This window comes from Propionibacterium acidifaciens DSM 21887, assembly GCF_000426605.1.
In the GTDB taxonomy this organism is placed as follows: Bacteria; Actinomycetota; Actinomycetes; order Propionibacteriales; family Propionibacteriaceae; genus Propionibacterium; species Propionibacterium acidifaciens.
Genome location: NZ_AUFR01000023.1, coordinates 1 through 48,011 on the forward strand (window position 1 = coordinate 1; position 48,011 = coordinate 48,011).

At 72.0% G+C, this 48,011-nt stretch carries 44 protein-coding genes and 1 tRNA gene; 14 read left to right on the top strand and 31 right to left on the bottom strand.

Annotated elements, in window-relative coordinates; translation table 11 throughout:
- Positions 1-3: 3 nt before the first annotated feature.
- From K336_RS0108650 to K336_RS0108695, 10 genes are all read right to left on the bottom strand, one after another.
- A complete protein-coding gene (locus K336_RS0108650; protein ID WP_021798731.1) occupies positions 4-660 on the bottom strand; it encodes a nucleoside triphosphate pyrophosphohydrolase in 657 nt (218 codons plus the stop codon).
- Entirely contained in the window at positions 660-1,196 is a 537-nt protein-coding gene (locus K336_RS0108655) for a hypothetical protein (protein WP_021798735.1), read from the bottom strand. The genes K336_RS0108650 and K336_RS0108655 overlap by 1 nt, the downstream gene beginning before the upstream one ends.
- Positions 1,197-1,316: 120 nt before the next feature.
- Entirely contained in the window at positions 1,317-4,922 is a 3,606-nt protein-coding gene (mfd, locus tag K336_RS0108660; protein WP_051245559.1) for a transcription-repair coupling factor, read from the bottom strand.
- Positions 4,919-6,298 (bottom strand): amino acid permease, encoded by a 1,380-nt coding sequence (locus K336_RS0108665; protein ID WP_028706810.1) that lies wholly within the window; start codon positions 6,296-6,298, stop codon positions 4,919-4,921. The genes mfd and K336_RS0108665 overlap by 4 nt, the downstream gene beginning before the upstream one ends.
- Complete coding sequence (locus K336_RS0108670; RefSeq protein WP_051245560.1) at positions 6,291-7,694, bottom strand: amino acid permease; 1,404 nt, start codon at positions 7,692-7,694, stop codon at positions 6,291-6,293. Before K336_RS0108670 ends, K336_RS0108665 begins: the two co-directional genes overlap by 8 nt.
- Positions 7,695-7,701: 7 nt before the next feature.
- Positions 7,702-8,292 carry an aminoacyl-tRNA hydrolase gene (pth, locus tag K336_RS0108675; protein ID WP_028706812.1) on the bottom strand — a complete coding sequence of 197 codons (591 nt, stop codon included), beginning with the start codon at positions 8,290-8,292 and terminating at the stop codon, positions 7,702-7,704.
- 151 nt (positions 8,293-8,443) lie between these two features.
- Positions 8,444-9,058, bottom strand: coding sequence for a 50S ribosomal protein L25/general stress protein Ctc (locus tag K336_RS0108680; RefSeq protein WP_021796560.1), 615 nt, complete (start codon positions 9,056-9,058; stop codon positions 8,444-8,446).
- Positions 9,059-9,256: 198 nt separating this feature from the next.
- Entirely contained in the window at positions 9,257-10,243 is a 987-nt protein-coding gene (locus K336_RS0108685; RefSeq protein WP_021796562.1) for a ribose-phosphate diphosphokinase, read from the bottom strand.
- Positions 10,244-10,298: 55 nt separating this feature from the next.
- Positions 10,299-11,840, bottom strand: a complete 1,542-nt coding sequence (gene glmU / locus K336_RS0108690) for a bifunctional UDP-N-acetylglucosamine diphosphorylase/glucosamine-1-phosphate N-acetyltransferase GlmU (protein ID WP_021796564.1) — start codon at positions 11,838-11,840, stop codon at positions 10,299-10,301.
- Positions 11,841-11,948: 108 nt separating this feature from the next.
- Positions 11,949-12,027 (bottom strand) — tRNA-Gln (locus K336_RS0108695).
- A 107-nt stretch (positions 12,028-12,134) separates the two neighbouring features.
- Between K336_RS0108695 and pyrB the strand changes: the two genes are divergently transcribed.
- From pyrB to K336_RS0108710, 3 genes are all read left to right on the top strand, one after another.
- Positions 12,135-13,181: an aspartate carbamoyltransferase gene (pyrB, locus tag K336_RS0108700; RefSeq protein ID WP_021796567.1), complete on the top strand. Its 1,047-nt coding sequence runs from the start codon at positions 12,135-12,137 to the stop codon at positions 13,179-13,181.
- Positions 13,182-13,278: 97 nt separating this feature from the next.
- Complete coding sequence (locus K336_RS0108705) at positions 13,279-13,890, top strand: TetR/AcrR family transcriptional regulator (RefSeq protein ID WP_028706815.1); 612 nt, start codon at positions 13,279-13,281, stop codon at positions 13,888-13,890.
- Between the two features lie 169 nt (positions 13,891-14,059).
- Positions 14,060-15,154 (top strand): DUF2330 domain-containing protein, encoded by a 1,095-nt coding sequence (locus tag K336_RS0108710; RefSeq protein WP_028706816.1) that lies wholly within the window; start codon positions 14,060-14,062, stop codon positions 15,152-15,154.
- Here the strand turns inward: K336_RS0108710 and K336_RS0108715 are convergent.
- The gene (locus tag K336_RS0108715) at positions 15,151-15,678 is read right to left on the bottom strand and encodes a MarR family winged helix-turn-helix transcriptional regulator (RefSeq protein WP_233418747.1); all 528 of its coding nucleotides are present in this window, start codon (positions 15,676-15,678) and stop codon (positions 15,151-15,153) included. The two genes, K336_RS0108710 and K336_RS0108715, sit on opposite strands and share 4 nt — an antisense overlap.
- Positions 15,679-15,904: 226 nt before the next feature.
- Positions 15,905-16,276: a VOC family protein gene (locus tag K336_RS0108720; RefSeq protein ID WP_021796566.1), complete on the bottom strand. Its 372-nt coding sequence runs from the start codon at positions 16,274-16,276 to the stop codon at positions 15,905-15,907.
- A gap of 51 nt (positions 16,277-16,327) precedes the next feature.
- On the opposite strand from K336_RS0108720, the gene K336_RS0108725 reads away from it, so the two are divergent.
- Positions 16,328-16,783: a MarR family winged helix-turn-helix transcriptional regulator gene (locus tag K336_RS0108725; protein ID WP_021796565.1), complete on the top strand. Its 456-nt coding sequence runs from the start codon at positions 16,328-16,330 to the stop codon at positions 16,781-16,783.
- 13 nt (positions 16,784-16,796) lie between these two features.
- Here K336_RS0108725 and K336_RS0108730 read toward each other — a convergent pair whose 3' ends face one another.
- The 5 genes from K336_RS0108730 to K336_RS0108750 form a co-directional block, all read right to left on the bottom strand.
- Positions 16,797-17,777: a 4-(cytidine 5'-diphospho)-2-C-methyl-D-erythritol kinase gene (locus K336_RS0108730; RefSeq protein ID WP_051245561.1), complete on the bottom strand. Its 981-nt coding sequence runs from the start codon at positions 17,775-17,777 to the stop codon at positions 16,797-16,799.
- The gene (gene rsmA, locus K336_RS0108735) at positions 17,774-18,664 is read right to left on the bottom strand and encodes a 16S rRNA (adenine(1518)-N(6)/adenine(1519)-N(6))-dimethyltransferase RsmA (protein WP_028706821.1); all 891 of its coding nucleotides are present in this window, start codon (positions 18,662-18,664) and stop codon (positions 17,774-17,776) included. Before rsmA ends, K336_RS0108730 begins: the two co-directional genes overlap by 4 nt.
- Before the next feature lies 1 nt (position 18,665).
- Positions 18,666-19,598 carry a TatD family hydrolase gene (locus K336_RS0108740; RefSeq protein ID WP_028706822.1) on the bottom strand — a complete coding sequence of 311 codons (933 nt, stop codon included), beginning with the start codon at positions 19,596-19,598 and terminating at the stop codon, positions 18,666-18,668.
- Positions 19,599-19,648: 50 nt separating this feature from the next.
- On the bottom strand, positions 19,649-20,515 hold the full coding sequence (rsmI, locus tag K336_RS0108745; RefSeq protein ID WP_021797017.1) for a 16S rRNA (cytidine(1402)-2'-O)-methyltransferase: 867 nt from the start codon (positions 20,513-20,515) through the stop codon (positions 19,649-19,651).
- A gap of 91 nt (positions 20,516-20,606) precedes the next feature.
- Positions 20,607-23,045 (bottom strand): glycosyl hydrolase family 95 catalytic domain-containing protein, encoded by a 2,439-nt coding sequence (locus tag K336_RS0108750; protein ID WP_162142591.1) that lies wholly within the window; start codon positions 23,043-23,045, stop codon positions 20,607-20,609.
- Positions 23,046-23,463: 418 nt separating this feature from the next.
- Between K336_RS0108750 and K336_RS0108755 the strand changes: the two genes are divergently transcribed.
- From K336_RS0108755 to uidA, 3 genes are all read left to right on the top strand, one after another.
- Complete coding sequence (locus K336_RS0108755) at positions 23,464-25,101, top strand: dolichyl-phosphate-mannose--protein mannosyltransferase (protein ID WP_081660719.1); 1,638 nt, start codon at positions 23,464-23,466, stop codon at positions 25,099-25,101.
- 321 nt (positions 25,102-25,422) lie between these two features.
- On the top strand, positions 25,423-25,758 hold the full coding sequence (locus tag K336_RS19365) for an MFS transporter (RefSeq protein WP_028706825.1): 336 nt from the start codon (positions 25,423-25,425) through the stop codon (positions 25,756-25,758).
- Complete coding sequence (uidA, locus tag K336_RS0108765) at positions 25,719-27,995, top strand: beta-glucuronidase (protein WP_211223475.1); 2,277 nt, start codon at positions 25,719-25,721, stop codon at positions 27,993-27,995. The genes K336_RS19365 and uidA overlap by 40 nt, the downstream gene beginning before the upstream one ends.
- Positions 27,996-28,082: 87 nt before the next feature.
- On the opposite strand, the gene K336_RS0108770 is transcribed toward uidA, so the two are convergent.
- The 6 genes from K336_RS0108770 to K336_RS0108790 all read right to left on the bottom strand — a co-directional run bounded on the left by K336_RS0108770 (position 28,083) and on the right by K336_RS0108790 (position 33,380).
- Positions 28,083-28,907: a class II aldolase/adducin family protein gene (locus K336_RS0108770; RefSeq protein WP_028706827.1), complete on the bottom strand. Its 825-nt coding sequence runs from the start codon at positions 28,905-28,907 to the stop codon at positions 28,083-28,085.
- Positions 28,904-30,427, bottom strand: a complete 1,524-nt coding sequence (locus K336_RS15510; RefSeq protein WP_051245562.1) for a rhamnulokinase — start codon at positions 30,425-30,427, stop codon at positions 28,904-28,906. Before K336_RS15510 ends, K336_RS0108770 begins: the two co-directional genes overlap by 4 nt.
- A 3-nt stretch (positions 30,428-30,430) precedes the next feature.
- The gene (gene rhaI, locus K336_RS0108780; RefSeq protein ID WP_021798882.1) at positions 30,431-31,609 is read right to left on the bottom strand and encodes an L-rhamnose isomerase; all 1,179 of its coding nucleotides are present in this window, start codon (positions 31,607-31,609) and stop codon (positions 30,431-30,433) included.
- Between the two features lie 92 nt (positions 31,610-31,701).
- Entirely contained in the window at positions 31,702-31,992 is a 291-nt protein-coding gene (locus K336_RS19370) for an MFS transporter (protein WP_211223476.1), read from the bottom strand.
- Entirely contained in the window at positions 31,884-33,005 is a 1,122-nt protein-coding gene (locus K336_RS15515) for an MFS transporter (RefSeq protein WP_211223477.1), read from the bottom strand. Before K336_RS15515 ends, K336_RS19370 begins: the two co-directional genes overlap by 109 nt.
- A gap of 27 nt (positions 33,006-33,032) precedes the next feature.
- Complete coding sequence (locus K336_RS0108790) at positions 33,033-33,380, bottom strand: L-rhamnose mutarotase (RefSeq protein ID WP_043150647.1); 348 nt, start codon at positions 33,378-33,380, stop codon at positions 33,033-33,035.
- A gap of 302 nt (positions 33,381-33,682) precedes the next feature.
- Between K336_RS0108790 and K336_RS0108795 the strand changes: the two genes are divergently transcribed.
- On the top strand, positions 33,683-34,705 hold the full coding sequence (locus tag K336_RS0108795; protein ID WP_021798885.1) for a LacI family DNA-binding transcriptional regulator: 1,023 nt from the start codon (positions 33,683-33,685) through the stop codon (positions 34,703-34,705).
- Between the two features lie 137 nt (positions 34,706-34,842).
- Here K336_RS0108795 and K336_RS15520 read toward each other — a convergent pair whose 3' ends face one another.
- Positions 34,843-35,517 carry a M50 family metallopeptidase gene (locus tag K336_RS15520; RefSeq protein WP_051245563.1) on the bottom strand — a complete coding sequence of 225 codons (675 nt, stop codon included), beginning with the start codon at positions 35,515-35,517 and terminating at the stop codon, positions 34,843-34,845.
- Between the two features lie 318 nt (positions 35,518-35,835).
- On the opposite strand from K336_RS15520, the gene K336_RS0108805 reads away from it, so the two are divergent.
- On the top strand, positions 35,836-36,477 hold the full coding sequence (locus tag K336_RS0108805; protein WP_021797849.1) for a trimeric intracellular cation channel family protein: 642 nt from the start codon (positions 35,836-35,838) through the stop codon (positions 36,475-36,477).
- A gap of 371 nt (positions 36,478-36,848) precedes the next feature.
- A complete protein-coding gene (locus tag K336_RS0108810) occupies positions 36,849-37,652 on the top strand; it encodes a hypothetical protein (RefSeq protein WP_028706829.1) in 804 nt (267 codons plus the stop codon).
- A gap of 65 nt (positions 37,653-37,717) precedes the next feature.
- Here the strand turns inward: K336_RS0108810 and K336_RS0108815 are convergent, their stop codons facing one another.
- Both K336_RS0108815 and K336_RS17050 read right to left on the bottom strand, forming a co-directional pair.
- Positions 37,718-38,023 carry a CHY zinc finger protein gene (locus K336_RS0108815; protein WP_028706830.1) on the bottom strand — a complete coding sequence of 102 codons (306 nt, stop codon included), beginning with the start codon at positions 38,021-38,023 and terminating at the stop codon, positions 37,718-37,720.
- 189 nt (positions 38,024-38,212) lie between these two features.
- Positions 38,213-38,617, bottom strand: coding sequence for a cytochrome b5 domain-containing protein (locus K336_RS17050; protein ID WP_081660722.1), 405 nt, complete (start codon positions 38,615-38,617; stop codon positions 38,213-38,215).
- A gap of 24 nt (positions 38,618-38,641) precedes the next feature.
- On the opposite strand from K336_RS17050, the gene K336_RS0108825 reads away from it, so the two are divergent.
- Positions 38,642-39,520, top strand: coding sequence for a TetR/AcrR family transcriptional regulator (locus K336_RS0108825; protein ID WP_028706832.1), 879 nt, complete (start codon positions 38,642-38,644; stop codon positions 39,518-39,520).
- A gap of 392 nt (positions 39,521-39,912) precedes the next feature.
- On the opposite strand, the gene K336_RS0108830 is transcribed toward K336_RS0108825, so the two are convergent.
- From K336_RS0108830 to K336_RS15525, 4 genes are read right to left on the bottom strand one after another with little or no spacing between them, the layout of a single operon-like run.
- Positions 39,913-41,310 carry a Tm-1-like ATP-binding domain-containing protein gene (locus K336_RS0108830; RefSeq protein ID WP_021797848.1) on the bottom strand — a complete coding sequence of 466 codons (1,398 nt, stop codon included), beginning with the start codon at positions 41,308-41,310 and terminating at the stop codon, positions 39,913-39,915.
- Between the two features lie 38 nt (positions 41,311-41,348).
- Entirely contained in the window at positions 41,349-42,182 is an 834-nt protein-coding gene (locus K336_RS0108835; RefSeq protein ID WP_028706834.1) for a phosphoenolpyruvate hydrolase family protein, read from the bottom strand.
- A gap of 33 nt (positions 42,183-42,215) precedes the next feature.
- The gene (locus K336_RS0108840; protein WP_081660723.1) at positions 42,216-43,220 is read right to left on the bottom strand and encodes an amidohydrolase family protein; all 1,005 of its coding nucleotides are present in this window, start codon (positions 43,218-43,220) and stop codon (positions 42,216-42,218) included.
- On the bottom strand, positions 43,121-44,470 hold the full coding sequence (locus K336_RS15525; RefSeq protein WP_314710016.1) for a RuBisCO large subunit C-terminal-like domain-containing protein: 1,350 nt from the start codon (positions 44,468-44,470) through the stop codon (positions 43,121-43,123). The genes K336_RS0108840 and K336_RS15525 overlap by 100 nt, the downstream gene beginning before the upstream one ends.
- Positions 44,471-44,770: 300 nt before the next feature.
- On the opposite strand from K336_RS15525, the gene K336_RS0108850 reads away from it, so the two are divergent.
- The 3 genes from K336_RS0108850 (at position 44,771) to K336_RS15535 (ending at position 47,420) form a co-directional block, all read left to right on the top strand.
- Complete coding sequence (locus K336_RS0108850) at positions 44,771-45,262, top strand: DUF1097 family protein (protein ID WP_123825921.1); 492 nt, start codon at positions 44,771-44,773, stop codon at positions 45,260-45,262.
- 133 nt (positions 45,263-45,395) lie between these two features.
- Positions 45,396-46,307: a DeoR/GlpR family DNA-binding transcription regulator gene (locus tag K336_RS15530; RefSeq protein ID WP_211223480.1), complete on the top strand. Its 912-nt coding sequence runs from the start codon at positions 45,396-45,398 to the stop codon at positions 46,305-46,307.
- Positions 46,308-46,322: 15 nt separating this feature from the next.
- Positions 46,323-47,420, top strand: a complete 1,098-nt coding sequence (locus tag K336_RS15535; protein WP_081660724.1) for an MBL fold metallo-hydrolase — start codon at positions 46,323-46,325, stop codon at positions 47,418-47,420.
- 46 nt (positions 47,421-47,466) lie between these two features.
- Here the strand turns inward: K336_RS15535 and K336_RS15540 are convergent.
- Positions 47,467-48,011 (bottom strand): IS3 family transposase (locus K336_RS15540; protein ID WP_043150660.1); only part of this gene is annotated, 545 nt, incomplete at its 5' end.

A 48,011-nucleotide genomic window follows, 5' to 3' on the forward strand; every position in this document is an offset into this window, starting at 1 on the left:
CGGTCAGGGCTCCTCCGCCGCGCGGATCTCGTCCTCCCAGGCCCGGGTGGCGTCACGGACCGCCTGGTCGATGTCGACGCCGCTGGCCTGGGCCCGCTGCACGAGCCGCAGGACCCGGACGCCGGCCTCGACGGAGGTGATCGGCTCCGCCGCGAACGGCACCCCGTCCGGGCCGCCGTTGTCGAGGCGCTGGGCGGTCTTCGCGGCACGGGCCAGCGTCGGCAGGGACCCGGCGATGCCGTCCAGGCACGAATCACGGTGCTTCACGGCGCGCTTGCGCAGCTCCCAGGCCGTGTCCAGGTCCTCCGGAACGCCCTCGCCGGCGAAGACGTGCGGATGGCGGGCGATGAGCTTGTCGGCGGTCGCGGCGGCGACGTCGTCGATGGTGAACAGGCCGTCCTCCTCGGCGATCCTCGCGTGGAGGACCACCTGCATGAGGACGTCGCCGAGCTCCTCGCGCAGGTCGTCGTCCGAGCCGACCTCGATCGCGTCGACGAGCTCGGCCGACTCCTCGATGAGATGCTTGACGAGGGTGCGGTGCGTCTGGGCGGCGTCCCACGGGCAGTCGGCGCGCAGTCGGTCGACCACCCGCACGAGCCGCTCGAGCTGGGCGCCCCGCGCGCCGGTGTCGCCCCGGTCGGCCCGCTCTCCGGCGGCCATCAGCCCTCGCTGCGCCCGGACAGCGAGCCGGAGCCCATGACGGTGAGCTCGTCGGCGTCCCAGGCGCCGTAGCGCGGGTTGATCTCGATCCGGAGGCCGGAGGCCTGATCCCTGGCGCTCTGCTCGCCCTCCAGCGAGACGTAGGCGGTGAGCCGGACGATGCCCATGAAGGCCTCGCTGCAGTCGGCGGTGCTCGTGAAGAGATCGGCGTTGCGCAGACCGGCGCGGGCCTTCTGGAGGTCGGCGTCCGAGACCGTCGCATTGGCCCGCTCGATGAGGGCGTCCGCCACGAGGCCCTGGGCGACCCAGGAGGCGACGGCCTGGCGCACCTCGCCGTCGGGGTACTGGTCGGACGTGCCGGCCCCGTCGAGGGCCGTCCGGCAGCCCTCGGCGAGGGCGTCGAGGTGGTCCTCGGTGACCCTCCGGCCGTCGACGACCATCGCGGTGCCGGCGCTGGGCGCGCAGCCGGCGAGCAGGGCGAGGGCCAGGGCCGGCAGGCCGAGACGGACCGGACGGGGCAGTCGACGAGAGGTCATCGGGGTCTCCTTGCAGCGCTGGGTTCGGTGCCGGGGCGGATTCGGCCCGGCACCGCGGGTCGGACGGGATCGGTCTCGTCGCCTCGGGCCGGGACGGACGGAGCCCCCGTCGGCACGAGTCTAACGGCTGCCGTCGGCCCCGGCGCCCGCCCCGCCCGTCCGCGGCGGGTCGGGGGCGAGGATCGCGGTGACGACGTCGCCCGCCCAGGCGATGAGCTCCTCGTCGGTCACCATGCGACCGCCGATGGGCGCGGTGCGGGGAGCCGGGACGAGCAGCATGTTCGCGGCGTGCTTGACGACCGCGCCCGGGTAGAGGCGGTTCAGGCGCAGCTGCCGGCTCTCGGGCAGGGCGATCCCGGCGCCGTCGGGACCGCTTCGCCCCGCCAACGGGGCGAAGCGGATCTGGTTGCCCTGGGCGACGACCTCGGTGAGGCCGACTCCGCGGCACAGCAGCCGGAAGGAGGCCACGGAGAGCAGCAGCTCGGCCGGGCGGGGCGGCGGGCCGTAGCGGTCGACGAGCTCGGCGCGCAGCTCGTCGAGCTCCCGCTCCGAGCGCACCTCGGCGATGCGCTTGTAGACGTCGAGGCGCAGACGCTCGGAGTCCACGTAGTCGACGGGCAGGTGCGCGTCGACGGGCAGCTCGATGCGCATCGGCTGCTCGGCCTCGACGGGGCCGCCTGCCTTGAACTCCGCGACGGCCTCCCCCACGAGGCGCAGGTACAGGTCGAAGCCGACGTCGGCGATGTGCCCGGACTGCTCGTCGCCGAGCAGATTGCCGGCGCCGCGGATCTCCAGGTCCTTCATGGCGATGGCCATCCCGGCGCCCAGGTCGGCGTTGGCGGCCAGGGCGGCGAGCCGGTCGTGGGCGGTGGCCGTCAGCGTCTTCTCGGGCGGGTAGAGGAAGTAGGCGTAGCCGCGCTCGCGGCCCCGCCCGACGCGCCCGCGCAGCTGGTGCAGCTGCGACAGGCCCATCCGGTCGGCCCGGTCGACGATGAGGGTGTTCGCGGTGGAGACGTCCAGGCCGGCCTCGACGATCGTCGTGCACACGAGCACGTCGGCGCGGCGCTGCCAGAAGTCGACCATGACCTTCTCGAGCTGCTTCTCGCTCATCTGGCCGTGGGCGACGGCCACCCGCGCCTCCGGCACGAGATCGCGCAGCCGGGCCGCGACCCGGTCGATGTCCTGCACCCGGTTGTGGACGAGGAAGACCTGGCCCTCGCGGGCGAGCTCGCGGCGGACGGCGGCCACCACCTGGCCCTCGTCGTGGGGACCGGCGAAGGTGAGCACCGGGTGGCGCTCCTCGGGCGGGGTGGCGATCGTGCTCATCTCGCGGATGCCCGTGACCGCCATCTCGAGGGTGCGGGGGATCGGGGTCGCGCTCATCGACAGGACGTCGACGTTCACGCGCAGCTTCTTGAGGGCCTCCTTGTGCTCGACGCCGAAGCGCTGCTCCTCGTCGATGATGACGAGGCCGAGGTCCTTGAAACGGATCCGGTCGGACAGGAGCCGGTGGGTGCCGATGACGACGTCGACCCGGCCGCTCGCCAGGCCGTCGATCGTCCTGGCGCTCCGCTCGTCGGACTGGAAGCGGCTCAGCTGCTCGACGACGACGGGGAAGCCGGCGTAGCGGTCGGCGAAGGTCTGGGCGTGCTGCTGGACGAGCAGGGTCGTCGGCACGAGGACGGCCACCTGCTTGCCGTCCTGGACGGCCTTGAAGGCGGCGCGCACGGCGATCTCGGTCTTGCCGTAGCCGACGTCTCCGCTGACCAGGCGGTCCATCGGGACGATCTGCTCCATGTCGTGCTTGACGTCGTCGATGCAGGCCAGCTGGTCGGGCGTCTCGGTGTGGAGGAAGGCGTCCTCCATCTCGCGCTGCCAGGGGGTGTCGGGCCCGAAGGCGTGGCCGCGGGTCGCCTGGCGGGCCGCGTAGAGCTTGATGAGGCCCGCGGCGATCCGGCGCACGGCCCGCTTCGCGCGGCTCTTGCGCTGGCGCCACTCGGCGCCGCCCATCCTGTCGAGGGCGGGCGCCTCGCCGCCGACGTAGCGGGTGACCTGGTCGAGCTGGTCCATCGGCAGGTAGAGGCGGTCGCCCGGCCTGCCCCGCTTCGAGGGGGCGTACTCGATGACGAGGTACTCGCGGGTGGCGCCACCGACGGCGCGCTGGGTCAGCTCGACGAAGCGCCCCACGCCGTGCTGCTCGTGGACGAGCGGGTCGCCGGGTCGCAGCTCGAGAGGCTGCACCTGGTTCCTGCGGCGGGCCGGCATGCGGCGGGAGCCGTGCTCGGCCTGCGGCTGGCTCGACAGGTCGCCGCCGGCGATGAGGGTCAGCTCGACGGCCGGGACGCGCAGCCCGTTCCGCAGCGGCGAGGTGATGATCGTCGCCTGCCCGCGCGGCGGCTCCTCGGCGAGCTCGGCGGCGATGCGGGAGCCGATGTCGTTGTCGGCGAGCAGCTCGTGCATGCGCCGCGCCAGGCCGGGGCCCTCGACGGACAGGACGACGCGCCAGCCCCTCGCCAGGTCGGCGCGGACGGCCTCGACGACGGCCCCCGTGTCGCCGTGCCAGGCGCCGACGGGCTCGACGCCCGGGCCGATCGGGCCCGCCTCCCCGCCGGGCCCGGCGGCGCCGTCGGGCGAGCCGGCGAAGGCCGACAGCCCCCACCAGGACCTGCCGCCGTCGAGGACGTGCTCGCGCACCTGCTCCAGCTCCCGGTAGGTCGAGGCGGCCAGGTCGATGGGGGCGCGCCCGCCGGAGGCCGCGGCCGCCCACGAGGCGTGGAGGAACTCCCGGCTCGTGCGCACGAGCTCGTCGGCGCGGGTGCGCACGAGCTCCGGGTCGGCGACGAGGACCATCGTGTCGGCGGGCATCGCGTCGGTCAGCAGCTCGAGCTCGGGCACGAGGGCCGGGATGAGGGCCTCCATGCCCTCGCACGCCTGGCCCTGGGCGATCCGCTCGAGCATCTCGGACAGCTCGGGGTGGTCGCCGGCCAGGGCCGCGGCGCGGGCGCGGACCTCGGGCGTGATGAGCAGCTCGCGGCAGGGCACGGCGGTGAACTCGTCGAGGGTCCCGTCCATGGAGCGCTGATCGGCGACGGTGAAGAAGCGCATCTCCTCGACGGTGTCGCCGAAGAAGTCGACGCGGACCGGATGGTCGTGGGTGGGGTCGAAGACGTCGACGATGCCGCCGCGCACCGCGAACTCGCCGCGACGCTCGACCAGGTCGACACGATTGTAGGCGGCCGCCACGAGCTCGGCCTCGAGGCGGGCCGGGTCGTGCTCGGCGCCGGCCCGCAGCCGCACGGGCGCCAGCCGCGACAGGCCCTTGACCTGGGGCTGGAGGACGGCGCGGACGGGCGCGACGACCACCCGCGGCGCCGGGGCGCCGTCGGCGCCGGCCAGGCGGCGCAGCACCGTGAGGCGCCGCCCGACGGTGTCCGAGCGCGGACTGAGGCGCTCGTGGGGCAGGGTCTCCCAGGCCGGGTAGTGGGCGACAGCCTCCTCGCCGAGCAGCCCGGCCAGCTGGTCGAGCAGCTGCTCGGACTCGCGGAGGGTGGAGGCGACGACGAGGACGGTCCGGTCCGTCCGACCGGCGAGCCCGGCGACGAGCAGCGGCCGCACCGCCGCCGGGGCGGTGACGTCGAGGGTCCGCGTCCCGGCCCGGGCCCGGGCGAGGAGATCGGCCGCCCCGGGGTCGGAGAGGACAGCGTCGAGCAGACCGGAGAGGTTCACCCGTCAATCCTAGGCGGGCGCCCGGAGCCGACGCGGTGCCTCAGCTCGTGGGCGACGAGCAGCAGCGCCACCCAGATCGGGCCGACGACGAGCGCGATGCGGTAGCTGGGGCTGAGGGCCATGAGCGCGACGACGCCGGCCAGGAAGGCCAGCGCGATCCACGTGGTGACCGGGTGGCCGGGCATGGGGAAGTCGGAGCGCTGCCCGTCGGCGGCGAGGCGGGCGCGGAACTTCAGGTGGGTGACGAGGATGAGCACCCAGGTGATGACGACGGAGATCGTCGCGACGGCCATGATGTAGACGAAGGCGCGGCCCGGGAACAGGTAGTCGAGGAGCACCGTCGTGCCCGTGCAGGCGGCCGAGACGAGCACGCCGAGCCACGGGGAGCCGTGACGGTTGGTGCTCGCCAGGGCATCGGGAGCGTTGCCCTGCTGGGCCAGCGAGTAGAGCATCCGGCCGTTCGCGTAGAGGAACGAGTTGAACGCCGAGACGGCGGCGGTGAGGACGACGACGTTGAGGATGTGCGCCGCCCCGGCGATGCCGAGCCCGGAGAAGATCGTCACGAGCGGGCTGCCCGCGCTGCCGAGCCGGTCCCACGGGTGGAGGGTCACCATGACGGCGATCGTGCCGACGTAGAAGATGAGGATCCGGCCGACGACGCCGTTGATCGCCCGGGGGATCGTCCGGGCGGGGTCGCCGGCCTCGCCGGCGGTGACGCCGATGAGCTCGACGCCGCCGAAGCTGAACATGACGACGACCAGGCCCAGCAGGACGCCGCGCAGGCCGTGGGGGGCGAAGCCGCCGTGCGCCCACAGGTTGGCGACGCCGATCGGCGGGCCGCCGATGCCGGTGCAGATGAGCAGCAGGCCGCCGACGATCATGCCGCCGATGGCCACGATCTTGACGAGGGCCAGCCAGAACTCGACCTCGCCGTAGGCCTTCACCGTCACGAGGTTGACGGCCGTGACGACCACGAGGAAGACCGCCGAGCTCACCCAGGCGGGCACCTGGGGGGCCCAGAACTGGACGTACTCCCCCACGACCGACAGCTCGGCCATCGACACGACCGTGTAGTCGAACCAGTAGTTCCAGCCGGCCACGAAGCCGGCCCGGGGGCTCCAGTACTCGTAGGCGTAGGCGCTGAACGAGCCGGGCCGGGGCCGGTGGACGCTCATCTCGCCGAGCGCCCGCATGATGAGGAAGATGACGGCTCCGCCCACGAGGTAGCACACGACGACCGCCGGGCCGGCCTGGCCGATCGACTCGGACGAGCCGTAGAACAGCCCCGTCCCGATCGCCCCGCCCAGCGCGATGAACTGGATGTGACGGTTCCCCAGGCCTCGGCGCAGGCCCGCCCCGGAGCCCCGCTCAGCCACGGTTCCGCGCCCCCGTCCTCATCCGGCGAGCCACGAGCAGGACGACGAGCCAGACCGGCCCGACGACCAGGGCGACGCGGTAGCTGGGGATGAACGCCATGAGCACGACGAGCATCGCCAGGAAGGCGAGCACGAGGGCGCTCGTCCACGGGAAGCCGGGCATCGCGAAGCCCGCCGGGGCCTCGCCGCGGGACCGCAGGCGCGCCCGGAAGCGCATGTCGGTGATGACGATCATCGTCCAGTTGATGACGGCGGCGATCGTCGTCACCGACATGACGTAGAGGAAGACCGTGTCGGGGAACAGATAGGTGAGCAGCACGGCGACGGCGGTGACGGCCGAGGACACGAGGATGCCGAGCCACGGGGAGCCGAAGCGGTTGGTGCGGGCCAGGGGGGCCGGCGCGTTGCCCTGACGGGCCAGCGCGTGGAGCATCCGGCCGTTCGAGTAGAGGCCGGAGTTGTAGGCCGAGACGGCGGCGGTGAGGACGACGACGTTGAGGATGTGCGCCGCCCCGGCGATGCCCAGCCCGGAGAAGATCGTCACGAGCGGGCTGCCCGCGCTGCCGAGCCGGTCCCAGGGGAAGAGCGCGACGATGACCGCGACGGTGCCGACGTAGAAGATGAGGATGCGGCCGACCACCTGGTCGATGGCCTTCGGGATGGTCCGGCGCGGGTCGTCGGCCTCGCCGGCGGTGATGCCGATGAGCTCGACGCCGCCGAAGCTGAACATGACGACGACCAGGCCCATGAGCATGCCCTGGACGCCGTTCGGGAAGAAGCCGCCGTGCGTCCACATGTTCGACAGGCCGATCGGGCGCCCGCCGTTGCCCAGGCCCGTGCAGACGAGGAGGACGCCGCCGACGATCATGGCGATGATCGCCACGACCTTGATGAGGGCGAGCCAGAACTCGATCTCGCCGTAGGCCCGCACGGTGACGAGGTTGACGGCCGTGATGACGACGACGAAGACGGCCGCGCTCACCCAGGCGGGCAGGCCGGGGAGCCAGAACTGCACGTACTTGCCGACGACGGTCAGCTCGGCCATCTGGACGCCGATGTAGTTGAACCAGTAGTTCCATCCCGACACGAAGCCCGCCCGCGGGCTCCAGTACTCGTAGGCGTACTGGCTGAAGGCCCCCGAGGTGGGGGTGTGGACGCTCATCTCGCCGAGGGCGCGCATGACGAGGAAGATGACGGCCCCGCCGACGAGATAGCAGATCATGACGGCCGGGCCGGCCTGGCCGATCGACTCGGACGAGCCGTAGAACAGGCCCGTCCCGATCGCCCCGCCCAGGGCGATGAGCTGGATGTGGCGGTTCTTGAGGCCGCGGCGCAGGCCCTCGTCCTGCGGCAGCTCGCGGACGCCGGGCCCGCCCGCCTCGTTGCTCGATGACATCGGTTCCTCAGTCGTTGTACCGGTTCTGCGCGGCCCCGAGGCCGGCGGTGATGATCGCCTCGACGGCGTCGGCGGCCCGCCCGACGGTGACGGCCAGGTCCTCGCGCTCGCCCCGCGGGACGCGGCCGAGCACGTGGTCGGCGCCCGCCCGGTGGCCCGGCGGCCGGCCGATGCCGAGGCGGACCCGCAGGAAGCCGCCCGTGCCCAGGTGGGCGCGCACGGACCTCAGCCCGTTGTGGCCGTTGCCGCCGCCGCCCGCCTTGAGGCGGATGCGGCCCGGGTCGAGGTCGAGCTCGTCATGGACGACGATGACGTGGCCCGGCGCGACGCGGTGGTACTCGGCGAGGGGCCCGACGGCCCGGCCCGAGTCGTTCATGAAGGTGCGGGGCTTGACGATGAGCAGCGCCTCGCCGCCGGGGACGCCGATCCCCGCGGCGCCGATGCGCGTCGTGGCGACCTCGGCGTGCATGCCGCGCGGCGCGGTGAAGCGCTCGCCCGCGCGACGGGCCAGCTCGTCGGCGACCATGAAGCCGACGTTGTGGCGCGTCCAGACGTACCGCGGGCCGGGATTGCCCAGGCCCGCCACGAGCCAGGTCATGGCGCCTCCTCGTTCTGCGTGCTCCACCCGCCCCGCGCGTTCCGCTCCGCCCGTCGCCCCGCGCGGCCTCCGGGCGGGGACGGGCGGACAGGACGAGGGGCGGGACCCGCGTGCAGCGGGCCCGCCCCCGTCGGTCACGGGCGGCGTGGGCTCACTCGGCCTCGGGCTCGCCCTCGGTCTCGGCCTCCTCGTCGCCCTCGCCCTCGGCGGGCTCGGGCAGCTCCTCGGCGGCCGGGGCCGACACGGACAGGACGAGGGCGTCGGCCGGGTCCTCGAGCTCGGCGCCGGCGGGCAGGACGATCTCGGCGGCGGTGACCTGGGCGCCGATCTGGAGGCCCTCGACGGAGACCTCGACGTGGGCCGGGATGTTCGTGGCCTCGGCCTGCAGGGCCAGGTGGGTGCGCTCCTCGTTGACGATGCCGCCGGGGGCCGGGACGCCGACGAACTCGATCGGGACCTCGACGGTCACCTTCTCTCCGCGCGTGACGAGCAGCAGGTCGACGTGCTGGAGGAAGCCCTTGATGGGATCGCGCTGGACCTCCTTCGGCAGGGCCAGGCGGTCCTCCGAGCCGGCGACGCGCACGGTGAGCAGGGCGTTCTCCTGGCGCAGGGCCAGCAGGGCCTCGTGCCCCGGCAGGGTCAGGTGGACCGGCTCCGTGCCGTGGCCGTACAGGACCGCGGGGACCTTGTCGGCGCGGCGGATGCGGCGGGCCGCGCCCTTGCCGAACTCGGTGCGCTCTTCGGCGTCGAGGATGATCTCGGCCATCTCGTTCTCCTTCGTCGTGGCGCGGGGCGCCTGTGATCTGCACGCGGGCACGGGGACGGGCGCCCCGGACGCGTGGCCCGGATGGACGAGGAGGAGGCGTCGTGCGCGACCGCGCACGGAAGGGGACCGGGCGCCAGTCGATCACGGCCCTGCGGCCCTCGCCAAGCGACGCGGGCAAGTATAGCCGCCGGGCCGGGCTCAGGCGTTCCCGCCCCCGTCGGCGAACAGGCTGGCCACCGAGCCGTCGCGGAAGACCTCGGTGATGGCGCGGGCCAGCAGCGGGGCGATCGACAGCTGGGTCATCCGCGGGACGTCGACGCCCTCGGCCAGCGGCAGCGTGTTCGTCACGACGATCTCCTCGAACGGCGTCGCGTTGAGGCGCTCCTGGGCCGGGCCCGACAGGATCGGGTGGGTGGCGGCGGCGATCACCTTGGCGGCGCCGTGCTCGATGAGGGCCTGCGCGGCCTGGCAGATGGTGCCCGCCGTGTCGATCATGTCGTCGACGAGCAGGCAGGTGCGCCCCGCCACCTCGCCGACGACCTCGTGCACCTTCACCTCGTTGGCGGTCGTCGGGTCGTGGCGCTTGTGGATGATGGCCAGCGGGATGTGCAGGCGGTCGCTCCACTGGTCGGCGAGGCGCACGCGGCCGGCGTCGGGGCTCACGACGACCATGTCCTGGCCCGAGTACTTCTTCTCGACGTAGTCGGCCAGCACCGGCAGGCCGGTGAGGTGGTCGAGGGGGCCGTTGAAGAAGCCCTGGATCTGGGCGGCGTGCAGGTCGACCGCCATGATGCGGTCGGCGCCGGCCGCCGAGAACAGGTCGGCCATGAGGCGCGCCGAGATGGGCTCGCGGCCCAGGTGCTTCTTGTCCTGGCGGGCGTAGGGGAAGCAGGGGGCGACGACGGTGATGCGCCGGGCCGAGGCGCGGCGCAGGGCGTCGACCATGATGAGCTGCTCCATGATCGCCTCGTTGACGGGGGCCGGGTGCGACTGGATGACGAAGGCGTCGCAGCCGCGCACCGACTCGTTGAAGCGCACGTAGATCTCGGAGTTGGCGTAGGTGATGAGGCGCTGGGGCGCCAGCTCGACCTCCATGAGGTCGGCGACCCGCCGGGCGAGCTCCGGATACGCCCTGCCCGAGAAGAGCATCAGGTGCTTCTCGTCGTTGCGCTTGACCCCGGTCATCCCGTTGGTTCCCCCCGCCCTCGACTGTCTCGTGCGCCGCCGGCCCCGGCCGGGCTCAGTGCCCGCCCTCGGCCTTCTCGGCGGCGTCGGCCTCAAGTACATCACGGCTCGCCTGGACGGCCGGGTGGATTCCACCCTCGTGGGCCGCCGCCGACCGGTCGGCCTTGGAGCCGGGGCGGGTCCTGGCGACCCAGCCGTTCGAGACGTGCAGGTGCGAGCGGGCCACCCCCAGGGCGCCGGCGGGGACGTCCTGGGTGACGGCCGAGCCGGCCGCGATGAAGGCGCCGTCGGCGATGTCGACCGGCGCGACGAGCACCGAGTTCGAGCCGATGAAGACGTCGTCGCCCAGGTGCGTCGTGGACTTGTGGGCGCCGTCGTAGTTGGCGAAGATCGTGCCGGCGCCGACGTTGACGCCCTCCCCGAGGATCGCGTCGCCGCAGTAGGTCAGGTGCGGCACCTTGGAGCCGGCGCCGATGCGGGCGTTCTTCGTCTCGACGAAGGTGCCGATCTTGCCGCCGGCGCCCAGCTCGGTGCCCGGACGCAGCCGCGCCCAGGGGCCGACGTCGGCGTTCGGGCCGATGACGGCCAGCTCGCCGTGGGTGCGGATGACGTGGGCGTTCTCGCCGACCTCGACGTCGCGCAGCGTCGTGTCGGGGCCGACGACGGCGCCGGCGGCGACGCTCGTGGCGCCCAGCAGCTGGGTGCCGGGCAGCAGGGTGACGTCGGGCTCGAGGGCGACGTCGTCCTCGATCCAGGTGGTGCGGGGGTCCGCGATGGTGACGCCCTCGCGCATCCAGTGCTCGCAGATGCGCCGGTTCATCTCGGCGTTCATGGCCGCCAGCTGGACGCGGTCGTTGACGCCCTCGGTCTGCCAGACGTCGTCGATCCGGTGGGCGCCGACGCGGCGGCCGGCGGCGTTGGCGAAACCGATGACGTCGGTGAGGTAGAGCTCGCCCTGGGCGTTGTCGGAGGTCAGTCCGGACAGGCCCTCGCGCAGGGTGGCGGCGTCGAAGACGTAGATGCCGGAGTTGATCTCGCGGATGACGGCCTCGTCGGGCGAGGCGTCTCGCTGCTCGACGATGCGCTCGACGGCCCCGCCGGAGCGGACGACGCGCCCGTAGCCGGTCGGGTCGTCCACGACGGCGGTGAGGACGGTGACGGCGTTGTCCTCCGCCTCGTGGGCGGCGACCAGCTCGGCCAGCGTCGCGCCCGAGAGCATCGGCACGTCGCCGTAGGTGACGACGACGACGCCGTCGAGGTCGTCGGGCAGCACCGACAGGCCGGCGCGCACGGCGTCGCCGGTGCCGTTCTGGTGCTCCTGCACGGCGATGGAGACCTCGGGGGCGAACTCGGCCAGGTGGGCCTGCACCTGCTCGCGCTCGTGGCCGACGACGACGACGAGCCGGTCGGGTTCGAGGGAGCCGGCGGCCTGGACGGCGTAGCTCAGCAGGGGGCGCCCGGCCACGCGGTGCAGCAGCTTGGAGGTGCGCGACTTCATGCGGGTGCCCCCGCCCGCGGCGAGCACGATGACCGCCGAGACGCCGACGCCGTCCGGCCGGCCTGCGCCCTGCGGGAAGATCTGCGGATCAGTGGACATGATTCCTCCTGGGCCCCCGGCCCGACTCGTGGGGGACGGCCCGACGACCGCCCGCGCCGGCCTCCCGCGGCCGTCCGCCGGAGGCGTCTCGACCGGAGCGCCGTCGCGCTCCCTGGGCAGGAGTCGAACCTGCGTCGCTGATCCTGATTCAAAGTCAGGCGGGCCCTGCCGGCAGACCAACCAGGGAAGGATCGCCCATCGGCGACCGCTGCCAGTGTAGGGCCCGGCGGGTGAGCGGGTCGAACGCCCCGTCGGGCGCGGCGGCGGCCCGCCCATCCTCTAGGCTGGGGTTCCGTGAGCACGGACAACCCTTCCAGCACTTCCACGCTTCCCCCCTTCGGCCCCGGCCAGCACCTGCTGAGCGTCAACCAGCTGGACCGCGCGTCCCTCGGCGCCCTCCTCGACCTCGCCGAGGCGCTGCGCCCCGTCGGACGCGGCACGCGGGTGTGCCGCGTCCTGGAGGGGGCGAACCTCGGCAGCCTCTTCTTCGAGCCCAGCACCCGCACGCGCCTGTCCTTCGAGTCCGCCTTCCACCGCCTCGGCGGCTCGGTCGTCTCGACGACCGGCTTCACCTTCAGCTCGATGGCCAAGGGCGAGTCGATCCACGACACCGCCCGCGTCGTCTCGGGCTACTCGGACGCCCTCGTCGTGCGCCACCCCGACACCGGCTCGGTGGCCCGGTTCGCGCAGGCCTCCGTCGTCCCCGTCATCAACGCCGGCGACGGCTCGGGCGAGCACCCCAGCCAGTCGCTGCTCGACGTCTTCACCATGCGCGCCGAGCTCGCCGCCCGCGGCAAGTCGATCGACGGCGCGACGATCGCCGTCCTCGGCGACCTGCGCTACGGCCGCACGGTGCACTCGCTGCTGGCGATCCTCGGCCTGTTCGAGAACGTGAGCTTCCGGGTCTTCGGCCCGCCGGCCCTGGCCCTGCCGACCGAGTTCTTCGACCTGGTCCACGCCGGCGGCAATGCGATCGTCGAGTGCGACTCGGTGCAGGAGGCCATCGCCCCGGCCGACGTCATCTACTGCACCCGTGTGCAGAAGGAGCGCCTCTCGGAGGAGGACGAGCAGCGGGTCCACCTGACCGGCGATCTGCTCAACCGCGCCATCCTCGACGAGGCGGCCCGCCCCGAGTCGATCATCATGCACCCGCTGCCGCGCGACTCCCGGCACAACTCCTTCGACCTGTCGCCCGACGTCGACGGCTGGCCCGGCCTGGCGGTCTTCCACCAGACCGACAACGGCCTGCTCATCCGCATGGCGATCTTCTCGACCACCCTCGGCGTCGCCGACCGCGTGCTCGACGACCTGCGCCCGGCGAGCTGGCTGAGCACGAAGTGACCCCGCCCGCGCCGGCCTCTCCCACCGCCCCCGGCGTCGGCCCGCCCGTAGACTTCGACCCATGAGTCGCGCCGAACCGGGCCGCAGGCGCATGCGGATGAGCAGCAGTGAGCGCCACGAGCAGCTGCTGGGCGTGGCCCGCGCGCTCTTCGCCGAGCGCGGCTTCGACGGCGCGAGCGTCGAGGAGATCGCCTCGCACGCCGGGGTGAGCAAGCCGGTCGTCTACGAGCACTTCGGCTCGAAGGAGGGCCTCTACGCGGTCGTCACCGACCGCGAGCTGCGCACCCTCGACGACGCGATCATGGCCGCCATCGCCAAGCCGTCGACGAGCTACCGCGCGGTGATCGAGCGCGGCACGATCGCCCTGCTCAGCTACATCGACGAGCGGCCCGAGGGCTTCCGCATCATCTCCCGCGACTCCCCCGTCGGCTCCACGAGCGGATCGTTCGCCCTCATCCTCGACCACATCGCCGACAAGGTCGAGGACCTCCTGCGCCCCCCGCTCGTGCGCCGCGGCTACGACCCCGCGCTCGCCGGCGTCTACGCGCACGGGCTGGTGGGCATGGTCGGCTCGGCCGGGCTGGCCTGGGTCGACCGCCGCGAGCCCGACAAGGAGCGGGTCGCCGCCGAGCTGGTCAACCTGGCCTGGAACGGCCTCGCGAGCATGGAGCACGCGCCGAAGCTCATGAGCCGCACCGCGCGGGGGTAGACGGGCTGTGGCGCCTCGGCCGGTGGCGCGGCGGTCCATGGGCCGCACCGCGCGGGGTGGGTGACTGCCCGGATCGAGCAGAACCTCGCCCGCCCCCCATGGGCCGCACCGCGCGGGGCGGGTGGACGGGCCCCGGGCAGGGTCGGCGCCCCTCCGGTATCGTGCTGACATGATCCCGACGACCCCCCGCCCGGGGGCGCTCCGACGCACCCCGACCGCCGCGCTGCGACTGCTCCTCGTGCTGGCCCTCTCGGGCGCGCTGTGGCTCGTGCCCCGCCCGGCCGTGGCCTGCGCCTGCGGGGCCGTCATCGACACCGCCGACAGCCACGTCACCGGCGAGACGAGCGCGCTGACCTGGGACGGCTCGCGCGAGACCATCACGATGGTCATGTCGATGGACGCCGGCGCCGACGACGTCGCCTGGATCATGCCGGCGCCGGCGGGCACCGGCATCGGGCTGGGCTCCACCGACACCATCGTGGATCTGTACAACGACTCGCTCCCGCGCATCGAGCACGTGAAGGACTGGACCCCCAGACTGTCCGGCACCGACTCGCTCCGGTCGGGCGCCGCGTCCGATTCCGACGACGCGGTGCAGGTGGAGTCGAGCACGACGGTCGGCCCCTTCGACGTGGTGACCCTGTCCGGCGACGACGCGGGCGCGCTCACCACCTGGCTGGTCGACAACGGCTACCCCGATCGCTCCGACCTGGTCGGGCCCTTCCAGGACTATCTGGACCAGGGCTGGCGCATCCTCGCGGTGAGGCTGACCCCGCAGGCGGCCGACGAGAGCTTCGACGGGGCCCTGCCGCCGATGAGCCTGAGCTTCGACACGACCGAGCCGGTCTACCCGATCCGGCTGAGCTCGATGGCCGCCACGGACCAGCGGGTGCGTCTGCACGTCGTGGCCGCCCACCAGATGGACATCAGCCGGCAGGCCGCCCCCGCCGAGCCGCTCGAGCTGCTCTTCTCCGGCCGGGTGAGCGCCTCCGACGCGGGGCTGGAGACCGGTTTCGACGGCTCGGACCAGGTCTGGCTGAGCACCTACGGGGGCCGGCTGAGCCCCGGGTCCATCACGGACGACTACACCTTCGCCCGGGCCGCCTCCGACTCGCCGTACCAGCGCGTGAACACCGTGATCGACACCTCGCCCGGGGAGCACCTGGGGCTGGCGATCCTCGTGACGCTCGGGCTCGCCGCAGTCCTCGTCCCCGTCGTGATCACCGTCGCGGTGAGCACGAGGAGGCGCGGGGCCGGACGCTAACGCGGCCCCTCACGGCGAACGGTCAGCAGCACGCGCAGCTGCCGGACGAGCTGGTCGCGGTCGACGGCCAGGCCGTCGAGCATGCGCGACTCCACCGCGACGAGGCTCTCGATGGCCGCGTCGACGCGCTCGAGACCGAGCGGGGTGAGCTCGATGGTCCTACTGCGCAGGTCGTGCGGGTCGGCGTGCCGGGTGATCATGCCGCGCCCGGCCAGCCGGTCGAGACGGTTCGTCATGGTGCCGCTCGTGACGTGGTTGTCCCGGATGAGGTGGCCGACGCTGGCGCTGTACGGGGCGCCGAGCTTGCGCAGCGCCGACAGGACGTCGAACTCCCAGACGGTCAGGTCGTGCTCGGCGTAGGCGCGGGCCCGTTCCTTGACGAGGATGGCGGCCAGGCGGGAGATGCGCGACCAGATCTCGAGGCTGGAGACGTCCAGCTCGGGGCGCTCACGGCGCCAGTCCGCGACCAGCTCGTCGACCTCGTCCTCGTCGCCCCGGTCGTCGTCCATCCGGTCCTGATTCACACGGGTATTCTCCCGCAGTCGCCGGCGGCTCACGGGCGGTCTCGCGAGAGCCCGGCGGATCGGCATCAGGACGCCGTGCGCCGCCCCGGCGCCCGTTCCACGGGTCGTTCCCGCAGCACGAGCACCGCGAGGACGAATGCCCCGCCCCCGTTGCGCCGCGCCTCGGGTCGGGATCGGCGCAGCCGCCGCGGTCGCCCCCGCCGACGCGGCTCCGGGGCGGTCCCGCTCAGCCCCGGTCGTGCACGGTCACCGCATGGCCGTCGGGGTCGGCGAAGGCGGGCGCCAGGCCGAAGAGCCCCTCCGCGGGCCCGTTCAGGATCGGGGTACCGGCCTCGACGAGCCTGGCGTGGAGCCCCTTCACGCCGTCGCAGTGCATCCACAGCGCGACTCCGAGACCGGGACGCCCCTCGTCGAGATCGACACCGGGCAGGGGCTCGCGCACTGCGAAGGGAACGGGCGAACCGGCGAGCGCCACGGCACCGGATGGAGCCCTCGGGGCGCGGCGAAGGCCGAGCACGGTCTCGTAGAACTGTGCGGAGCGCTCCGGATCGCGCACCTGGAGAGCGATGGAATCAGGACCTGTCACTGTCATGGGCATGGACCTCCTTCTCGTGAATGAATGTCGGGGTTCTGACATCTGTTCGCCCCGGTGCGTCGGGATGCTCACACGAATCGAGGAGAACCCGGACTCGAGAACCTGGTCGGTTACCGCCTGAAGCAGACCCGGGCGGTCCTGCGCTCGCGGATGGACGAGGCGCTGCGCCCGTTGGGACCCACGACCCCGCGGTACGTCTGCCTCGAGCTCCTCGCCCGCACGCCGGCGACGTCCAGCTCGGAGCCGGCCCGCGGCGCCTTCGTGACCAGGCAGACGATGAGCGAGCTCCTCCGGGGACTCCAGTCCCGCGGACCCGTGGCGCGGGCGGAGCGCCCCTCCGGCGGACGGGCGCTCCCCGTCGAGCTCACCCCCGATGGGCGGCGGCTCCTGGACCTGGCCTCGGAGCGCATCGGCGAGATCGAGCAGCGGATGGTCTCCGGGCTCACCGTGGGCCAGCGCCGCGCGCTGCACGAGGCGCCCGTCCGGTGCGCCGAGGCGCTGGAGGACTAGAGCGGCGCCGGCATCAGCGGGGGTCGCCGCCGACAGGGCCCAGGGCGCCGGGCGCCGCGCCCGTGGCGGTGCGCACGGCGGTCACCTCGGGAGAGGGGCCGAGCACGGCGGCGACGGCGCGAGCGGCGTCCCCGTCGGCGCACAGGAAGGCGCAGGTGGGGCCCGAGCCCGAGACGATCCCCGCCAGGGCCCCGGCGGCCCGGCCGAGCTCCAGGGTCGCGGCGAGCCCCGGGTAGAGGTCCAGGGCCGCCGGCTGCAGGTCGTTGACGAGCAGGCCCGCGACGGTCGCCGCGTCGCCGCGGGCCAGGGCCCCGATGAGCTCGCCGGGCCGACCCCGCCCGGCGTCCATCGGGGTGCTCGTCCCGGCGGCGACGCGCTCGTCGAAGCGGTGGTAGACGGTGGGCGTCGACAGGCCCCGGCGGGCGACGGCCAGCGCCCAGTGCAGGGTGCCGGCGCACTCGAGGGGCTCGAGCCGCTCGCCGCGGCCGGCGCCGAGGGCCGTGCCGCCGAGCAGCGCGAAGGGGACGTCCGAGCCGAGCTCGGCGGCGAGCTCGAAGAGCTCCGCGTCGCCCACGTCGAGGCCCCACAGGCGGACGGCGCCGACGAGGGCGGCCGCGCAGTCGGCGGAGCCCCCGGCCATCCCGCCGGCGACGGGGATGTCCTTCTCGATCTCGAGGTGGGCGCCCATCCGGGGGCCGCCGAAACGGTCCCGGACGGCCCTCGCCGCGCGGACGGCGAGGTTCGTCTCGTCGTCGGCGACGTGGCGGGCGTGCTCGCCGCGGGTGACGACGCTGATGCGCCCGGGCCGGTCGGTGAGGCGCATCCGGTCGCCGAGGGAGACGGCGTGGAAGACGGTCGAGAGCCGGTGGTAGCCGTCCTCGCCCCGGGCGGCGACGCGCAGCGTCAGGTTGATCTTGGCGGGGGCTCCGACCCGCACCCGCCGAGCCTCCGGGCGCGGCCGGGGGGTCGGTGCGCCCCGGGACGCGCCGCTCATGGCGCGGGCTCCTCCCCGGCGCGGGCGGGACCGGCCCAGCCGGCGGCGACGAGCCGCTCGGCGATCGCCGCGAAGTCCCCGATGGGGAGCTGCTCGCCGCGGGCGGTCGGGTCGAGGCCGGCCGCCCCGATGGCCGCCGCGGCGGCGGCCGAGCCGCCGGCGAGCCCCGACAGGGCCGAGCGCAGCATCTTGCGGCGCTGGGCGAAGGCCGCGTCCACGACGGCGAACACCTGCTCCCGGGTGGCTCCGGAGGCAGGCGGCCCGCCCCGGGAGATCCGGACCAGACCGGAGTCGACCCGCGGCACCGGCCAGAAGACGCCGGGCGGCACGGTGCCGGCGCGCCGCGCCGTGCCGTACCAGGCGAGTTTGGCGCTGGGGGCCCCGTAGACCCTCGACCCGGGGGCGGCGGCGAGGCGCTCGGCCACCTCGAGCTGGACCATGACCAGGCCCGCCCGCCAGGATCGCGACAGTGCGAGCACGTGGAGGAGCACGGGGACCGCGACGTTGTAGGGCAGGTTCGCGACGAGCCGGGTGGGCGCCGGGCCGGGGATCCCGGTGAGCGCGAGGGCGTCCGAGGCGACGACCCGCAGGCGGCCGGCCGCCTGCGGCTGGTGCTCGGCGACGGTCGCCGGCAGCTGCCCGGCCAGGCGCCGGTCGATCTCGACGGCAGTCACCGAGGCGCCCGTGGCGAGCAGCCCGAGGGTGAGCGAGCCGAGACCGGGACCGATCTCGAGGACGGTGTCGCCGTCGTCCACGCCGCCGAGGGCGACGATGCGGCGCACCGTGTTGGCGTCGACGACGAAGTTCTGACCGAGCGCCTTCGCGGGGCGCAGCCCGAGCCGTTCGGCGGCGGCGCGGACCGAGCGGGGGTCCAGCAGCGCGGCCATCTCAGGCCCCTCGCCCCGCACGGGCGCCCCAGGGCCCGTAGGCGGCGAGGGTGTTGGCGGTGAGCCGGTCGCAGAACCGCCCCAGCGCCTGCTCGTCGTCGACGTCGACGCCCCTCGCCCCGGCGACGAAGCGCACCGTGACGGGCAGCAGGTAGGGCGCATTGGGGCGGCCGCGCAGCGGCACGGGCGTGAGATAGGGGGCGTCGGTCTCGACGAGGAGGCGGTCGGGCGGCGTGACGGCCAGGGCCTCGCGCAGGGCGGTGTTGGGCTTGAAGGTGACGGCCCCGCCGAAGCTGAGCCAGACGTCCCGGCGGCCTGCGCCCCCCGCCAGGGCGGCGCGGGCGAAGTCGGCGTCGCCGCTGAAGCAGTGCAGGACGGTGCGCTCGGGCCATCCCTGCTCGTCGAGCACGCGCAGGACGTCGGCGTGGGCGTCGCGGTCGTGGATGACGAGGGTGCGGCCGGTGTCGTGCGCGATCCGGACGTGGCGGGCGAAGGCCCGGCGCTGCACAGCCCGGCCGGCCTCGTCGCGGGTGCGGAAGTAGTCCAGCCCGGTCTCGCCGACGGCGCGGACCCGCTCGTGCGCGACGGCCAGCTCGGCGATCCGGTCGATCCCGTCGTCGAGCCCGTCGACGCCGGCCGCGGCGGCCAGTCGGGCCGCGTCGTTGGGGTGGATCGCCACGGCGGCGGCGACCTGCTCGTGGTCGGCGGCGAAGCGGACGGCCCAGCGCGAGGCATCGAGGTCGCAGCCCACCTGGACGAGGCGGTCGACGCCGACGGCGGCCGCCGCGGCGAGGTTGAGCTCGGCGTCCAGCCCCGAGCGGTCGGCCGTCGAGTCGACATGGGTGTGGTCGTCGATGCAGCGCCCGGGCAGCGGCGCCGGCATCGACGGCAGGTCCAGGCGCGCCAACTCGGCGGCGATCTCGGCGGGGTTCACGGGGCCATTGTCGCGCACCCGCTCGTCGGCGCCGCGCCGGGGCCAGCCGCTCACGAACCGTTCCGGGAGGCCAGGGCGGCCTCGTAGAGGGTCCTCCTGCGGACGCCGGTCTCGGCGGCGACCCGCCCGACGGCCTCGCTGAGGCGCTCGCCGGCGTCGATGCGCTCGTCCACCCGGACGAGGGCCTCGTCGAGACCGCCGTCGGGGTCGGCGGGACGGCCCGCGATGACGATCGTCGTCTCCCCGCGGGCGTGCTCGGCGGCCCAGTCGCGCAGCTCGGCGAGGGGCCCGCGGATGATCTCCTCCCAGGGCTTGGTGAGTTCGCGGCACAGGACGCCGGGGCGGTCGGCGCCGAGGGCGTCCGCGGCGTCGGAGAGGAAGCCGGCGAGCCGGTGCGGGGCCTCGAAGAGGACCATGGTGCGCTCCTCGGCCGCCAGGACGGCCAGGCGCCTGCGCCGCGGGCCGGCGGCGCGCGGCAGGAAACCCTCGAAGCAGAAGCGGTCGCAGGCCAGGCCCGAGACGGCGAGGGCGGTCGTCACGGCGGAGGGGCCGGGCACGCTCGTCACCCGGATGCCCGCGTCGACGGCGGTCCGCACGAGGCGGAACCCCGGGTCGGAGACCGACGGCATGCCGGCGTCGGTGGCCACGACGACGACCGCGCCGTCGGCGAGCTCGCGGAGGAGCGGGCCGGTGCGCTCGGCCTCGTTGCCCTCGAAGTAGCTGACGATGCGGGCGTCCGTCTCGACGCCGGTGCGGGCCAGGAGCGTGCGCAGCAGCCGGGTGTCCTCGGCGGCGATGACGTCGGCCTGTGCGAGGGCCCGGCGCAGCTGCGGGGAGGCCTGGGTGGCGTCGCCGATGGGCGTCCCGGCCAGGACGAGGGTGCCCGGCCCGACGAGGCGCTCGGCGGACCCGCTCATGTGCTCACTCACGCCCCCGACGATAGCCGCCCCCGGCGTCGCCGACCGCCGGACGGGCGGGCCGGTCGCGGCCGCCGGAGGGCCCCCGGCGTCAGTCGGCGGGCAGCCCCGAGAGGGTCATCGACAGGCCGGTCCCGATGCTGATCGCCGAACCGGTCGCGGTCTGCTCGGCGCGGCGGGCCCGGCCCTCGCGGGTGATGACGTAGCTGCGCCCGTCCACGACCTCGAAGCTGAGCAGATCGCGGTTGCGCCGCCACGCGACGACCTGCGCGAACCGCACCGGGGCGCCGGTGTCGTCGGTGACGGTGAAGCGGCCGTTCTCGGCCTCGACGCGAATCGTGCAGCCGAAGTTGGGCGTGATCCGCGCGACGGTGAGCTGGGTCTCCTCCCAGGCGACGTCGACGCGGTGTCCGCCGACGGCGCGCAGGCCGCGCGCCGAGCCCTTCGGCCACCGGGCGGGCAGGGCGGCGAGCAGGCGGATGACGCCGGCGTCGCCGCCGACGAGCATCTCGGCGAGGGCGCCCGGCAGCACGAGGGAGGCGGGCAGCTGGAGGACGGCGCCGGGCATCTGGGGCTCCCGGCCCAGCGCCAGCAGCGACGCGGAGCTGAGCGGTCCGGTCAGGCGGGTCAGCGCCCGGGTGGCGAGGACCTCGTCGCCCAGCCGGGCGGCCATCGCGAGGATCCTGGCCTGGCCCGCGGCGGTGCGTCCGGCACCGCGGGAGATCTCGGCGTCGAGGGTGCGGCGCGCCGCGTCGAGCATCGTCGGGTCGGTGTGGTTGATGCGCCTGCCGGGGAAGAGGCCGTACAGCTGGGTCAGGGAGTCCGAACCGGCGCTCGGGGCACCGGCCCGGCGCTCGGGCCACTGGGCGATGAGACCGTCGACGACGGGGACGGGGGCCAGCCGGCCGAGGGCGTCGCGCACCCGGGGGGCGAGCGCCGCATCGAGGCCGCACGGCTGCTCGCCGGCCAGGGACAGGTAGTGCTCGAAGACCTCGGCGATGACCTCGCGGTCGATCGTCGAGCCCGCCGCGACCCGGAACTCCCGGGCGGCGCTGCGCAGCGTCTGGCCGGGGGCGGCCGAGGGGCTCGCGATGAGCTCGTCGTCGGGGCCCGTGACGAGCAGGTCGAGGGCGAAGCGCACGGCCATGCGGTGCACCTGGAGGGCGTGGGCGGTGTCGCCGGTGAACAGGGCGTGCTCGTACAGGCAGGACGCCAGGGCGGGCAGCGCCCCCAGCCAGTGGCCCCGCCGGGCGCGGGCGATCCGCGCGCTCGTGGCGCGCCACAGGTCGACGCGCTCGAGGACGACGGCGCCGGAGAACCCGAAGTCCCGCCAGGCGCGGTCGCGGCCGGTGCGAGACAGCTCGTCGGCGAGGCGCCGGACGGGGGCCGCGCACTCCGACAGGCCGACCCGTTCGGCCGACCAGTAGCTCAGCTGGAGACCCATGTCGGTGCGGTAGGCCTCGCCGGCCGGGCGCGCATGGGCGTTCCACAGTCCCTGGGCGTGCATGGGCTGGGAGTCGGCGCGCGAGGACGAGACGAGCAGGTACTTGCCCAGGTGGAAGGCCAGCTCGTCGACGTCGGCGCGCCAGGAATCGGACAGGTCCAGGTCGCTGCGGTCGAACAGGGCGCGGCGGTCCGCGACGTGCTCGGCATGGAGTTCGGCGGTGCTGCGGCCCAGCGCGCGGCGGACCCGGTACCTGGCGACGTGCTCGACGGCCGAGGTGTCGCCCGAGGGGCGCCGGTTCCAGGCGGTGAAACCACTCTCGGCGGCGACGACGAGGCGCGGGCCCTCGTCGGTGGGCTGGACGGCGGCGGCGACGGCGAAGGCCATGCCCGCGGGAACGCTGCCGTCGTCGGCGGGCGGCTCGACGCCGTAGCGGACGGGCTCGCCGGCGCGGGCGTCGGCGGGAACGCGGGAGGACAGGGTCAGCCACAGCACCCGCCCCTCGCGCCAGGTGCGGACGGCGCCGCGGTGGGGGCTGCTCAGGTGCGGGGCCCTCAGCGGAGCGGACGGGCCGCCCCACTGGACGACGAGCACCTCGGCCGGGGCGCTGATGAAGGTGCGCAGCTCGTTGCCGCGCACGGTGGTGGTCATGGTGGCGTCCCGCAGATCGAGCTCGCGGCCGTAGCCGCGGGTGCGCAGCCCGGGCGCGTAGTCCCAGCGCAGCACGCCGACGGGCTGGCTGGTCTGGACGGCGGGCGCGACGGCCATCCGGGCGGCGATCCCGTCGGCCTGCTCCAGGTTGCCGGCGGCGATCGCCGCGCGCAGGGCGGGCAGGAGCGCCGCGCCGTCGGCATCGGCGTCGTCGCCGGCACCGGGGCCGCCCGACCAGAGGGTGTCGAGCGACAGTTCGAGGACCTCGGCGCCGATGCCGCCGTGGGCGACGGCGCCGAGATGGCCGTTGCCCAGCAGGAAGGCGTCGCGGGGGTTCGCGGCCGGTTCGTCGAGGACGATCCGGTACCGGGCGTGCGGGTCGGCCCCCGGGGGCGCGCCGGCCCCCCGACGCTCGGAACCGCTGCGACTGGTCACGTCCGACACTCCTCCATGGTGGGCCGGCGCCGGCCCGTTCCCAATCCTCCGGGGCTCCCCCGGGCGCCGGGCCGCAGGTTCACGGGCGACGACAGGGGCAGGCACATTATCGACCATCGGACCCGGTGCCGACCATCGGGCCCACGAGGGCGGGCGCGGCCCGCGCGCCCGGGGCCGACGATCCCCTCGGCAGCCCTGCGACACATGTCGCACCACGCGACCCGCGCGCCCGGGGCCGGCGGACGGGTCCGGGCCCCGGATCCCTGTGCGGCATCAGCCGCGTCCCGACGCCGGCGGGGACCCACCGCCGGCGATGCCGGCCCGGCGCGCTGCACGGCCTCGGAGCCGTGCGGGCCGGCGCCGGCGCAGGGGCAGTGGAGCCGGTATCGGCACGGCGACGGTGGAACCGGCGTTTAACATGGGGCGCGTGAGTTCACTCCCGAGCCCGGCCCCGACGGGCGCCGCCCCCCTCGATCACGGCCTGCGGTCGGCGCTGCCGTCCACCATCGAACGGCTGGAGGAGGCCGCCGTCCTCAGGCTCGACGAGGCCCGCAGCTGGCTGGTGACCGCCGCCCTCGTCGTGCTCGGCCTCCTCACCCGCGTCGTCGGCATCGGGACGCCGGCGCACCTCGAGTTCGACGAGACCTACTACGCCAAGGACGCCTGGACGCTGTTGCACCTGGGCTACGAGGGCACCTGGGGCGCGGGGGCTGACGACCAGATCGCCGCGGGCCATGTCGACGGCTGGACGAGCATCGGCTCGTTCATCGTCCATCCCCAGCTCGGCAAGTGGCTCATCGCGGGCGGCGAGCGACTCTTCGGCATGACGCCCCTCGGCTGGCGCTTCGCCTCGCTCGTCTTCGGCTGCCTGCTCATCGGGGCCGTCGTGCGCATGGCGCGCCGGCTCGGCCGGTCGACCATCATCGGTGCCCTGGCGGGCTTCTTCATCATCGTCGACGGCCTCAGCTTTGTCATGAGCCGCATCGCGCTGCTCGACGTCTTCGAGGCCTTCTTCACCGTCGCGGCCGTCGGCTGCTGGCTGGCCGACCGGGACTGGTTCCGGCACCGCCTCGCCGAGCACCTGCGTGCGAACGGCCTGCTCAACCTCGGCGGGGGCTACGGTCCGCTTCTCCTGTGGAGGCCCTGGCGCCTGGCCTGCGGCCTGCTCCTCGGCGCCGCCTGCGGCTGCAAGTGGAACGCCGTCTACGTCCTCGCGGTCCTCGGCGTCCTCAGCCTCGTCGACGACCGCCGCGCGCGTCTGACCGCGGGCGCGGGCCGGCAGGCGATCCGCAGTCTCTGGCGCGACGGCCTCTCCGCCGTCGTCCACCTCGCCGTCGCGGCCCTCGTCGTCTACGTGGCCACCTGGACGAGCTGGCTGCTCTCGGACGGCGGCTACGACCGCCAGTGGGGCGCCCAGCACCCCGCCGACCGCGTCACGCGGCTGCTCGGCGACGGGCTGGGCAGCCTGTGGCACTACCACTACGACATCTACGCCTTCCACACCGGCGACTGGATCGCCTCGCAGACCCACACCTACGACGCGAAGCCGCTGGGCTGGCCGGTCATGGCGCGCGTCATCGGCATCGACGCGGTCAACGGCATCCAGCCGGGCGAGGACGGCTGCACCGCGGTCAACGACACCTGCCTGCGCGTCGTCTCCGGCGCCGGGACGCCCTTCCTGTGGTGGTTCGCGTGCCTGGCGGTCGTCGTCGGCCTGTTCCTGTGGATCGGCGGGCGTCAGTGGCACTACTGCGTGCCGATCGTCGTGGCCGCGGCCACCTGGCTCATGTGGTTCCCCAGCTCGGACCGCCCGACCTTCTTCTTCTACGCGATCATGCTCATCCCGTTCACCGCGACCGTGCTGGCGATGGTGCTGGGCCGGATCCTCGGCCCCGCGGACGCGCCCCCGCCGCGACGGCGCCGCGGGGCCCTCATCGTCACGGCGGTGACGGTGCTCATCACGGCGAACTTCCTCTTCATCTACCCGATCCTCACCGACGCCCTCCTGACGCGCCGCCAGTGGTTCATGCGCATGTGGTTCACCACGTGGATCTGACCGCGCCACCCCGCACCCCCGTTCCCACTCCCACCTCCCCTCATGCGTTCGCACCTCACCCAGGCCTTCCCACCTCGGACATGTCCCGGGTGTCTGCGCAGACGCGAGGCGGGAACGCGCAACGGGAGCGAAGACCGCACGCGGGACGAACGCGCAACGAGCGCGAACCAGCCACACGACGAACCGCAACGACCACGAACCGCAACGATCACAGGACGCACGCCCCGCGGCGCCCACCGGTCCCCCGCACTGCTGCGGGCCGCGCGCATCGTCCCGGCGGGGGGACGAGGAGCCGGGCGCGGGCGACGGAGGGGGCGGGCGGTGATCTGGAGGCTGCACGGGGACGGCGGGCCGAGGCCGGGCGAGGTCGTCGCCCCGGGCGAGAGGCTCGGCTGGAGCAGGACGATCGGGCTCGGCGCCCAGCACGTGGTGGCCCTGTTCTCCGCCTTCGTCGCCCGCACCCACGACGTCCGCGTGTGGATCGCCCCCTCCGTCTTCGCCTGGCTCGGGGTGGCGACCTTCTCGCTCATCTGCTGGGCCATGACCATCGACGTCATCAACGACACCGAGGTGCGCTTCGGCGACCGTCGGGACGGCACCGTGTACGCCACCTGCTCGTGGCGCGCGAGCTCGGTCAGGCCGGCTCGGAGGGCCTGACCGGTATCCTCCTGCCGGTGGTGGGGTACGCGAAGGAGACCGGCTTCGACTCCGAGGTCACCTGTGAGCATGGACTCTGGCTGGTCTGGGATCGGCTGGTCAGGATGGGTGCAGGTCGTGTCGATCCGGGTGTGACTCTCGAGGCTATTGGCCCGCTCGCGGCGCCTTCCAACGGCATCTACAGCATCACGTGCCCGGTGCCCGGCGGCGCCTTCGTCGTCCTCTTCCTCGCCCTGTGGTTCCTGTACCCGCTCGACAAGGAGCGCGTGGACGCCAACGCCGCCCGGCTCGCCGCCCAGCGCGAGGCCGAGGGCGCCGCCCGACCGTCCACGGCCGCCCCGGCGGGGCGTCCCCGGGCGCCCCGCCGCCCATCCACCGGATCGAAACGAGGAATGATGCTCTACCCCACCACCACCGACTCCCGAACCGTCATCGACCTCGGCGGCATCTGGGACTTCGCGCTCGACGACGGCACCGGCTTCGACGACCGGTGGTGCGCCGCCCCGCTGGCCGATGCCATGACGATGCCGGTGCCCGCCTCCTACAACGACCTGAAGGAGGGCGTCGACATCCGCGACCACTGCGGCTGGGTCTTCTACCAGCGCACGGTCCAGGTGCCGGCCGCGCTGCGCGGCCAGCGCGTCGTGCTGCGCGCCGACGCCGTCACGCACCACGCGAGGGTCTACCTCAACGGCGAGTTCCTCGGCGAACACCGCGGCGGCTTCCTGCCCTTCGAGGTCGAGCTGGACGGGCACCTCGCCGCCGGCGACAATCTGCTGACGATCGCCGTCGACAACGTCATCGACCACACGACGCTTCCCGTGGGGGGCACGGGCGACATGCTCGGCGGAGGCCCCGGGGCCGCGCTCGCCGATTCCCCGTCGGGCTCGCGGAAGCAGAACCACCCGAACTTCGATTTCTTCAACTACTGCGGCATCACCCGCCCGGTGCGCCTGTGCGCGACGCCCCGGGAGTACATCGCCGACATCGCCCTGACGAGCGACGTCGAGGGCCTCGACGGTGCGAGCGGAACCGCCGCCAGGGCCACGGTGCACTACGAGGTCACGACGGTGGGCGACGGCGAGTGCACCGTCGAGCTGCTCGACGCCGACGGCGCGCGGATCGACGGGGCCCGCGGCACGAGCGGCGAGCTCGTCGTCGAGAGCCCGACGCTGTGGCGCCCTGGCGCCGGCCACCTCTACCAGGTGCGGGTGCGCTTCGGCGAGGACGTCTACACCGAGCCGTTCGGCATCCGGACGGTCCGCATCGACGGCACCCGCTTCCTCATCAACGAGCGCCCCTTCTACTTCAAGGGCTACGGCAAGCACGAGGACACCTTCCCGGCGGGACGAGGCATCAATCTGCCGATGAACACCCGCGACATCGCGCTCATGGGGTGGCAGGGCGCCAACAGCCTCCGCACCAGCCACTACCCGTACTCCGAGGAGATGATGCGCCAGTGCGACGCCGAGGGCGTCGTCGTCATCGACGAGACCACGGCCGTGGGCATCAACCTGAAGTTCGGCGGCGGCGCCGCCTTCGGCGGTGAGCGCGTCGAGACCTTCGACCCCGAGCACGGCGTACGGACAGGGCAGGCGCACCGGGAGGTCATCCGCGATCTCATCACCCGCGACAAGAACCACGCCTGCGTGGTCGTCTGGAGCATCGCCAACGAGCCCGACTCGGGCGCCCCGGGCGCCTACGAGTACTTCAAGCCGCTGTTCGACCTGGCCCGCGAGCTCGACCCGGCGAAGCGCCCGTGCACGCTCGTCTCGGTGCAGATGAACGACGCCCCGCGCACCGACTGCTCGGCGCGGCTCAGCGACATCATCTGCCTCAACCGCTATTACGGCTGGTACTTCGGCGGACCCGACCTGGCCTCCTCCGAGGAGGGGCTCCGGGCCGAGCTCGCGCAGTGGGCCGGGCTCGGCAAGCCGCTCATGCTGACCGAGTTCGGCGCCGACGCCGTGGCGGGCCTGCACGACACGACGCCGGTCCTGTACACCGAGGAGTACCAGGTCGACTACTACGCGATGAACTGCCGGGTCCTCGACGAGTTCGACTTCGTCGTCGGGGAGCAGCTGTGGAACTTCGCGGACTTCGCGACGAGCCAGTCGCTCCTGCGCGTCCAGGGCAACAGGAAGGGCGTCTTCACCCGCGACCGGAAGCCGAAGCTCGCCGCCCACTGGTTCCGCCGGCGCTGGTCGGCGATCCCCGACTTCGGCTACAAGGGCTGAATCGTCGCCGACCGCCGGGCGGGGCGACGCCCCGCCCGGCAGCGGGCACCGGGGCGTGCCGGACGCTCCGACGGGGCCACCCGCATGTCAGTCGAGCAGATCCGTGACCACGCCGAAGGCATCGCGCACGCGGCGCAGTTCATCCCTGCTGACGCCCTCGCCCCGACCGCCGCCGGCGAGATCGCGGTACTCGTAGGCCGCTCCGGTCTCGGCGTACTCGATCTTGTCGCAGGCGCCCAGCGGCGATGCATCGCTGCGGGCCATCAGCCCGTGCTTGGCCCAGATCACGATGACGTGCTCCCGCAGACCCCGCACGGTGTTCTCCATGAGTTCCTGCGAGCCGGGAACCATGAAGGGCAGGAACTCGACACCGGCGGGCAGCTGCACCAGTGTCTCGGGCTCCCAGCGCAGGAGCGCATGGTTCATCGACTCGGTGGACCGGTATTCCGGAATGTGGCTGAGCTGCACCAGGTGCGGCGGTTGGGCATGGATCACGGCGTGCAGACTGAGGCCCCGCCGTCCGACATGGTCGGCGTGCACGGCCAAGTGGGAGTTGAACTCGCTCGTGGGCCGGACGAAGTTGCCGTCGGCCAGGTAGTGCAGTTCGCCCGAGGCGCCGTCGGCGCCGATCACGACCGCTCCGACGTTCTCCCGGGGCGCCTCGGCCACCTCGCGCAGACGGCAGCCGGTACCGGTGACCAGCACCGTGCAGCCGGCCAATCCGGGCGCGGTCCAGGGCAGCTCGATGGTTGTGACATCGGGGAAGAGGGGATCCAGGTCGACCTGCCAGGCGAGGCAGACGGACAGGTTCCCGGCGCCCGACTCGATGGCGTCGATCTCGTTGAGGCGGCGCCCCGCGGCCCCCATGCTGGCGAGCACGTCGGCGAGATTCCTCGGTCGTGAAGTGGTCATGATCGGTTCGCCTTTCCTTGGGTGAGTGATTCGAGGGTCTGGGAGGCGGCGCGCCAGGCGGCGAGGGCCTCCGGGCAGTGGGTCGGTTCGTATCGGGTGAGCGCGCAGGATGCGGCGCCCACGGCACGCAGCCGGTCCAGGCCGCCGGACAGGTCGCCGACGGCCCGTGCGCAGACCAGCAGATTGCCCAGCGCGGTGCCCTCCGCGGGGCCTGCGACCACCGGCAGACCGGTGGCGTCCGCCGTGGCCCGGCAGAGCCGGATGTTGCGGGAGCCGCCGCCCACGACGTGCACCACGTCGACCGTCCTTCCACTGTGGCGGCAGGCCGCCCGGACCGCCGCGCGATAGGCCAGCGCGAGGGAGTCCATGATCGTGCGCACCACCTGGGCCCGGGTGCGGGCGGCCGGTTGGCCGGTGAACTCCAGAAGAGCATTGATCCGCTCCGTCATGGGCCCGGGGTCCAGCAGGGTGTCGTCGTTGAGATCGACGATCCTGGTCAGCGGCGGCTCCTCGAAGGCCTCTGCGAGCAGCGCCGTGAGGTCCTGCAGCTGTCCGGTCTCGTCCTGCCACTGAGCGATGCAGTGGTTGAGCGTCCACATGCCCGAAACATTCCGTAGATAACGCACGGTGCCGTCGACACCGAGTTCGTTGGTGAAGTTGTCGGCCCGGGAGGCCTCGGTGAGGATCGGTTCCGACAGCTCCAGTCCCACCAGCGACCAGGTGCCGCTCGAGATGAAGGCGAAGGCGTCCCCGCCGGCCGGGACGCCGACCACGGCCGATGCCGTGTCGTGGGAGCCGACCGTCACGACCGGGGTGGGGGCGCCCGATGCGGTGGCCGCCTCCGGGAGGATCCGGGGCAGTACCGGGCCGAGCACAGTCCCCGGCTCGGACAGCGGGGTCAGCAGCCGACGGATGGCCGGCCCCTGGTCGAGTGCGTCGAGCACCTCGTCCGACCACTGTCTGCCGACTGGGTCGAGCAGCCCGGTGGTCGAGGCATTGGTCACCTCGGTGCGCGCCACCCCGGAGAGCCAGTAGGCCAGCAGGTCGGGCAGGAGGAGCAGACGATCGGCGCGGGCGAGGGCCCGACTCCCGGTGGACGAGAGGAGCTGGAAGACGGTGTTGAACTCCTGCACCTGGGTGCCGGTGCGCGCATAGAGGACGGCCGGGTCGATCTGCTCGAAGACCCTGGAGGGCACCCCCGCGGTGCGCCGGTCGCGATAGCTCACGACCGGCGCCGTGAGGACGCCGTCCACGTCGAGAAGCCCGTAGTCGACCCCCCAGGTGTCGATGCCGATCGCTTCGAGGGGGCCCTGCGCGGCGGCCTTGGAGAGACCGGCGCGCACCTGGGCGAACAGCTCGGTCGCCTTCCAGCACAGGCGCACCCCGCCGGCCTCGGGCAGGGGCACGGGATCGTTCCGGAAGCGGTGCACCTCACAAGTGAGGAGGCACCCCTCCGTCAGCTCCCCCACGATCACCCTGCCCGAGCCGGCGCCCAGGTCCACGGCGGCGTAGCGGCCCATGGTTCAGGCGCCCCAGCCGGCCTGCGCGCCGCCGATGCGTTCGGCCTCGATCCTGGCCTGGTACCCGGAGGCGAGATAGGCGGCCAGCGGGTCGGGTGCCAGGCCCTTCTCCTCGCGCAGCTCGGCGAGCAGAGGCCGCACATCGGTGTTGTAGGCGTCCATGAGCACGCCGTTCGCAGCGAGGACATCGCCGGCCAGCTGGGCCGCCGTCAGTGCCTCGCGGTCGACGAGCAGGGCCTTGGCGGTGGCCTCCTGCACGTTCATCACGGAGCGGATCTCGCCGGGGATCTTGTCCTCGAGATTGTGGCACTGGTCGAGCATGAAGGTGACCCCCGAATCAGGTCGCAGCGCGTCGGCGCGCACGATCTCGTGGAGGATGCGGAACAGCTGGAAGGGGTCGGCCGCACCCACCATGAGGTCGTCGTCGGCGTAGAACCGCGAGTTGAAGTCGAAGGCGCCCAGCCTGCCCGCCCGCAGCAACTGCATGACGATGAACTCGATGTTGGTGCCCGGCGCGTGGTGCCCGGTGTCGAGCACCACCTTGGCCCGGGGACCGAGCGCCTGGCAGTGCATGAGCGAGGTACCCCAGTCGGGCACGTCGGTGGCGTAGAAGGCCGGTTCGAAGAACTTGTACTCCAGGACCATCTGCTGGTTCCTGCTGAGTGCCGCGTAGATCTGGGCGAGCGAGTCGTCCAGGCGCTCCTGGCGGGCCCGCAGGTCGTCCTGCCCCGGATAGTTGATGCCGTCGGCGAGCCAGACCTTCAGGGAGTCCGAGCCGGTTGCGCCCATCACGTCGATGCAGTCCAGATGGGCTCTGATCGCCTTGGCCCGGATGCTCTCGTCCGGGTTGCACAGCGAGCCGAACTTGTAGTCGTCGTCCTGGAAGACGTTCGAGTTGATCATGCCGATCCGTACGCCGAGGGACTCGGCGTGGACCTTGAGCGCCTCGAAATCGTCCACCCTGTCCCAGGGGATGTGCAGCGAGACGCGGGGGGCCGCGCCGGTGTACGCGTTCACCCGGGCGGCGTCGGCGAGTTTCTCGAACGGGTCGCGGGGGGTGCCCGCCGTGGTGAAGACCTTGAAGCGAGTGCCCGAGTTCCCGAACGCCCAGCTGGGCAGTTCGATGGTCTGCTGCTCGAGCAGGCTCCGGGCCTGCGGGTCGAGGTCGGACAATGACACCATGGTTCTCTCCTGGATTCTGGGATGTGCGGTTCCTGAGATTCGCTTCGCCCCCGGGGCCCGCCCGGGGGCTCGGGCGGGGCCGGATGGCACGCCTAGAGGCCCCGGGCCCCGCCGTCGACGTTCGAGACGACCTCCCCGTACCGCTCGATCTCGATCTCCTCGAGGGTGCGCCCCTGTGTCCGCGGGGCGCCGACGGTTCCGATGACGAGGGAGGCGAGAAGGAAGCCGATGAGGATGAGGCCATCGATGAGCAGGCCGTTCTCCCCCGCGAGGATCACCGGGAAGATGAGCGAGATGAGCCCGCTGGCGAGGCGCACCGCGAAGAACACGATGCCCTGGGCCCCGGAGCGGTAGGGCGTGGCGAAGAGTTCGGGAGACCACACCGAGTAGAAGGCCTGCGCCGAGGGCCCGGCGGACAGGCCCCAGACGATGGCGTACCCGAATGCGGTCCACGCCGAGGTCGGCGGTCCGAACACCAGGATGATCCAGGCGACGAGGGCCATCGCGCCGCCGATGCAGTAGTGGACCCGGTAGGGATCCGGTCGACCAGGGCCATGAAGAAGACGGTCGCGACGATGACGAAGCCCCACGAGAGCATCGAGAAGAGATCGGACTGGAGGGCCCTGTAGCCCATGGACGACAGGATCGTCGGCAGGAAGATGCCGTTCTGACTGGCGGCCTGGTTCCAGAAGGTGTAGATGCAGGCCAGGAAGACGAGTGCCGTGATGTTGACCCTGCGGCTGAACAGCGCCTTGAACGAGGCGAGGACCGAGGGCGGCTTCGCCGTGGCGCCGCCCTTGGCCTGCTGCCACGCCTCGGACTCGTCGAGGCCCTGCCGGATGTACCAGGTGACGAGGGCGATGACGACGAGGTGGGCGAAGATGAGCCGGCTCCCCAGCAGGTGCAGCGGCGCCAGCGCGGCGGCCAAGCCGTATCCGATGAAGGGGCCGAAGGACCAGGCGAGCTGGGTCGTGCCGATGTGACGTCCCCTCCTGTCGGCCGGCGCGAACTCTGCGATGTAGGTCCACCCGGCCGGGACGGAGGCGCCCACGGCCAGGCCGATGATCACGAAGCCGGCGAAGAGCATGCCGAGGTTCGCGGTGACCGTGATGATGAGGCCGCCCAGTGCGTAGACGAGCAGGTCGTAGGTGTAGATGAACTTGCGGCCGTACTTGTCGCACAGCGGCCCCCCGATGAGCGCGCCGATCGCGGCGCCGAACGCGTTGGAGCTGAACGCGGCCAGCAGGCCGGTGATCGTCCCGTCGTCGTTCGGGAAGTAGGCGGCCTTCCAGAAGCCCAGTGACGTCGCAATGGCGATGATGGATCCGGAGTCGATGTAGTTCGACATGGAGACGGCGATCGTCGCCTTCCAGCCGGTGATGTGGCGCTTCGGCATGTCGCGCTCCTTCGTGTGCTGATGGGATCAGGCGAGGTGGAAGTACTCGTCCAGGAGTTCGGGTGCGCCCCCGTTCGGCGGGACGAAGTACTGCGCCATCTCGGCCTGCCACCGGGCGTTCACCTCCTCCCGATCCATCGCCGCCATGGCGGCGATGACGTCGTCGGACTCGAAGTAGCCCACCACGAGCCCGTCCTCGGTCCTCAGGAACAGCGAGTAGCGCCGCCACCCCGATCGGCTGAGCGCCTCGCGCATGGACTCCCACACGTGCTGGTGCGCCTCCACATACTCCGGAAGGAGCTCCGGGCGGACCCGCAACAGGAAGCAGGCGCGTTGCGGCGAACGTGCCGCGCTGGTGGACAGTCGATCAGTCATCTGGACTCCCTCGTTCAGATCCCTCCGGGGCGGACCGCCCTCGGATCGACGATGGGATGAGCGTAGATCGAATCGTTTCAAACCGCAACCCCTCCCCATTGACCGTAGCAACTTCATCGAAGAAAAGGCCAGGCAAAATAATTCTGTATCGTTTCATACACTCACGGAGGAGGTTCGGCCCGAGGCTGTCCCGACGCTCCGCAACGCTCATGACGGCGCCGGGGACGCCTCGTTGGCTAGGCTCATGCCGTCAGGCGGGGACGAGGCGCCCCGCGGAACGTCTCCTGCACCGAAGGGCATCAGTGACCGAACCGACCGCCCGCCAAGTCGGCATCAAGGACGTCGCCGCGCGCGCAGGCGTCTCGGTGGGCACGGTGTCGAACGTGCTCAACCATCCCGGAGCCGTCTCGCAGGAGCGCCGCCGAGCCGTGGAGAGCGCCATCCGGGAACTCGGTTACGTGCCGAACCATGCGGCGCGACAGCTCAAGGTCGGCCTGTCGACCATGCTCGGCCTGGTGATCGTCGAGGCCTGCAACCCCTATTACGGCACGATCGGTCTCGGGGCCGAGCAGGCCGCGGCCCGGGCCGGTCTCGGGCTGTTCAGCGCGAGCAGCGAGCAGAACGCCGAACGCGAGGCCGACTACCTGCACCGCTTCGAGCAGCAGCGCGCGCGGGGCATCCTGCTCGCGCCGGTCGGCATCGAGCTGCAGACGGCGCGCGAGGTCGCCGACCGGGGCACCCCCGTTGTCCTGCTCGACGCGGACGACCCGCACTTCTGCCGCGTGGGCGTGGACGACTACGTCGGAGGTCGGCTCGCGGCGCAGCACCTCATCGACCTGGGACGGCGCCGCATCGCCGTGGTGGGAGAGCCGAGCCGGCACCCCCAAGTGGTGCGCCGCCATTACGGCGCCCTGGCGGCGGCCGAGGAGCGCCCGCGGGTGCGGATCGACTTCCTGAGCACACGCGACATGACCATCCTGGAGGGCCGTCGGATCGGCGAGCTGCTGGCGGCCCGCCCGCGGACCGAACGCCCCGACGCCCTCTTCGCCACGAACGACCTGTTGGCGATTGGCCTGCTCCAAGCCCTCACCATGGCGCGCACCTTCCGCATCCCCGAGGACATCGCCATCATCGGCTATGACGACATCGACTTCTGCACCAACGCCGTGGTCGCCCTGAGCTCGGTCGCCCAGCCGGCCCCGCGGATCGGCGCGACGGGGGTGGAGCTGGTCGAGGAGGAGCTCGAGGAGACGGTCGGGCACGAGCACCGCCGGGTCCTGCTCCCACCGACCCTGATGGCCAGGGCCTCCACCCTCGGCGAGTGACCGGCTCCGCCCGAGAGGCGACGGCGAGGGGCCCGACAGGCGGAGGGGCAGCCGCACCGGTTCGTCCGCGCACCCGGCCTCGCAGGCGCACGGGATCCGGGTCCCACCGCATCGTCCCCGACGCGCCGCCGGGCGCCTCAGGGCAGCGGCAGGAACGGCGCGAGCGAGCACCCGGCCCACCACGTGGCGGCCGCGAGCACCGCGCCGAGGCACAGCACCCAAACGGCGGCGGGAACGTGCGTCCGGGCCGCCAGGACGCCGGGGTCCTGGGAGCGGTCGCCGTGTCGGGCGACGTTGACGAGCTGGCGCCATGCGCCGGCGAGAAGGAAGACGCCGAGTCCGAGGACCGCGGCGCCCACCGGCGCGGAGCCGGCGAACCACCAGAGGGCGAGGTCGGCGGCGAGCGCGCCGAGCAGGACCGTCACGGTGTGGGCCGAGCGGGCGCGGACCAGCACGAGCAGGAGGACGACGGCGATCCCCACGAGCACGCCGCGGGCGTACCCGCCCGTCGCGGCGTGGACGATGGCGGCCCCGACGACGGCGGGCATCGGGTAGCCGGCCAGCGCCGTGAGCACGAGACCCGGCCCGCGGGTGGCGCCGCTCGTCGTCGTGGCGCCCGACATGTCGGGATTGACGGTGAAGCCGGCGAACCGGCGGCCCGCGGCCAGGCCGACGAGAGCGTGCCCGAGCTCGTGGACGAGCGTGACGACGACCCGCAGCACCCGCCAAGCGGGGCCGAGGAGGACGGTCGCCAAGGCCGCGGCGACTGCGACGGCTGCGGCCGTGGCGTGCGGCGACGGCCCGGCGTGCAGGCTCGCGCCGAGCTGCTGCTAGATCCGCGTCGCCACGTCGTCCACGGAGCAATTGTGCCCGCTGACGGGCGCCCGGCGGGACCCGATGCGGCGCGGGCGGTCGGTCCGCGACGGACCCGATTCGTGGCCGGGGAACGGCCCCGACTGCACGAGTCCGCTTCCTGCGCCGGCTTCGCGGCGAACGGCGACACGTCCGGGCCCCGGCTGCCCGGGCCCGCCCCGGCCCCGGGCGCGCGGCGCCGTCGGTCCTCGTCCTCGCCCATCCGGCACCGCGCCCTGCACCGCGCAGACCGCCCGCACCATCCGTACCCTTGGGGGGTGGAGCTGCTCAACTTCGTCGGCGTCTTCGCCTTCGCCGTCTCCGGCGGGCTCGTCGGGGTCCGCCGCCGCTTCGACGTCTTCGGCATCCTCGTCCTGGCACTGGTGACGGCCCTGGGCGGCGGCGTGATCCGCGATCTGCTGCTGGGCATCGATCCCCCGTCGAACCTGTCCAACGTCCCGTTCATGCTCACGGCGATCGTGGCCGGCCTCATCGCGTTCCGGTTCTCGGGCAGCCTCGACCGGATCCGCAAGCTCATCCTCATCGCCGACGCGGCGGGTCTGGGCGCCTTCGCCGTCTCGGCGACGATGCTCGCGATCCGGCACGGCCACCCCGGCATCGAGGCGATCCTCGTGGGCACGATCACCGCCATCGGCGGCGGCATGATGCGCGACGTGCTCGCCGGGCTCGTGCCGAGCGTCCTCACCCAGGACGTCTACGCGCTGCCCGCGCTGCTCGGCTGCGCCGGCACCGACCTGTGCGTGCGCATGGGGGTCCTCAACCCCATCACCCTGTGGACGCTGGTGGTCCTCGTCCTCGGCCTGCGCGTACTGGCCCTGCGCTTCCACTGGCAGGTCCCCAAGCCGAGGCGCCTCACCCGGGACGAGCCCAATCGTCCGGGACCGGGGTCGGCGCCATGAGCGCCCACTCGGCGCGCGCGCAGCAGCCGCCGTCATCCGCGGAATGCCCGAGCCCGGTCAGCTACTCACTCCGCGCACGCGCAGCAGCCGCTTCCGGGCAATCGGGCGGCACGGTCGGGCGTGCACTCACTCCGCGCACGCGCAGCAGCCGCGGTGCTTCGGCCCGCCGCCATGCACGTGGAGTCCCCAGGATCTCGGCCGCGAGCCCTGGACCGGCGGCGAACCAGCCGACGAGCCCATGGGGACGAAGGAGAAGGATCCAGGCCTCCGGTCGCGCTCGCGGCCGAGGCCCTCGGCCTTGTGCAGCCCCCCGCGCCGGGGAGTACTGGTTGCGCCGTCTGAGGGACGCCTCGGAGGATCATGGGAAGAAGATGCTGCACGCGCCGCCGGACGAGATTCTGTCAGAGCCCCGGCGCAGCTTCATCGAAGAGCTGCTCAGGACGAACCGAAGGAGGATCCTCGATGCCATCGGCTCATGTACTGGACGCACCGACCCCGACCGAGGCACGACCACGCCTCCGGGCCCTTCGCCTCATCTGGCAGGATGCAGTCGACGGCTCATCCATGTCGCGACCCTCGACCAGATCGAGGCGGACTCCTTCGCGTTCCGCTACGAGGAGGGGGCTCGGCACGACAACTTCGTCCTCCTGGCCGAGTTCCCGGATCCGGCTCGCACCTACTCGTTCACCGGGCTGCCGGCCTTCTTCCTGAACAGGGTGATGTCCCCGCGGCGGGCCTCGTACCCGACCTACTGCCACTGGCTCGGGCTGTCCGAGTTCCCCACCCCGGTGGAGTTCCTGGCCCGCAGCGGCGGCGGCCGCGCCACCGACACCTTCCACGTCGTCGACGGCCTCATCCCCGTGAACGGGCGTGTCGAGGGCCACTTCCTGGCCTCGGGCGTGCGGTGCGTCGAGGGCAACGGATCCCTGAGCCGCCTCGCCCCGGGCGATCGGTTCCGGCTGCTCCCCGAGCCCGACAACACCGTCGACTCCGAGGCCGTGCTGCTGACCGACGCGGGAGAGGATCCGGTCGGCTACGTCCCGGACTGGCTGCTGGGCGACGTCCACGGCTGGGGCCTCCCGAACACCGCCGTGCGCGTGGCGCAGGCGAACGCCGAGGCCCCCGCGCATCTGCGGCTCCTGTGCCGGATCGAGGCGCATCCGTCACGGGGCTGAACCCACGCCCCGTACAGCCATCGGCACGGTCGCCATCCCCGTCATGGCGTGGTCATGGCGAGCAATCATGTCACGTACAGCCCCCGATGCAGCGCGCACCGCGGGTTGAACGGGTGCCCGCAGCCGGCGCAGAAGGGCGCCGCGGAGTAGTCCTCGTACGAGCTCAGATGCCCGCAGGCCCCGCACAGCACCGTGGCCGGCGCCGCCGGGTCGGCCCGCCCGAACGGGTGGTCGGCCAGCGCCCGGTGGCACTCGTGGCAGGCCCAGAACCGCCCGCAGGTCTCGCACCGGTGCGCCACGACGTCGCGCTCGGTGCGCCAGTGGGCGCACCGGCCCCGCTCGTCCACGTCGACACCCCGGATCACCGTCATGACCCGATCCTGCCACCGGCGGAGAGCGCCGGGACGCCGTCCGGAACGCGGATCGGTCCGAGCTCCACGGCCGTGCACCGGCGCCGATGATCCGACGCCCGACCGACGGCGTCGGGTGTCGGGAGCGGCCCTCGGCAGGGGCCCCACGGCACGGGCACCCCTGGACGAGGCACGGACCAAGGGCACGGCTCACGGCCGGTACCGGCCGACCACGGGCAGCTTCTCGAGGATCCGCCTGCCGTGCCCGGACCTGACGAAGTCCTCGGTGGCATCGGTGCCGGCGCGCACCCCGTGGTGCGACCCGTCCTTCCATGCCGGCGACGAGCCCAGGTCGTAGACGACCCCGTTGACGGCGATCCAGCACTGCGCCCCGCCGGTGCAGGCGGCCTGCGCCAGCTGGTCCGCCGTGACGTCCACGGTGTCGAGGGTCTGCCGCTCGGCGCTCGTGAAGGGCCGGTCCAGTTTGGTGCGGTCCCCGGCGTTCGACGGGTGCAGCAGCATCCAGGCGACCGCGAGGGCCACGAGCACGAGGACGACGATGATGATCCAGCGCATGAGACGACCCCTCCCCTTTTTTGATACATCATGTCTCATGGGAGAAAAGATACACTGTGTCTCATGGCTGTCGATCCCCGGCCCCGACGCCGGCTCAGCGAGCAGGAGACGCGCGAGCGCGTCCTCGACCTGGCGGGCGAGCGCCTCGTCGAGCACGGGCTGTCCGTCGGGCTGGACGCCGTCGGCATGGAGCGGATCATCGCCGACGCGGGCGTCTCGCGGGCGAGCGCCTACCGCTGCTGGCCGCACCGGGAGGGCTTCCTCGCGGACGTGCTCGTCCACGCCATCGGCCGCACCCGGCTCATCCCCGAGGACGACGATGACATCGATCGGCTCCTGGGCGTCCTCGAGGCGCGTCGGGACGAGTTGGGCACCGAGCAGGGTCGGCGCGACGTGGTCGTCGAGGCGCTGCGGATCTCGTTGGACGCCGACATCCGCCGCACGCTCGCCTCGCCGAAGTGGCGGCTCCTCCTGGCCCTGTCCGTGACCCACCGGACGTTGCCCGACGAGGGGCTCCGCGACGTCGTGGCCGGCTCCCTCGCCGAGCTGGAGCGCGCCTTCGTGCAGCGGCGCGCGAGGATCTACGCGGCGATGGCGGAGCTCATCGGCTACCGCCAGTGCGCGCCGTGGAGCGGGGACGAGGGGTTCATGATGCTCTCGGAGCTGGCCGGGCTGACCATGCGCGGGGTGCTCTCGCGCGCGCTGAGCGATCCCGACTGGCTCGACCGGCGCACCGGGCTGACCCTGTTCGGCACGAGCCGTCCGGCGCCGTGGTCGCAGCCGGAGATCGCCATGATGACGGTGCTGCTCACCCACCTCGAGCCCGACCCCGCCGTCGAGTGGACCCCGCAGCACATCGCCGCGACCGAGGAGCGGTTCGCCGCGATGGCCGCCGAGATCAGCGACGCCGGGACCGCGGACTCCCCCGCCCCGTCCCGGTGAGGGCGCCGGCGGCCCCTCGGGAGGCGAGAAGCCGCCTCATGACACGCTCGATCGACGACTGTCCGGAACAGTCGGGCAGCCCCATGAGCAGGCCCCTGCCCTCCTGGAGGGGCACTCCACCGCGTGGTGCAGGAGGCCCGCACCCCGTTCCGCCCCGGGTCATGGCCTCCCGGGCGATCACGTCCGGGCCGGCGGATGCAGCAGTGCCGGCCCCGGTGGATGTCGTGGACGGGGTCGTGGCCGCCGAGCAGCTCCTCGCGAGGGTCCCGGCCCCGATCCGGAACTCGGAGGATCCGCGGGGGTACGGGGCAGAACCGGCCCGAGGGCGGGTGGCGGTCGCCCGTGCGGGAGACCGCCCACCCGCCCTCCCAGTTCCGCCGGGGAGCGCGTCGTCAGAGGTCGTAGTCCTCGAAGTCGAGCACCTTGTCGCCCACGTCCTCGTACTTCCCGATCCGCCAGTCGCCGTTGATCATGTCCCACACGATGGTCTCGGCGAGCTCCGAGAACTCCTCATCGAGGATGTGGTGATCGATCGCGATCAGGTCCACCTTCTCCGGGTCGAGACGCTCGTGGAGCTCCTTCCACATCAGTGTCGCCCTGCGCGACCACCGCGGGTACTTCTCGTCCGGCTCCCAGACGGGCCCGTCGCCGTTGCCCTCGGCCCAGCCGCGGTCACGCGTCGCGATCTCCTCGGACTGGTCGTAGGCGGACCATCCCCGCATGGGGATGATGAAACAGGTCGGGCCCGTCGTCCTGTTGAGGCGCTCCGCCATGTACGCCGAGAGCTCGACGATCTCGTCGAGGGTCGGCACCATGATGGTGACGCCCTCGTTGTGGACGTACGGCTTGTCCGACCCGTGCGGCCCGCGGCGCTTCCCGGTTCTGAAGTCCTCCAGGTACTCCGGGGCGAACTGGGCCATTCCGTTGTAAGCGGCCTGATCGAGACCGCCCGGCGCGACGACCTGCGGGATGCCGACGTCGGAGGCGGCCGTCATGCGCTCACCGTCCCACGTCTTCGGGATGCCGTAGAAGGAGTCGTACATGTTGTTGGTGAGCTCGCCCGGAGTCATGTCGACGACGGCGGTGATCACACCGGACCGGATGAGGTCCTCCATCGTCGCCCCCACTCCGACGGCGTGGAACGTCCCGCAGTCCCAGCCCTTGCTCTCGAAGAACCTCGTGATGTGGAGCTGGGTGGGCGTTGTCGTGCCGTAGGAGGTCACCGCGGCGAGGGGCTTCACGTCGGGCGCCTCGTTCGGCACCTTCGCCATGGCGACGACGGCCGCGCACGCATTGGAGACGATCCGGTACGTCACCGCGTTGATCCCCTGCTCCGCCGTGGGCGACGCGATGAAGATGTCCTTGTTCCCGAGCCACATGGACACGTCCGCACTCGCCATGTCCGTGAGCATGATCTTCGGGACGCCGAACGGCAAGGCCCTCATGACGCGCGTCACGGTCGTGGTGCCGACCGAGCCGGCCCACGAGATGATGCCGTCGAGCCGCCCCTCCTCGACCAGTCTCTGCGCCATCGCCGCGCCCGCCGCGCCGACCGTCTCGATCGCCTCGGACCGCGGCGCCGTGAACACGGTGCTCGCCTGCTCGACGCCGACTGCCGCGAGCACCTCCCTCACCGGGATGTCGGCGAAGTCCACCGACGCCCCGAGCGACAGGTCGAGGATCAGCGGATCGCCGCCGAACCCTCTCACCTTCTCCGCGAGGAACCTGATCTCGTTCCCCTTGGTGTTGCACATTCCCGCACATACGATGACGGGTCTCTCACCACTCATGGCGATGCTCCTTCGCTCGCGTTCCTGCTGGTCGTGGCTCAGTGGATCTGAAGAGCCCGCTTGTACTCCTCGGTGATCGCGAGGATCGCCTTCTCGATCGGAACGCGCTCCGCCGCGGACCCTCCGATGAATCCGTGAGCAGCCGTGTTCCGCATGACGTGCGCGGCCTCCTCCGGCCCCTCGATCGGGCCGCCATGGGCGAACAGGATCACGTCCGGGTTCACGGCCAACGCGGCCTCGAACATCTCCTGGCTGCGTTCCGTCGCCTCCTCGAGCGTCACCTCGGACTTCGCGCCCGTCACGCCGCCCACGGTGGAACCGAAGTGCGTGGCGATCGCATGGGCGCCCGCCTCGGCCATGATCCTGGCCTCATCGGGGTTGAACGCATAGGCGAGCGCGAACATGTCCTCCTCGGCAGCGGCCTCGACGAACTCGACCTCGCGCCTCCACCCGATCCCGATCTTGTCCATCTGCTGCACGGTGGCATCGCCGTAGATCATGATCATGAAGGGGTTGATCCCGCTGATCCCGGCATCGCGCAACCGTCGCAGGTGGTCCCTGTGGGGGAGCAGGGGATTGAACGCCCCCGACAACGAGAGAATGGGCGTGTCCTCGATGTTCGCGACGATTTCCGGCGCGAGATCGAAGATCACCTGGTTGACGTCGGAGTTGGGCATGAGCGCGGCCAAGGAGCCCTGACCCTTCAACCGCCAGTAGCTCGTTCCTGAGATGACGATCATGTCCGAGCCGCCCATCTCCTGCAGCTTGGCCGTCAGACCCGAGCCGCAGTTGGGGACGAAGAGCGGCCTGCCCCCGGAGATCTCCTTCCGGAGGCGTGCGACCACTTCGGTCGCCGTGTACACCTGTGCCATTTCCCTCTCCTTCGAGTCACTGGCGGATGGGTTTCAGCCCGACCCGGGACCAGGCAGGATCCCGAGGTCGGACAAGAATGTGGCGGCGTTCCGGTCACGAACCGCGACGACGTCCTCGACGACGAGCGGGGTCGATCCGGCCGGGGCGTCCCCGACCAGTTCGACGAGTTCGTCGATGACGGCGAGGGTCGTGTCCTGCGAGTAGAGCGGGAAGTCGGACCCGAGCAGCACCTGTCCCGTCGAGCCCGCCCACGACTTCGTGAGCTCGAGGAGCTGGCGAAGCTGGAACGAGCGGGAGCCGGGGTCGCGCCCGATCAGCGAACTCACGTCGACATAGAAGTTCCTGTGCTTCCGCAGCAGTCCCGCGACCGTGCTGAAATCGATTCGTCCGGCGTGTCCGAGGATCACCGGGAGTTCGGGGAAGGAGCATCCGATCTCGTCGAACCGGGTCGCCCGCGTGAAGCCGTCACGGCAGGGAAGGACCCCGATGTCACCCGCATGGTGCAGGACGGGGAGCCGGTACTCCTGCATGGTCTCGTAGATCGGCCAGAGCAGCGGATCGTCGACCGCGATCTGCTGCATGGACCCGTGCAGCTTCAGCCCGCGCGCACCGCGCTCCTCTATCTCGGCACGGAGGTCGCCCACGGGGTCGTCCGCCCGGGGATCGACCGCGCAGAATCCGATCAGCCGGTCGGGTGCCAGCGCCACCTGTTCGGACACGTACTGGTTGATGCGGTCGAGCTCGTCCGACCCCATGTCGCGGCTGTGGGCGAGCGCCACGGTCACAGCCGCACCGATGCCGTTCTCGTTCATCGACTCGAGAAGGCGTGCGGCACCGGAATCGACACCACTGCCCGCACCGCGCCCGTCCGCGTAGGAGCGCAGGAACATGGGAACGCCCTCACCGGCCCACATGTGGGTGTGCACATCGACGCGCATCAGATTCCGCCTTCCTTCCGGTACCCGAAGGCTGCCAGCGCCGCCGCCAGTTCCGGGAAGCCTGCGGCGTACTCGTCGGTCGGGATGTTCGCCTGCCATGCCTCGATGGCCCGCAGAATGGAACGGACTCCCGCCGCGGGGCCATCGGGATGACCCTGGACCCCGCCTCCGGGGGCGAGCACGACATCAGGGCCGAGCTCCGAAAGATAAAGCTCGACCACACCCGCATGAACCCCGCCTCCCACGACGGGCATCGTGGGCCTGAGCCCATCCATGGGCAGGGAGAGCCTGTTCACGACCTCGAGGTAACTCGAGCGCGTCATGGAGTACCCCCCGTACGGGGTGTTCACCACTGCGAGATCCGCCCCGCAGAGCCGCGGGAAGAAACCCGCGGCGAGGCCGGCGGTCATCCCGGACCGAGCGCCCTCCGACCACATTCCCGAGCCCGCGTAGTGGCCCAGCACCGGGACTCCCACCGTCCGCGAAAGTTCAGCAAGCATTCCCAGGCCGACAGAGCCGTAGGCGACCATCACCGCCCGCGCACCGGCATCCACGGCCCGACGAGCATTGTCCAGCAGTACGGTCCCCTGCGCGGTGACGTTCGGAATGTAGAGCGTCTGCCGGCCGGTCACCTCCGCGGCCCTCTCCGCAGCACGCGTGAAGGCGGTCACACGTTCGACCAGCGGCGAGAAGTCGGTGCTCCCGAGCAGTTCGTCGTCCTTGATCATGTCGGGACCACCGAGCGCCGTCTCGTAGAAGACCGCCGCCCCGGCGTCAGGACTGAGCCCGGTGCAGGGCTTGATCATGTTCAGGACGAGTGGGCGGTCGAACACGCCCGTGAGCTCGCGGATCCCAGCCGTGCCGAAGCGGGGGCCGCCGCAGGCGTCCACCAACTCCGGAGGGAGCTCGAGGTCCACCAGCTTCGCCCGGATGGAGGTCGAAGCATCATTGCCCAAGAACGTCGTGATGAGTTGGGCGAGGTCAGAACCGAGATTCGCGACGGGGATCGCGATCTGGATCAGGTAAGACACCTCGTCGGGAAGCTGGTAGGTGAGATCCGCGGCCGGCACGGCGACGATGGAGGCGACCCGGCCCTCGTACAGTCGGCGCATCTCATCGGTCGCGCCCGGGACCTCCACCCACGTCCCGAGGCTCTGTCCGACGGCGAATCGCTGGGCGAGCGGCACCACGTCCACGCCGCGTGGAGCGACGAGACAGTACGTGGCGAGCACATCGTGCTCGCTCCTCGCCTGCGCAGGAAGGACGAAGCGCCCGCCCGTCCGACGAGCCGCTTCAGCAACCACCCACCCCATGTCACCCTCGCTTCCCGGTCGTCGACCACACAGCATCGGTCGTCACCCTCCAGCCAAATCCTAACACTCTGAACTATACAACGTTCATTCGTGACGAGACAAATGCCCAGGTCAACCACAGTGTTCTGCACATCCATCCAGGCAAACAGGCACGAACCTCGCGGAAGCCCGACTCTACCCGGACGGTGATGTATCTTTTATAAGTTGACATTCCACGCATGATGGACCACACTTGTAACATGATGCATCGTGCGTCATTCAAGCATCGACGAAGGAGTTGAGTGGAGTGGGAACGACGGAGCGAATGCCGAATGGCTGGCCGTACCCCTCGCGGTGATGTTCAGTCTTCCGTTCGGGCTGTGGCTGGGGGACTACGACCTTCCTCTCCGAGTGGCGTTCGTCGTGTGGGGCGAGTGCTTCGTGTTCGGGGGCAAGCTCGCCGGACTGCGCCAGCTCATCCCCGCGTTCACCATCGGGGCACTCGCGGCCGGCATCGTCCAGTCGTTCGCGATGGCGCTCGCCGATCCCTTCGGCACGGCGGAGCTCGTGACCGCCGGAGACCTCGCGGTCGCCGTGGCCTACTCCGCGGGCTTCGGCATCGCCGTCCACATCATGCGGTTCGTCCGTGTGCTGCGCGACGGGACGCCGGCCTGTTTCCAGGGGATCGCCATCACCCTCGCCTGCATCTTCACCGGGCAGGGGCCGGCTACGTCGGACCTCGGACAACCCCTACGCCCTTCTCTGCGGCGCCGTGATCGTGTCGGTCCTGTCATGCCTGCTGGGCTCGGCCGTCGGCTGGGTCAACGTGGCGCTGAACGGGCCGCCTGAGCAGGAGTGAGAAGGACCGCCGATGCGTGGCGTGACGGTGCTCACGCGTGTGAGGACCGTCACGCCACGCATTCGCCCATGAGCGACAATGGGTGTGCGGTGGCGTGCCGCCGCGGTCGTGAGGAGAGCGTGAATGGGCATGATGGACGAGAACGAATCGGTCGCGACGCCTCGGGACGTCCCGACGGGGGATCCCGTCGGAACGACTGATGACGGGCGTCCCGAGCAGGCCCCCTCGCTCAAGCAGGTCGACCGGCAGGATGCCATCACGGAGTTGGTGCTGTCCTCCGGCTCCGTCAAGATCAAGGACATCGTCAGCCACTTCGGCGTTTCCCGCATGACCATCCACCGGGACCTGGATGCCCTCGAGGCGCGCGGGATCCTGCGGAAGTCGCGCGGCTCCGTGACCTCCGTGTCCTCGAGCCTGTTCGAGGCATCGACCGACTATCGCATACGGCAGTCCGTCGCGGAGAAGGACGCCATTGCCCGATACGCCCTCGAGCTCGTCGAGCCGGGGCAGGCCATCGTCCTCGACGACTCCACAACGGGTCTCCACCTCGCCAGGATGCTGCCGCAGAAGGCCCCTCTGACGGTGATCACGAACTTCGGGCGCGTGATCAAGGAGCTGAAGGGAAGGCCCAGCATCTCCCTCATCTCGACCGGGGGCGAATACTACCAGTTGTGCGATGCCTACAAGGGGGCGGTCGCCCTCTCCGCGCTGAGTCAGATGAGTACCGACATCTACTTCATGTCCACGCCGGCGATCACCAACGGAGCGTGCTACCACCAGAACCCGGAGCTGGTCCTCGTGAAGAAGGCGATGCTGGAATGCGCCTCCACGCGCGTCCTGGTGGCGGATCACACCAAGTTCCGGCGCCGCGCGCTGCATGCGATGTGCAGTGTGGACAGTTTCGACCTCGCGATCGTGGACTCGGGAACCACCTCGGACGAGATCGGCATGCTGCTTCGGGCCGGGGTCGAGGTGCGGGTCGCGCCGGTTCGCAGCAGCCCCAAGAAGTACGACGGCGAAGGTGCAGCCGTCTAGAGCAGGAGATGACTCGTGAACGCCAGCAGCAGCCGGGCGCCGTCCTCGTGCACCGCCTCGTGCGATCGCGGTCGACGACCCCGCGTGGTCCTGCTCGGCACCGCGGGCGGAACCACCACATGGTCGCCGCGGGCCGATGGTCGTCCCACTCGTCACGGCATCTCGACGGCCGTCGTCGTCGGCGATCGCATCTACGTCGTCGATCAGGGGGCGGGGTCGGCCCGACAGCTCACCATCGCGGATCCGCTGGGGCGCGGCCGCGGTTCCGTCCTCCGCGATCTCGGAGCGCTGCTCATCACCCACCTCCACTCGGACCACATCGTCGACCTCCCGTGTCTCCTGCACTGGGGCCGCGAACAGGGATGGCCGCCCGAACCGGTTCCGTTGATCGGGCCGGGACCGCTGCCCCTGTCCACCCGGGCATACGCGGGGCGACGAGCCGGCATCGCCACCGGGGGCGCCGTACGCCCCGGAACTGCGTCCCTCGTCAAGGGACTGGTGCATGCTTTCCGGGCGGACACGATCGACCGGGTTCTCGGCGCGGGCCGTCCGCCCCTCGAGGATCTCGTCCGAGTCCGGGAGGTTCCCGTTCCAGGCAGGGATGAGACGACCGCCGGCTCCGCACCGGTACTGGAGGACGCGAACGTCCGGGTGTCGGCGACTCTCGTCGAGCACGGCGACATGGCTCCGGCGTACGCATACCGGTTCGACTTCGACGGGGGAGCCGTCGTCATCAGTGGCGACACCGGGCCCTGCGATGCGCTGGTGGAACTCGCCGTCGGCGCGGACGTCCTCGTCCACGAAGCGATCAGCCCGCACTTCGCCGCATCGAGATTCGGTGCGCCGCCCTACGATGCGGCGCAGCAGCAGTCGCTCGACCACGTCTTCGCGAAGCACACGTCGGTGAGAGCGGTCGGGGACATCGCCGCCCGGGCCGGCGTGCCGACCCTGGTACTCACCCATCTGGTGCCCGGGGACCTGCCGGCGGATGCCTGGCGGGACGCTGTCACGGGTTTCGACGGACAAGTGATCGTCGGTGAGGATCTGGACGTGGTGCCGGTTCAGGAAGAACGCCCCCCACGTCTGAGGGTCCGACGACCTTCTGGTCGGTGATTTGGCGGAGGGTGCCGTGGAGTGATATAGGTTTTTCAGACAGTGGTTAATGGTTGGTTTTAGGCTGCTGCCTTGTGTTGTTGTCTCCATCCGGTGTCGACTCGGTCGGGGTCTGGTAATCGATCGCCGAGCGGAGACGTTTGTGATCGCATCGTAACTCGATCCAGGCTGTCACGTCCCGGATCGCATGGTCCCGGGTCAAGTAGACCTCACGGTTCACGAGTTCCTTCTTCAAGATCGCGTTGAATGACTCAGCGACGGCACTGCCACAGCAGCTACCGGCCCGCCCGACGGACGGGAGAATCCCGCGGTCGGTCATGAATTTCGTGTATTCGGCCGACGTGTATTGAGCTCCTCGATCCGAGTGAAAGACCGTGACACCACGGATCGGTGGACAGTTCCGCACGGCCATGGCCAAGGCCTCGGTGACGAGTCCGGTGCGCATGTGACCGGCGATCGCGTGCCCGATGATCTTTTTCGAGAAACAATCCATGACGACCGCCAGGTAGGCGAATCCCTGCCAGGTTGGAATATACGTGATGTCGCCCACCCGTCTCATTCCGGGCGCGGTGGCGGTGACGTCTCGGCGCA

Excerpts from the sequence above, each read along its gene's own strand:
- K336_RS0108650 (WP_021798731.1), bottom strand. The coding sequence starts at position 660 with ATGGCCGCCGGAGAGCGGGCCGACCGGGGCGACACCGGCGCGCGGGGC.
- K336_RS0108655 (WP_021798735.1), bottom strand. The coding sequence starts at position 1,196 with ATGACCTCTCGTCGACTGCCCCGTCCGGTCCGTCTCGGCCTGCCGGCC.
- K336_RS0108670 (WP_051245560.1), bottom strand. The coding sequence starts at position 7,694 with ATGTCATCGAGCAACGAGGCGGGCGGGCCCGGCGTCCGCGAGCTGCCG.
- pth (WP_028706812.1), bottom strand. The coding sequence starts at position 8,292 with ATGACCTGGCTCGTGGCGGGCCTGGGCAATCCCGGCCCGCGGTACGTC.
- K336_RS0108680 (WP_021796560.1), bottom strand. The coding sequence starts at position 9,058 with ATGGCCGAGATCATCCTCGACGCCGAAGAGCGCACCGAGTTCGGCAAG.
- K336_RS0108685 (WP_021796562.1), bottom strand. The coding sequence starts at position 10,243 with ATGACCGGGGTCAAGCGCAACGACGAGAAGCACCTGATGCTCTTCTCG.
- glmU (WP_021796564.1), bottom strand. The coding sequence starts at position 11,840 with ATGTCCACTGATCCGCAGATCTTCCCGCAGGGCGCAGGCCGGCCGGAC.
- K336_RS0108705 (WP_028706815.1), top strand. The coding sequence starts at position 13,279 with ATGAGCAGCAGTGAGCGCCACGAGCAGCTGCTGGGCGTGGCCCGCGCG.
- K336_RS0108710 (WP_028706816.1), top strand. The coding sequence starts at position 14,060 with ATGATCCCGACGACCCCCCGCCCGGGGGCGCTCCGACGCACCCCGACC.
- K336_RS0108720 (WP_021796566.1), bottom strand. The coding sequence starts at position 16,276 with ATGCCCATGACAGTGACAGGTCCTGATTCCATCGCTCTCCAGGTGCGC.
- K336_RS0108730 (WP_051245561.1), bottom strand. The coding sequence starts at position 17,777 with ATGAGCGGCGCGTCCCGGGGCGCACCGACCCCCCGGCCGCGCCCGGAG.
- rsmA (WP_028706821.1), bottom strand. The coding sequence starts at position 18,664 with ATGGCCGCGCTGCTGGACCCCCGCTCGGTCCGCGCCGCCGCCGAACGG.
- rsmI (WP_021797017.1), bottom strand. The coding sequence starts at position 20,515 with ATGAGCGGGTCCGCCGAGCGCCTCGTCGGGCCGGGCACCCTCGTCCTG.
- K336_RS0108755 (WP_081660719.1), top strand. The coding sequence starts at position 23,464 with ATGGGGCGCGTGAGTTCACTCCCGAGCCCGGCCCCGACGGGCGCCGCC.
- K336_RS0108770 (WP_028706827.1), bottom strand. The coding sequence starts at position 28,907 with ATGACCACTTCACGACCGAGGAATCTCGCCGACGTGCTCGCCAGCATG.
- K336_RS15510 (WP_051245562.1), bottom strand. The coding sequence starts at position 30,427 with ATGGGCCGCTACGCCGCCGTGGACCTGGGCGCCGGCTCGGGCAGGGTG.
- rhaI (WP_021798882.1), bottom strand. The coding sequence starts at position 31,609 with ATGGTGTCATTGTCCGACCTCGACCCGCAGGCCCGGAGCCTGCTCGAG.
- K336_RS15515 (WP_211223477.1), bottom strand. The coding sequence starts at position 33,005 with ATGCCGAAGCGCCACATCACCGGCTGGAAGGCGACGATCGCCGTCTCC.
- K336_RS0108790 (WP_043150647.1), bottom strand. The coding sequence starts at position 33,380 with ATGACTGATCGACTGTCCACCAGCGCGGCACGTTCGCCGCAACGCGCC.
- K336_RS0108810 (WP_028706829.1), top strand. The coding sequence starts at position 36,849 with ATGCTGCACGCGCCGCCGGACGAGATTCTGTCAGAGCCCCGGCGCAGC.
- K336_RS0108815 (WP_028706830.1), bottom strand. The coding sequence starts at position 38,023 with ATGACGGTGATCCGGGGTGTCGACGTGGACGAGCGGGGCCGGTGCGCC.
- K336_RS17050 (WP_081660722.1), bottom strand. The coding sequence starts at position 38,617 with ATGAGACATGATGTATCAAAAAAGGGGAGGGGTCGTCTCATGCGCTGG.
- K336_RS0108825 (WP_028706832.1), top strand. The coding sequence starts at position 38,642 with ATGGCTGTCGATCCCCGGCCCCGACGCCGGCTCAGCGAGCAGGAGACG.
- K336_RS0108830 (WP_021797848.1), bottom strand. The coding sequence starts at position 41,310 with ATGAGTGGTGAGAGACCCGTCATCGTATGTGCGGGAATGTGCAACACC.
- K336_RS0108835 (WP_028706834.1), bottom strand. The coding sequence starts at position 42,182 with ATGGCACAGGTGTACACGGCGACCGAAGTGGTCGCACGCCTCCGGAAG.
- K336_RS0108840 (WP_081660723.1), bottom strand. The coding sequence starts at position 43,220 with ATGGCAGGCGAACATCCCGACCGACGAGTACGCCGCAGGCTTCCCGGA.
- K336_RS15525 (WP_314710016.1), bottom strand. The coding sequence starts at position 44,470 with ATGCTGTGTGGTCGACGACCGGGAAGCGAGGGTGACATGGGGTGGGTG.
- K336_RS0108850 (WP_123825921.1), top strand. The coding sequence starts at position 44,771 with ATGTTCAGTCTTCCGTTCGGGCTGTGGCTGGGGGACTACGACCTTCCT.
- K336_RS15530 (WP_211223480.1), top strand. The coding sequence starts at position 45,396 with ATGGGCATGATGGACGAGAACGAATCGGTCGCGACGCCTCGGGACGTC.